We start from the raw sequence: 57671 nt of genomic DNA, 5'->3' as shown, positions 1-57671 counted from the left end.
TCATAAACGGAAAGCAAACGGACTCATATTCATACTTGTTATCGTTATAAATGCTATCTTCATTACTTTGTACAACGGCTGTTAATAAAAATTCTATTCCATTTTCAAAATCAATGAAATAGGCGTTATCAATTATAAAACCATAGCTATCTCCATATTTATTAAAAATCCTGATGTTTGGATTTAAATCAGCATTTTGCTCCCTTCCGTAATAAAGCATCTTTGCGTAAGTTGGCCAAAATTCATTAGCATTGTATTTTGGAAAATTACTTTCTGTTGGAAACTTGCTCATGTAAGTATAAATCAATTTATAATCTTCAGCAGTTAGATTATATCGTTCTTTCGACGGAAAAGTTTCCGGAAACATTAACTTTTTCATTAATTGTTGTTGATCTTCGATAGAAAAAGCATTTTTGTTTTCCAGATTAAATGGCTTATTTACCAATTTATCTGCACTATCCAAATAGCCTTTTCCCATAATTGTATTGGTTAGCTTTAAATTGTATTCTTTCGGGTCGTATTCTGCCCTTTGGCTATAAACCAATTTATCGCCATTGTAAAATTTTATTGGATTAGTATTTTTAGCCGCTTCTCCAGCATCGCCAACGGCCAAACGGTTTAAAATTCTACTATTTATCAATCCGTTTGTTTTTAATTTCTCATTAATTTCTGCTCTGCCGATGAACTCGAATAAACGGTTGAATGCATCATTATCACTGGTTAGCAAAATCTTTTTAATATAATGCTCTATGCTTGGCAAACCATTTTGAGCGGATGTATCTGTAGAAACTTTGGTTTGCCCTTTGTAGGCACTATCGGTAATCATAGAACTTTTGGCAGTTAAACCGGTATTTTTTAATCCGTTTACTTTCTCCAAAGCAAAAATTACGGCAGCCAACTTTACGGTGCTTGCTGGATAAAAATAGTGATGGGCATCGAGGTTGTAACTAAAACTCTTGAAGTTTGGCTTATTTTTAGCATCGCGATTAATTTGTGTGTATAGAATTTGAACTTGATTTTTCTCAGGATGATTTAAAATACTTTTAAATAGTTTTGGCTTAGCTTTCATCAATTTACCTAGGTAAACTGTATCTGTTTTTTGCGCCATGGTTGAGAAACTTATTAATAAAAGGAGTGAGGTAAAGAATGATTTCATGTTTTGCTTTTGATTATTAAAGTTAAAATAATCATTTCTTAATCTTTTATTTAAATAGCTCAAAAAGCTTTTTTATCAATACTTTGGTCTCTCATCTTTAATACCTACTTTTGCATCGCTTTTGGTTTCCGACTTTACAATCGGAATTAAAAGGGAATGCAGTGTAATTCTGCAACTGTCCCGCAGCTGTAAGCTCTATAACGTTTTTTCTTTCTAATAACCACTGATTTTATTCGGGAAGGTTGAGAAAACGGGAGTAAGTCAGAAGACCTGCCTTTAGCGAATAATTTCATAGCTTTCGGGGATTGAAGCTAGGATTGAGGTACTAAACGTTTTCGTATTTTCATTTCCTTTCCTAATCTGTTGGCTGTGGGCAAAACTCACAATCAAATGAACAAAAAAAGAATTTTAATTGCAGCAGGCCTGGGGTTTGCGCAGTTAACTATTAGCCAAGCAGCTAATGCACAAGACAGTTTGCAGCTTAAGGATGTTGTAATTACTGCAACAAAAAACGACCAAAAACAGTCGCAAACGGGTAAAGTTGTTACCATCATTTCAAAAGAAACTTTAGAGCGCAGTCACGGCAAATCATTACCAGAATTAATTAGCGAGCAAGCAGGTATTATTGTTGCTGGCTCGAGCAGTAACCCTGGTTTAAATAAATCAGTATTTTTCCGCGGCGCTGGAAGTGCTTATGCTGTTGTTTTAATTGATGGAATTGTACAAAATGACCCATCCGGAAATGGTGGTGCATTTGATTTACGCTTAATTTCTATCGACCAAATTGACCATATTGAAATTTTAAGAGGAGGGCAATCTACTATTTATGGTTCTGACGCGGTTGCTGGTGTAATTAATATCATCACTAAAAAAGGCGGACCAAAAGGTAATACAATTTATGGCGTTGCAACTGCAGGTAGTTACGAAACTTACAAAGGAACTATTGGTTTAAACGGTGGTGTTGAAGGATTTAATTACAACATTAACTATACTCAACATAAAACAAACGGCATTTCTGAAGCTGCAAATCCGGTTGGAAACAATACCGAATATGATAAAGACGGTTTTAGAACTGGCGCCTTGAATGCAAATTTTGGAATTCAATTAGACAAGAACTTTAGTGTAAATCCATTTGTTAGATATTATTATGGTAATTACAGTTTTGATGGTGGTGCTTTTGCAGATGCCGGTAATTATTCAATTTTAAAAAATGTTGCAACAGGAACAAATGCTAAATACGAATTTGGAACGGGTAAAATAACATTAAACTACAGCTACGAAAGTACATCGAACGATGCACACAGCAGTTTCCCAAGTTTTAGTCAAGGGAAAATCAACATTGTTGATTTATTTTACAACCAAAAGCTTGGCAACAAAGTTGATCTATTGGTTGGCTTAGATAACAGAAATATGAGGCTTAAATCTGGTACAACCAGTCCAAATGCAAATATTTTTGCAGCTTATACATCTGTGTTCTTACATGATTTAAGCATATTTAATTTAGAAGTTGGTGGTCGTTACAACAAACACGAGCAATACGGCGAAAATTATACTTATTCAGTAACGCCAACCATCAACATTATTAAAGAAATTAAATTATTCGGTACAATTTCAACAGCGTTCAAAATTCCTACATTAAATATGTTATTCGGACAGTTTGGTGCTAACTTAGATTTGAAACCAGAAAAATCTCAAAATTATGAGGCTGGTGTTAATTTCAGCTTTGCAGATGACAAATTTAGCTTAAGAGTTGCTGGCTACAAACGCGATTTAACGGATGCAATTCTCTATGCTTATCCGGCAGGTTACATTAATCAAGTAAGTCAAAAAACAAAAGGTTTTGAAGTAGAACCAGCTGTTAAATTCGGTAAATTTAATTTAAACGGTTACTATGGCTATGTTGAAGGAAATGAATTCAACTTCGTAGATAATGCAATTGCAGATTATTTATTCCGCAGGCCAAAACACACTTTTGGCGTAAATGCAGGCGTACAGGCAACTGATAATTTATACGTTAGCGCTAATTACCGTTACTTTGGCAACCGTACTGACGGTAATTTTGCAACCTATACTGTTGACACTTTACCAGCTTACAAATTGTTGAATGCGTATGCAGAGTATGCATTAGCAAACAAACGTGTTAAAATTTTCTTTGATGCTAAAAACATCTTAAATGAAAAATATAACGAAATCATTGGATATAATGCAATGGGTTTCAATTTTAATACAGGCGTAAGTTTTAATATCCGATAAGAAAAAATTAACTTTGCATTCACGTGTCTTGTTATACAAACTTGATACTAAATACTTGATACTAAAACATGGCTCACTTAAAATTTAATCCACGCACGGCAATTTTGCTATTAATGATTTTGGTAATTACCGGATTTCGTTTGTTGGTTACCTTTAATTCTGATGAACTAAAATTTGCTAATTTCTCATCAATTGGTGCAGTTGCATTATTTGGCGGTGCTTACTTTAAAGATCATTTAAAAGCATTTGCTTTTCCTCTATTAAGTTTGTTTTTAAGCGATTTTGTTTTATCAACTACCATTTTTAGTAAATACAGTACTGGCTTTTTATATGACGGTTGGTATGTGGTTTATTTTGCTTTTGCATTGATGGTTTTAGTTGGCAGAGTTTTATTAAAGAATGTGAACGTAGTTAACTTACTTACATCAACATTTGTAATCGTTTTAATTCACTGGATTGTTACTGACTTCCCAATTTGGTTTAGAAACCCAGCTTATACTCAGAATTTAGCAGGTTTTTGGCTTTGTTTGGAAAAAGCAATTCCATTCGAAATTAGATTTTTAGAAGGAACAATTATTTATGGTGCTATTTTATTTGGAGCTTTTGAAATTTTAAAATCAAAATATCCAGTGTTAAAATTGCAACCACAAAAAATATAATAATTCTTCAAACGAATACCTAAATCCTCTTTTGATTCCTATCAAAAGAGGATTTTTTTTATCTTTATAATACTAACATCATCCATTTTAACTCATACATTTCCCAACCTATGAAAGTTGTTTCATTTCTACCAGCCGCTACGAAAATGATTTATGATATGGGTTTGCAAGAGTACCTTCACGGTGTCACTTTCGAATGCCCTAAAGAAGCAGCCGATATGCCTAAAATTGTACGCTGCATTTTAGAGGGGAAGAATTACTCAAGCATTGAAATCGATAGGATTTTCTCGGCTTCAAAAGCGCAGGGAAAAAGTTTATATTGGGTTGATGATGAATTGTTAGAAAACATTTCACCAGATATCGTTTTTACCCAGGATATCTGTGAGGTATGTAACATCGATACCGTTTGCACAGAAACAGCTGTAATGAAATTGAGCAAGCAGCCTAAGCTTGTTCCGCTTTCTCCAAATAACCTTCAAGATGTTTTTGACTGCGCCATTACGATTGCAAGAGCTATGGGCAAAGAAGAAGTTGCCTTAAAATATTTGGCCGGATTAAAACAGAAAACCGATTCGATTTTAGATAAATTAAGAGCTAGCAGAGCGCCACTTAAACGCATCATGCTAATGGAGTGGATTCAACCCATTTACAATTGCGGACATTGGATTCCTTTTCAAATTGCTGTTGCAGGTGGTGTAGATATGCTTTCCAATCCGGCAGGAGATTCTATTGTTACCCAATGGGAAAAAATTGTTAAATATAATCCTGAAGTTTTAGTAATTGCGCCTTGTGGTTTCGATGTTAACCGCAGTGCCGAAGAAATGAGTCTCTTAACCTCCAAAATAGAATGGGATAGTTTAGAGGCTGTAAAAAACAATCAGGTTTATATCGCAGACTTTGATATGTTTACGCAACCAAGTGTTGGTACTTTGGTTGAGGGTATTGAAGCGTTGTCTTGTATGTTTCATCCGGAAATTTTTAAACCCGATGAGAAAATAGCAAAGAAATTTATTAACTATTCTGAAATTAAAGTGCTGAGCTAATCATGAAATTAGTTGTTTTAACGGGTGCCGGAATTAGTGCAGAAAGTGGATTAAAAACGTTCCGAGATTCGGATGGTTTGTGGGAAGGTTATAATGTATATGATGTTGCCACTCCCGAAGCTTGGGAAAGAAATCCTAATCTTGTTCAGGATTTTTATAACGAAAGAAGAAGACAGGTTTTAGCCGCAGAACCAAATTTAGCGCACACTATTCTTGCTGAATTGGAGCATGAATTTGATGTTGAAATCATCACTCAAAATATAGATGATTTACACGAAAGAGCAGGTTCTACTAAAGTAACGCATCTACATGGCGTCATTACCAAATCTCAGTCAGATAGAAATGCTTCATTAACTTATCCAATTAATGGAACAGAAATTAAAATGGGCGAACTGTGCGAACTTGGCACTCAGCTCAGACCACATGTAGTTTGGTTTGGCGAGGCTGTACCAATGATAGAAGTTGCAGCAAAAATTTGCAAACAAGCAGATGTTTTCGTGCTTATCGGTACTTCTCTGGCTGTATATCCAGCCGCTGGTTTAATCGATTTTGTTCCTAGAAACATCCCGAAATATATCATCGATCCAAAAACACCTGATGTTAAACGTTATAGCAATGTGATAAATATTGAACAAACTGCTATAAATGGAGTGCAACAATTAAAGCAAATTTTACTGAATGCAGAATAAGAAACAATGCATTTTTAACTGGAGTGGTGGAAAAGATAGCACACTTGCTTTACATTATGCTTTACAAGATGAAACTTTAGCAATCAAATACCTGGTTACTACAGTAACTGAAAAATATAATCGGATTTCGATGCACGGCGTTCGCGAGGCTTTATTAATTAAACAAGCCGAAAGTATTGGTATTCCACTTTACCAGATTCGTTTGCCTGAAATGCCAGATATGGAAGCCTATGATAATGTGATGCAAATTCACATGAGTAATTTCATATCTGAAGGCATTACACATTCTATTTTTGGCGATATATTCTTAGAGGATTTAAGAATTTACAGAGAACAAAAGCTATCAGAAATTGGTATGAAAGCCATATTCCCATTATGGAATCAAAATACTGATCATATAATCAATGATTTTTTAAAACTTGGATACAAAACAATAATTGTTTGTGCTCAAAAGAATTTGAAATCAATTTGTGCTAAAGTGATAGACAGGCAATTAATCAATCATCTTCCTAAAGATATTGATCCTTGCGGTGAAAACGGAGAGTTTCATACCTTTGCCTTTGATGGTCCACTGTTTAAAAATAAAATCAATTTTAAGATTGGTGAAATGGTTTTCAGAACTTATTCAAAACCAATCGATTCCAGCGATAAAGATAATTTATCTAACAGTAAATCAGACACTTTAGGTTTTTGGTACGTTGATTTGGAATAAAATAATAATAATTTTAAAACTTTTTGGCATCATTTTTTCTTTAGTATCTATAATTAACTAAAAAACACATACAAATGAAATCGTTTAGCTTTAGGTGGCTAAAGGTTTATTTTTAAAGATTTATGTTATGAAAAAGATATTAGTAGTAATCGCATTGAGTAGTTCGGTATTATTTGCTTGTAACAACAAAGCAAAAGAAGAAGCTGCTTTAAAACAGGCAGAAGCTGAAAAAGCAATGGCGGTAAAAGCCGTTAAAGATAGTTTAAGATTAGATAGCTTTAAAAGAGCTGAAACTGCAAAAGTTGAAGCAGAAAAAGAAGCTCAGCATCAGGCAGAATTAGCGGCAGCAAGAAGAGCGGGACAACGTTCGTCATCTGGTCGCTCGTATTCTAGCACAAGTTCAAGTTCATACGGTGGTACACAACCAACTGCTAAAAAACAGGGTTGGAGCGATGCTGCAAAAGGTTCAGTAATTGGTGGTGCAGCTGGTGCAGTTGGTGGTGCTTTAATCGATAAGAAAAAAGGTAGAGGTGCAATCATAGGTGGCGTTATCGGTGCAGGTTCTGGTTATTTAATCGGTAGAGGAGAGGATAGAAAATCAGGTCGTGTGCAACCTAAAAACTAATAATCTTACTCCTTAAGGAGTTTTAAATATTAAATGGCAGTCAGTATATCTGGCTGCCATTTTTTTTAAAGGCTTTTCACTAAATAATTATAATTACTTTCATACCAACCATTCGTCATTCTGAACTTAGTTTCAGAATCTTTTTATGATTATTGCATTTACAAAATAAGCTATTTCTGTAACGATGCTAAAACCAACTGGTCATTGCGAGGTACAAAGCAATATTAAGGTGTCTGCTAACGAAACCCAATGTTAAGATTGCTTCGTAACTTGCAATGACGTGAAGTATAATATACTCTTCTTTCAGAATATCTTCAGCGTATGAGTTTAAGTCTTTGAAAATGAAAGATTGTTTATTATGGCAGTCTTCAGTCCCGCCAAACACTTTACTCCACTGCGTTTCGTGCTCGTTTATGTCGGGTTTAAGTACAACGGTTTGAGTAGAAAACCCCTCAAAATGGTTTAGATAGAAGTTAAATAGCCCCGACATAGCGGAAATCCTTTTGGCTCTTCAAACTTACGAAGTCTCTACTTGAAGATGCCTGTTAGACTTCGTAAGTTTCGCCAAAAGATTGCAGCATTGGCGGGACTGCCGTAACTTATTTTTACTGACCTTGCGCTTCAAATTATTTATAAAATGATGATATTTTATACCCCATCGTTCATTACAAAGCCTTTCCCAATTTTTCGGAAAAGCAATATTAAAGCGCTTTACTATAAGAAACTCAAAGTTTCAGGATTGCTTCATTCTTCGCAATGACGTGAAGAATGAAGCAACTGCAGCAATTAACATAAATTGCTTGAAAATACCTCACAAATAACAAAGCCCCGATGAAATAAATTCACCGGGGCTTATAATGCTATTTAAAGCTTTCGATTTAATATAATGTAAACTCTACACGGCGGTTTTCTTGACGGCCTGCTGCAGTTTTGTTTGTAGAAATCGGTTGGTCTGGACCATAACCTGTAGCTTCAATTCTTGATGCATTTGCACCTTGAGATACTAAATAAGCTTTTACAGATTCTGCTCTTTCTTTCGATAAACGTAAGTTTAATTCTCTGCCACCAGTATTATCTGTATGTCCAGCTAATTTTAAGCTAAAGTTTTTCTCTACTAATAAGTTAGCAACTCTATTTAATGTAGCGTATGATTTTGAACGGATTGTTGATTTACCTAAGTCAAATTCTAAGTTTGAAATTGCATCTCTAACAACTTTACGGTCTGCCTCAGTTACCACAACTTTGGTTTCTTTAACAATTTCTCGTTGAACTTTGATAGGACATCCTGAACCGTCTACAACTGTACCAGATGCAGTTCCAGGGCATTTATCAAATTTATTCGCTACACCATCGTTATCATCATCAGCTAAATCTTTAGCATATTGCGCTCTATCTCTTGCTGCATTTTCTTCAGCTGTAGATAATGCTCTTCTCAACTCGTTACTTTCTTCTGCAGTTTGCTTACGTAAATCTGCAATTGCGCTGTAATTTTGTAATTGAGAATTTTCTTTGTTACCTAAAGCAAATTCAACACCTACGTGCGAGTATGAGTATCTGTTTTCTAAATAAGCACTTTTAACAGTTGGAGATGATTTCACAAAATTGATGTCGTAACCTAAGTCGATATTAATTCCTTTAGAAACACCAAATTTAAATCCAACACCTGTTGGAATGTACCAACCTTCTCTGTCTTGAAAAACTTGAGTCGCACCAACTTGTGAATCCGAAGACATATAACCAGCACCCGCTTTTACATATGGAATCAATACTGCATTCTCTGTATTTAAGCTAAAATTAGCAATATTTAATACTGCAGTTAATGAACCAGCCCAGTTAATACTATTTTTTTGCTCGATTGTGCTTGATGCATTTAACGTTTTGATTTCGCCACGTAAAAAGTCAGCTTGCAAACCTAGAGCTGGTAGAATTTGTTTTTTAACGAAAGCGCCGTATCCAATGCTATTGAATTCTCTTGCTTTAACACTTCCACCACCTAAAATAGTATTCTGACTAAAGATACCTGCTTGAGCACCAACGCTCCATGTTCTTAAATTTTGTTTACCAAATCTACCAGAGGTAGTTGGCGTTTCTTGTGCAAATAACTGCGATGATAAGCCTAATAAGGCAACCAACATTGTTGATTTTGTAATTCTCGTATTCATATTTTTTATTCTTAATAATAGTGGATAAACAGCTTTTAAATGATTCTGTTTGGTCTGCCATTAGAAAAAATCTTGCCAAAAAAACGAAATGAGTGGCAATTATCAATAAATCAGAGGTTTATGGCTGAAATAATTCTTCACAAAAAAGTTACTTAGCCTTAAAAAATTAAGCCATTTATGTATAGAATAAGAGACAAGTAAGCAACCATTACTTAGCAGAAGGATTTTTCTTTTCTGCTAATAACATATCCAATGTCTTTTCGATCCGAGATTGCCTGGTTTTGTCTTGCTTTGCAGATAAAACCCAAAGTACATATTCTTTTTTGTGGGAGTAGGCAAGTGATTGAAAATATTTTAACGCCTTTGGCTGGCTTTCCAATACAGTTAATAAATCGGTAGGTAGGGTTACGGTTTTGTTTGCAACATCAATGTAATCACTATAATCGTTTGTTTTTATATGGTCGTTTCTTAACCCTGATGGTTTGATTTCGGTAATAAACTTTAATCGAAGCCCGGTCCAGATTTCGTTAATGGCGGCAGATGCACAAGGATTTAAACCATAAATGTCCAGCTCTTGCCAGGTTTTCATCAAATCCAAATCAGTTTTAATTTTAGACGATTTCTTTGGCGTTAGTACCCAAAATATGGTTTTAGCATTTAATTGCTTTAAATGACTTTCAATTTGCTTTTTTAGCTGAGTTTTGGAGGTGGTAAATGTTAAAAGTGCATCAAAAGAATCGAGTCCATCAAAATGAATTGAGACATTTTCTGGCAGATTGCCAAAAATCTCAATTGCATTTTCAGGAGCATCAACAACGCTAACGACAAATCCTGGTTTTATCTGAAGTTTCTTTAAAAGTGCATTTTCCATACCCTTTAATTTATAATCTAAGTTTAGCAAAGAAATCCCAAAAAACTATTCCGGCGGAAATTGTGATGTTAAAAGAATGCTTTGTACCAAATTGTGGAATTTCTATACATTCATCAATTTTTTTCATTACCTCATCGTTTACACCATCCACTTCATTACCGAAAATTAAAGCGTATTTTTTGTTTTTATCAGGTGTAAATGCATTAAGCATCGTACTGCTTTCAGCTTGTTCAATTGCTACAATTTCGTAGCCTTGAATTCTTAATTCATCAATAGCAGTTGTTGTTTCATCGTAATGCAACCAGTCTACTGATTGCGTTGCACCCAATGCTGTCTTTTCAATTTCGCGATGCGGTGGTTGAGCCGTAATACCGCAAAGTACAACCTTTTCCAATGCAAAGCCATCAGCTGTACGAAAAATGGAACCGATGTTATGCATACTTCTCACATTATCCAAAACGGCTACAACTGCTAATTTTTCCTGTGTTTTAAACGATTCTATATCAGTTCTATTTAGTTCGTCTAACTTTAATTTTTTCATTCTATAATAATGTTGGCAAAATCAATTTGTATTATGCTTTTTTTTTCTACAGTTTAACTGGTCCGTTACCAATTTCGCTCACATAAATTTCTGCCGGATAACCGATATGTGCCACATAATAATCTGTTAAATGTTTAGCAAAATCTTCCTCATAACCTTTTTCTAAAAGTGCTATCGCACAACCGCCGAAACCAGCGCCAGTCATTCTTGCGCCAATTACGTGTTCGTATCCCGCACAAAAATCAACAACTGTATCCAATTCTTTTCCGCTAACTTCATATAAAGTACGTAAAGATTGGTGAGACGCGTACATCAATCGTCCAAACTCTTCAAGTTCGCCAGCATTTAATGCTTTCGCAGCTAGATGTACTCTATCATTCTCTTTAACAACATGTGTTGCCCTGTTTAAAATGGTTTCATCAGTTATTAGATGATTATGAAGGGCAAATTTTTCGGCATTCAACTCGCATAAATTGTTCAGCTTTATTTCGGTATTCAGAAGTTTTAAAGCGATTTGACATTCTTCAACACGTTCATTATATTTTGAATCTGCAAGTTCGCGTGGTTTTTTAGTATTGATTATCGCCAGAACATACTTGCCTAAATCAACATCAACCATTTTATATTTCAAGGTTTCGCAATCTAAAACAATTGCTTTGTCCTTTTCGCCATATGCAACGGCAAATTGGTCCATAATACCAGAATTTAGGCCAATGAACTCGTTTTCAACACGTTTGGCAATTTTAACTAAATCCAGATTATCGTATCCCAAATTAAAATAATCATTTAAAGCAAAAGCTGTGGCAATTTCAATGGAAGCTGAAGAAGACAGGCCTGAACCAATTGGAATATTGCCGAAATAAAGAAAATCTAATCCGCTTATTTCTTTCCCGTCTTTTATAAACTCATTTATTACGCCAATTGCATAGTTAGACCATAAACTACCATTTTTTTGATGATGAACGTTGCTTTCAACTTCAGTTTGCTCAGGAAAATTTAAACTTTTAAACCTGAATTTGCCTTCATTATTTGGAGCAATTGCTAACCAGGTGCCCAGTGTAATAGCACAAGGCATAACTAAACCACCGTTGTAATCAATATGTTCGCCAATTAAATTTACACGACCAGGTGTAAAATAAACTGCATCAGCATTTTTTTGATATTGTTCTGCAAATTTTTCTTCAAGTTGAGATTTCATCAGGCTAAAATATTTATAAAAGCAAGTATTAATAGTATGTTTGTTTAGAAAACAAAAGCCCTAAGTTACAATTTATGAGCATTAAGCAAATACCAACCGGAAATATAATTAATGGCGAAGAAGTTATCGCAATTGAACTAACCAACAGCAAAGGCACTTATGTTAAGATCTATAATTATGGTGCTATTATCAATAATTTCATTGTTAAAAATGCCAATGGCGATATGCAAGATATCGTTTTAGGTTTTGATGATTTTAACCAATATTTTGATGAAGATTACCTTGAAAACAATCCACATATTGGTGCTGTAATTGGCAGATACGCCAATAGAATTAAAAGTGCATCATTTAAAATTGACGGAGAAACTTATCATTTAGCGAAAAATAATAATAGCGATAGTTTACACGGAGGAATTGATGGTTTTGATAAGAAGGTTTGGGATATTGTTGATTTTGATGAAGATAATCAATCTGTCACCCTTCAATATGAAAGCGTAGATGGGGAAGAGGGATTTCCAGGTAACTTGATTGTGGATTTAACTTTCCAATTGACTGAAAATAACGAGTTAATTTTAAGCTATGAAGCAGAAACAGATAAAGCTACTGCACTGAATTTGACCCATCATGGTTATTTTAACTTAGCACCAAATGGCGGTAAAATTGATAAACACAAGCAACAAATTTTTGCAGAAAATTATTTAGAACAAGATAATAATTACTGCGTAACTGGAAAACTGATTCCGGTGAAAGGCTCAGCATTAGATTTTACTGAACTAAAAGAAATTGGTAGAGATTGGAACGCTGAAGAAGGTTATGACCAAACTTATGTATTGGATAAAACGTACGGAGATTTATCGCTTGCAAGCAAAACAATTGAAGACGAAAGCGGTTTAGTACTTAGCATTTACACCACAGAACCTGTTGCTCACTTTTATACTTCAAAATATTTAAAAGTAAAGAATGGCAAAGGAGGGAAGGATTACAATGGCTTTGAAGCTTTTTGTGTAGAAACACAACACCATCCAAATGCTGTAAATGTTAGCGAATTTCCATCAACGATTTTGTATCCTGATGATTTATACACGCAAACCACGATTTACAAAGTATCTACTAATAAATAGTTATGTTTAGCATAGAAGAAATAAAATCAGCCGAAGCGAAAATTAAAACTGGAGCCGATTTTCCTCAATTCATCAAAGAAATTAAAGCTTTAGGCGTGGTTAGAAATGACGTTTATGTTTCTAATGGTTTATCAATTTATTTCGGTAATGATGATTATTCCGTTCAGGCCAGCCCGGAAGAATATCCACAATTGACTATAAATGATGAATCATCAGCTGAAAAACTTTCCCATGCTTTGAAAATTCATCAGAATGGTGAAACAGATTATTTTACTTTTTGTAAGCAAGCTGCTGATGCTGGCGTAGAAAAATGGGTTATTGACATTCAGAAAATGACTTGTACTTATTTGGATATGGAACAAAAAGAATTAGTTAAAGAAGTTATTCCTGATGCTTAAAACTTAAAGTTTAACATAAAACTAACTGTCAAGTTGAGCTTGTCGAAATGCTAATTAAAAATTTTCGACAAGCTCAAAAAATTACTGTTTAATCTAAAGCCTTTCTAAAACAGTTTTAATTGCCTTTTCTACAATCTTATCTGGTTCATTGCTAAATTCAAACTTAACACGACTTGCCAAAATAGCATTTACAGAAAGTGCATTATGTCCTAAAACTTTCGCTAAAGCATAGATACCAGCTGTTTCCATTTCTAAGTTCGTAATCCTTTCCTGATTGCTGTGAAAGCTATTAATTAATCCCACAAAATCAGGAATTGCATTTTTTGCCCTAACTTTTCTACCCTGTGGGGCATAAAACCCAGGTGCGGTAACGGTAATGCCATTAGCCATATCTTTTCCAATTGTATTTAGCAAAGAACTACTTGCCGCGGTTAAATAGGGTTTAATATTCTTTAAATGTCCAAAATGAATGTTAATATCATTCAGGATATTTTGCTCGTCGCCATTTAAGTCATGAACGTAATAATTCATCAGTGCATCCATGCCCAAGCCATAAGAAGATGCCAAAATTGTGCCCATAGGGATATCTGGTTGAACAGCACCTGAGGTACCAACTCTGATAATATCTAAAGATTTTAATTCTTTCTTAACTTCACGGCTTTCGAAATCAATGTTTACCAAAGCATCCAGTTCGTTAAAAACGATATCAATATTATCTGTTCCAATACCTGTTGAAAGCACCGTAACACGCTTCTTTCCAACAAAGCCTGTATGTGTTATAAACTCGCGTTTACCTTTCTTAAGTTCTATAGAGTCGAAATACTTACTTACTTCAGCAACTCGGTCAGGATCGCCCACTGTTATTATGGTATCGGCTATATCTTCTGGTAGTAGATTTAAGTGATAAATGGTACCATCTGGATTTATTATTAGGTCGCTTTCTGGAATTTTCATATGATTTGGTTAGTATTTAAAATTAGAAAATATGTTTTACAGCGTTTCTAAATATCTTAACTTGATGCCTTCTATTTTATCAAACTTTGCTAAAACCTGATTTAACTGTGCCTTTCTGATCTCAAATTTAATCACACAATCAATATCAAATTTCTGATTGATAACTGCTAAGTTTTCATCCTTAATTAGTTTCATAATGTCGTTCATTTGCAGGTAATCGAAATCAACTTCGTAAACATCATTTATGGTTTTAGTTATTTTTTCAGCATTTAGCAGCGCTTCAATTGTAGCAGATTTATAAGCATTAATTAATCCGGGAACGCCAAGTAATGTGCCCCCAAAATACCTAACCACAACAACCAAGACATAAGTTAAATCTTCTGACAACAAACAATTCAAAATTGGCCTGCCTGCAGTTCCAGATGGTTCTCCATCATCATTTATTCTAAAAACAGAACGGTCTGTAGTTAATCTGTATGCATAGCAAAAATGCCTTGCTTTAGCATGCTCTGATTTTAATGCTGCAATTAGAGACTTAACTTCTTCATCTGAACGTATAGGATAAGCATATGCAATGAATTTGCTGCCTTTATCTCTAAAAATTCCTTCCGAAGTTTTGGTTATCGTTTGATATGAATCGTCAAAAAGCATTTAATTGGGATAATGTAATTAGAATAACAGCACATACTGCAAAAGCAATTCCGATATAATTTATTCGCGTTAATTTCTCTTTAAAAACCAACACACCAATCAAACTACCTACAACAATAACTCCTAAATTCATTGCAGCAAATACTGTCGAAGGGTTTTGAGCTAATGCCTTATGTGCTTTCATGTAAAAGAGGATATTTCCGAAGTTAAACAGGCCAAGTATTAAGCCGCATCCAATATTTACCAATTGTATTTTGGTTTTCTTTGTTAAAACCATAATCGCAACGATAATTATCGAAACAAAAAAAGCTAAAGAAAAAACAATGAACAGTGAGGTTGTATAAGGAAATTCTTTGTGTAATGCAATTTGCTTGAACAATACATCAATTACTCCGAAACCAACGAAAACGGAGATTGGATACACCCATTTATTTGTTTTATTTTCACCATCACTTTTACGGAGGAAAGTTAAAATTATAGCCAAAAAACCAACCGCGAGACCGGCGAATTTTAGCTCATTAAAGTTTTCTTTAAAAATAAAATATGCAGCTAATATTGGAATAAACAAGGAAAGACGTTGAGCAATATCAGTTTTCACTATTCCTAAATTCTTTACTGAAGCCGCTAAAACCAGAAAAATAGAGGGTAATAAAATTGCCAATGCGATATAAATTGGCCAGGGAGCGTTAGTCGTTATCAAGCTCACTTCCGGTTTAAAAAACATAAAACACAAAAACAAAGCTGTTAAATAGTTTATAGTTACCGCCTGAATTATGCTTATCTTATATCTCTTTGCAAGTTTTAAAAGTACAGCAACTGTTACACTACAGAAAACACTTAAAATTATGTAAATCATTAAATTATATCATTTATGTAGATAGAAAGTTTATCACTTTCTATTTGTGTTTGTTCAATTAAACTTCCTTGTATTGGTGGCGATGGAATACCCGCTGTCCAACTATTTGCTGAAGTAAAAATTCTGGCTTCATCCCAAATTCCGGCATTTAAAAATTGTTTCAGAACATTTGCTCCACCTTCTATGATAACCGATTGAACATCCATCAAGTAAAGCTGAAAAGCAATTTTTTGTGCCAAATAAAAATGCATATCCTCCATTTGGATGTAATGAATGTTATTTACAACATCGGTTTTAACTTCATTAAAAATTATCGTTTTGGCTTCATCATTATAAATATTATTCAAAAGCGGGATTTCAAGATTTTTATCAATTACTAACCTCACAGGATTATTACCTGGCCACAATCTGCTCGTTAATTGCGGATTATCTATAATTGCAGTCTGCTTGCCAATCAAAATTGCATCTTCTTCAGTACGCCATTGATGGGCTAATCTCTTTGCTAAAGCACCACTAATCCATTTTTGATGACCATCAGCGCTAGCGAAAAAACCATTTGCCGTTTCAGCCCATTTAAGAATGATGTATGGCCGCTGTTTTTTGATTCTAGTAAAAAATCGTCTGTTAAAATATTTACATTCTTCATCAAGAATTCCACTCACTACTTCAATGCCGGCATTTTTTAGTTTTTCGATGCCTTTGCCATCAACTCCAGAAAATGGATCGCGATTACCAATTACTACCTTTTTTATTTGATGTTTTACAAATAAATCGGCACAAGGCGGAGTTTTACCAAAATGAGCACAAGGTTCTAAATTAACATAAGCAGTTGCGGTTTTTAGCAAGTCTTCTGCTTCATCACCAAATCTTTCTAAAACAGCTTTAATTGCATTAGGTTCTGCATGCGCTTCACCATATTTTTTATGATATCCTTCGCCAATTATCTTTCCGTTTGATACAATTACGCATCCAACCATCGGATTTGGACTCACATTACCAATCGCATTTGCGGCTAATTCTAAGCATCGCTTAATATAAAATTCATCGCTCATTAACACAAAAGTAGTCAAATTATGACAAGGAAAGTGCCCTGATTTATTACTTTTGTGGCAGATGAATATTAAAGATTTAGAAAAACAATATATACAGAGTTTAAGCGATTTATACGGTGCCGAAGAAGCAAAAGCTTTATTTAATTTATCAATATCGAATACTTTAAAACTTACGCAAAGCGAGATACTTTTAAAACAAGATAAGGTTTTAACTGTTAAACAATCTGATAAACTCTTAAAGATTTTGGAAGATTTAAAGACAGGCAAGCCGATTCAGCATATACTTGGAGAAACATTTTTTTACAACTTACCATTTAAAGTAAACGAAAATGTATTGGTACCACGTCCTGAAACAGAAGAATTAGTTGATTGGATTATACATGAGGTAAAGGATAGCAAAAGAAACTTGCTCGACATTGGAACTGGTTCTGGCTGTATTGCAGTTAGCTTAAAAAAGAATTTGGAACATTTAGATGTTTCGGCAATCGATGTTTCTGGAAAAGCGTTAAAAGTTGCTCAAGATAATGCCAAACTAAATAAAGTTGACGTTAACTTTATTGAAGCCGACATTCTAAATTACAATTCAAACGAAATTTACGATATAATTGTAAGTAACCCACCATACATACGTGAACTTGAAAAGGCAGAAATGCATAAAAATGTTTTGGAGCATGAGCCTCATAACGCTTTATTTGTTCCTGATGAAAACCCCTTGATTTTCTATAGTGCAATCGCCGATTTTGCTATTAAAAACTTAAATCCAAGTGGTTATTTATTTTTCGAAATCAATGAATTTTTATGGGAAGAAACACTTCAAATATTAATTGATAAGCAATTTAAAAACATCGAATTAAAGAAAGATATGCAAGGGAAAGACCGCATGATAATGGCCAGAACTAATCCTTAAGAGCGAGGATGAAACTGAGTAATTACATCTTTTAAATAGTTTCTATCCAGGTGCGTGTAAATCTCTGTTGTGGTTATACTCGAATGTCCTAACATTTCCTGAACGGCTCTTAAATCTGCACCACCTTCTATTAAATGAGTTGCAAAAGAATGACGTAATGTATGCGGACTGATTGTTTTCTTTAAACCGACTGTAACCGCCAAACTTTTTATCATGGTAAAAATTGATATTCTGGATAGTTTTGCTCCAAAGCGGTTTAAGAATACGATATCCTCATTTCCTTTTTTTATGGTTTGATGAACTCTGATCTGTTTTAGATAAATGTCGATAAGTTTCAGCGCAACGCCACCAATTGGTACTAATCTTTCTTTATTGCCTTTTCCGGTAACTTTTATGAATTCGATTTGCGGATAAACATTTGAAATTTTCAAATCCGTTAATTCTGAAACCCGAAGCCCGCAACTGTACAAAACTTCAATTATGGCTTTATTGCGCATGCCTTCAGGTTTCGAAGCATCAATAGCATCAATTAATTGATTAATCTCTTCAATATTCAAGGTATCTGGTAGCTTTCTCGCCAATTTCGGACTTTCAATCAACTCCATTGGGTCAGCCTCAATAACTTCCTCTAATACTAAAAAAGAAAAAAAAGCCTTTAAGCCTGAAATTACCCTTGCCTGCGTGCTTGAGAGCATCCCTAGCTCGTTTAACCAGGTTAAGAAGAGCTTAATATCGGCAGCTTTTACCTCACTCAAATTTGGTTCCTTATTAATAGATTTAAAATACTGACTTAGCTTATCAACATCGTTTAAGTAAGCGTTAACTGAATTGCCCGATAAGGAGCGCTCCAATTTTAAGTAAGCATTAAATCCTTTAATATATGTTTGCCAAAGCATGTTTTCTTTAAGATTTTTTTATAACATTGCAACGTTACAATAAATAATGCGATAAAAATCAAAATGAAAGTACAAATTATCAACGGCCCAAATCTTAATCTTTTAGGTGTAAGAGAACCATCAATTTACGGAAATACAAGTATCGAAGATTACATAAAAGAATTAAAGGCCATTTATACTATTGTAGAAATTGAATATTTTCAAAGTAATGTTGAAGGGGAAATCATTAACAAGCTTCACGAAGTTGGATTTTCTTTTGATGGAATTATTTTAAATGCAGGTGGCTATACACATACATCTGTAGCTATTGCAGATGCAATTGCAGCGATAAAAACGCCCGTTGTTGAGGTACATATCTCAAATATTTATGCCAGGGAAGAATTTAGGCATACATCCTTAACCGGTAAAAATTGCCAAGGCGTTTTGACGGGCTTTGGAATGAATGGATATCGCCTTGCGTTAGAAAGTTTACTAATTAACACCGATAAATAATGATTAAAAACACGCTCTTCATCTCTCTAATTCTTCTTTCTTTTTGGTGCGCTGCACAAACAACAACGGTAAAATCAGTGATGCGTCCACCCAACGAAAAAACCATTGTTAGGGGAGAAGATGGAATGGTTTATCCATACAACATTTGGCAAAGTCTATTGCGTACAGGCAAATATGGGTTAAAAAGTAGAAATACAAAAACCGACAAAGGCGAACCTGAATTTCTTCTTTATGAATTTACTGCCGAACAGCGCAAGAGTTTAATGGAACGTCTGCCAAAACCTCGCCCAAGCGATGCTTTTGTTGAAGGAACGCCGTTTAAAGGATTTAAAACCACGGATATGAACGGTAATAAATTCGATTTAAGAACAAATACCGGAAAAGTAATTGTGCTAAACTTCTGGTTTATAAATTGTCCGCCTTGTAAAATGGAAATACCGGAACTTAATGAACTTGTAGAGGGTTATAAGGAAAATAAAGATGTTGTGTTTTTAGCGATGGCTCTTGATACTCGCAGCGAATTAAGAGATTTTTTAAAAACCTTGCCTTACAATTACAATATAGTTGATGACGCCAGGTATATTTCAGATAAATATGGCGTAAAAGCATATCCAACCCATGTAGTGATTGATAAGGAGGGCAACATTAAATTTAGCACAGTTGGTTTAGCCATGAATACGGTTTCTTATATTAAGAAATCGATTGATGAAGCTTTAACTACTAAGTAAGCTTAGAAAACCACTTAATTTTCTTAATAAAAAACGCCCAAACAATACTGTTTTTGTAAACCCCGGCATGTTGTAAATAAGGTCTTTGGTATTGATTTCTTTTCTTAGCCGTTTTGGTTAAAGATTTTAGAAAATGCCAATGACCTTTGCTTACAGCCATCGTAAATTTTGGTTTACCGGATAATAGGAAATGCCACCAGGCGATAAAATCAATACACATTCTAATAAAAATGCGGAAGATGGCATCGCCGAAAGGCAAATTCTTCTGCATAATAATTAAGTTATTTCTAAAATTTAGATAAGTTTTAAAAGGATTTTCAGTTTGCAAAGTTCCGCCACCAACATGGAAAACCTCGCTTTCCGGACAAAAAACGATTTTGTAATTCAGGTTTTTTAATCGCCAGCACAAATCTATTTCTTCCATGTGCGCAAACAAATCAGCATCTAATCCTCCGGTTTCTTTCCAATATTTACTTTTGATGAAAAAAGCCGCACCACTTGCCCAAAAAATTTCTTTGGCTTCGTTGTATTGTCCGCTATCTGTTTCGTAAACGTTAAATAACCGCCCTCTACAGAACGGAAAACTATATACATCTAAATATCCGCCTGCGGCACCTGCATATTCAAATTGGTGTTTAGCCAACTGTGCTTTAATTTTTGGTTGGGCGGCAGCAATTTTATCATCGCCTTGCATTAAATCAATAACGGGCTGTATCCAGTTTGGAGTAACCTCTACATCTGAATTTAAAAGAACAAAATATTCAGCCTCGACACGCTCTAAAATTTTATTATAGCCACCTGCAAAACCATAATTAACTTCGTTCTTTAAAATGGTTACTGTAGGAAAATTAACCGCCAAAAATTCTACTGAATCATCTGTTGAGCCATTATCGCCAACAATAACCTGTAAATTATCGTACACCGAATTTACAACTCCCGGAAGGAATTTTTCAAGCCAACTTTTACCATTCCAGTTTAAAATTACAACAGCTACTGACGGATTCATTTATATATTCTCGGGTTTAAATTTCCAACGTTTATGGCTCCAAAGCCAATACTGGGGTTTTTCTTTTATTATTTTTTCTAAAAATTTGAAGTGCAATTTAGTAATTTCTCCGTCCACAGTTTCCGCAGGATTTAAGCACATCGGCAAAACTTCTATTTCATAATAACCAGATTTAATCGGGTTTACCTTAAAATAGTAGATGGGTCTATTGGTAGATTTTGCTATCTTCTCCACACCTAGAAGTGCAGGCGTTGGTTGGTTTAAAAAATCGACAAAAAATTTGCTTTCTTCTCTTACAGGCGATTGGTCGCTTGCAAAACATAGTAAACTTGGTTCGTTTTTGTAAGTTGCCATACAACGTAAAGTTTGTCGCATGGCCACAAAAATATTTCCAAACTTGGTTCTGGCTTTATCAAACCAATGCTCAAAAATTTTATTGTTAATTGGCTTGTAAATTACAATGGTTTTTGCGGTTATATTAAGTCCAAGCGCTAATGTACCCAATTCCCAATTACAATAATGCCCGGTACAAGCCAAAACACTTTCGCCTTTTTCAAAATGTTTTTCTAATTGCTCGATGCCAATAAACTTGACACGTTTAAGCGTTTCCTTTTTAGAAATTGAGGTTAGTTTTATGATTTCGAAAATCAGCTTTGCTAAATATTTAAAGTATTGTTTTTCAATGAGCTGAATTTCAAGACTTGTTTTCTCGGGAAAAGAATTGCGAAGATTTTCGTTAACAACGTTTTTTCTATATCCTACTAAATAATATAAGATGTAGTAAAGTAATTTTGCGAAAACAAATAATACTTGCAGCGGCAAAAGCGAAATTAGGTATAATAAAAATACGCCTAGATGCGCAAAACCCCTTTTAATCATTAATTTTGAAACGTTTGAACTACAAACATATATTTTCAAATGCAGAATACAGCTATACTTCCATTATTTTATCTTCCTCCTGTAGGCTATATAAGTAAACTACAATCGGTTAGTAATAATTTTTTATTAGAGAAACATGAACATTTCCCGAAACAAACCTTTAGAAACCGGGCAAGTATTTATTCTCCTAACGGAAAATTAGATTTAACCGTTCCGGTAGTTAAAGGTTCAAAAATGCGCACAGCGATGAAAGATGTTAAAATTAGTTACGATTTTAATTGGCAGCGCTTGCATTGGATGAGTTTTGAAAGTTCTTACCGTAGTTCGGCTTATTTTGAATATTACGAACACGAATTTTCTGAGTTTTACAATAAGAAATATGAATTTCTATTCGATTTTAACCTCGAAATTTTAGAGTGGATAAGCAAAAAATTGAAACTAAATATCAGTTATGATTGTACAACTGAATATATTGATGATTTGGCTTCAGAATTAGATTATCGCAGTTTTATGAATCCGAAGAAAACTGAAGAATATCTAAACAATAAGCCATATTATCAGGTTTTTGAAGATAAACACGAATTTATTGCCAATCTTAGTATTGTAGATTTACTATTTAACCAAGGTCCGCAGGCAAAATTATACCTTTAGTTATGGCTAAAAACCAACCGCGTAACAGAAGCAGACATAAGCATTATAAAGTTCCAGAACCGGGAACAAGTCCGGGTTTATACGCCATAGATGAAAATGCGTTAAAACCAATAATAACACTTCATACTTACAACGATAAATCGTACAAAAAAGAAGAGTTAAAAAACATCAATAACATTGACAAACTAACTGAAAACAAGGATTTTTTTTATTGGTTTGATGTAAAGGGTTTAGCCGACCCAAGTATTTTTGAAACGCTTTATTCTAAATTGAACATCAGCCGTTTGGTTTTGGAAGATATAACCAGTTCATACCAACGTCCGAAATTAGATGAATACGATAACGACCAATATGTTTTTGCGGTAAGTCGCCATTTATATATTAATGAAGATGGCGATTTGTGTAACGAACAAATTTCTTTTGTGCTTACATCGAAATGTCTGATTACTTTTCAGGAAAATTATGAAGATTGCTTTAATCCAGTAAGGAAACGGCTGGAAGTTGGCAAAGGTAACATCCGTATTGGTGGCTCTAGCTACTTAATGTATGCGATGATGGATGCTATAGTGGATAATTATTTCACTTTGTTAAATTATTGGGGCGAAGAACTTGATGCAATTGAAGATAGATTATTCGACAACCCTGATAAAAGGATTATGTATGATACGCAAGGTATTAAGCGCTCATTAATCACCATTAGAAAAGTAGCCTGGCCTGAACGCGATAAGTTAAACGATATCATCAGAAGTGATAGTAGTTTAATTTCTGATTTGACCAAAACTTACATGAAAGATGCATACGACCATTGCATCCAAATCATCGATTTTATCGAATCTTTAAAGGAAATTGCTTCTGCTAACATTGATATGAATTTATCGATTACAAGTAATCGGATGAATGAGATAATGAAAGTTTTGACAATTATTTCTTCAATATTTATCCCTTTAACTTTTATTGCTGGTATTTATGGAATGAACTTTAGTAGGGAAGACCCATCCACAGGAAAAATATTAAGCGATAATATGCCTGAATTGTATGCCGAACATGGCTATTTATATACTTGGCTGGTCATGCTTATAATTGCCATAATTCAGGTGATTTATTTTTGGAGGAGAGGTTGGTTTAAATAAATCATTCCATTTTCAAAAAATATAATTTACCATTAAAAATGCATTAGAATTTCTATTTTAGGGGAATTAAAGCTATGCAATCATCATTCGAAATAGATAAAAGCGACGTTGTAAAGGTTAAGAATGCAATCTTAGCAGGTGATGAAACCTTAAAACAGGTTTTAGAGGAATATCATGCTTCGGAAATTGCTATTCTTTTTGAGCGATTGGATAAGTCGGAGCAGCAACATATTATTAATTTACTGCCCGCCGAAACCGCATCTGAAATTATTTCTGAGATGGATGAAGAATCGCATCCTGAAGATTTACTGTTTCAACTTCACCCCGATAAGCGTACTGAAATTGTTGAGGAGTTGGATTATGATGATGCCACGGATATTATCTCGCAACTTGAAGACCATGAGCAGAAAGAAATTTTAGAAGATTTACAAGATGAACACGCATCAGAAATTCGAAATCTTTTAACATACGATGAAAAAACTGCAGGAGGTTTAATGAACACAGAGCTAATCTGTGTAAATATTAACCTCACCAAAAAAGATGCTATCGACGAAATCATCCGCCAAAGCGAAGAAATGGAAGAGTTTTATACCATTTACGTAGTTGATGATAGCGAAATTTTTAAAGGCATTGTATCTTTAAAAGATATTATTAAAGCAAGGCACGATGCAAAAATTACCGAGCTTGTATTCACTGATGCTGTTTATGTTTATCCGGGCACAGATCAGGAAGAGGTTGCACAATTAATTTCTCAGTATAACTTAACAAGTATTCCTGTAATTGATGAAAATCAAAAATTGCTTGGCCGGGTAACTTTTGATGATGTAATTGATGTAATGGAGGCAGAAAGTACAGAAGATATCTTGAAAATATCGGGTGTTTCTGAAGATGAGGAATTGAGTGGTAATTGGGTTGAAGCTGTAAAATCTCGTTTGCCTTGGCTAATTATTAATTTAGGTACTGCATTTCTCGCTTCTTCAGTTATTCGGTACTTCGACCCAACAATAAAGCTAATTCCATCTTTAGCAGCCTACATGACTATCATTGCCGGAATGGGAGGGAACGCCGCTACGCAAGCATTAGCGGTTACAGTACGTCGTATTTCATTGTACGATTTGAGTGATAATCAAGCTTATAGAACTGTTTTAAAGGAATTTACCGTTGGATTAATTAATGGTGCGGCAAATGGTTTGATTGTATTTGTTTTTGCCTTTTTCTTTGATGGAAACCCGATGCTTGGTTTAGTTATTTTCTTAGCAATGACTGGTAATTTGCTCATAGCAGGTATCACCGGAGCCAGTATTCCGCTAGTATTGAAAAGAATTGGAATTGACCCAGCTATCGCATCATCCATAATTATTACAACTTTCACAGATGTCTTTGGTTTTATGCTGATTTTAGGATTGGCCAGTAAACTTTTATTGTAGAATATATACCTAACAAGAAAAGCAGATATTTCTACCTGCTTTTCTACTTTATTACAGCTAAATTGCTGTCACTCTTACTTCAATATTTCCTTTTGTAGCCTTTGAATAAGGACAAGTTGCATGCGCTTTATCTGCAATTTTCTGCGCTTCTTCCGTTGTTATACCAGGAATGTGAACGTCTAAATCGGCTGATAAACCAAAAACATTTCCATCTTTATTAAAAGAAACCTGAACATTAACATTTGCTTCACTTGTATCAACACCTTCATGTTCTGCAATTGAACCTAAAGCTCCTAAGTAACATGCGCCCCATGCTGCTGCAAATAACTGCTCAGGGTTCGAAGCGCCACCTTGTCCACCAAGTTCTTTGGGTTTTCTTAATTCGAAATCTAAAATTCCATCATTCGATTTCACATGTCCGTCGCGTCCTCCTGTGGCTGTAACTTCAGCCGTATATAATTTTTCCATAACATTAGTTTTAATTAGAATTAACAAACAATAAAAGGCATTGTTTTGTGTTTTAAACGGTTAATTTTCGTGTAAAAAAGAACTTTTGTTTTTGCAAAAATAGATTTTCCACTTAAACGCTCTAACGCTATATAAATCAATATTTTGGATATAAAGTAAACAATAAAATTACATTCCTAAAAGGAGTAATACATGTAATAAATTGTGCTACAGTATGGTTAAAGCAACTATTTAAATTCCATTAACCTTAATTTTGGATAACCAAATTAATTACCTGTAAATCTCCCTAAAGTGAATTGCAAGTTTATATCGATGCTCATTGGAGCTTGGATTTTATCAATCGCAAATTTGAGTGCACAGTTGTGTCCGGAAAACATAGATTTTGAGAATGGAAGTTTCAGAAACTGGATGATTAATGGTGGTTTCATTTCTGAAACATCAATAGATATCGACATTCTGCCGGAACCAGCCATAGGCCGACATACAATTATCAGCGATAAAAATGCGGTAGATGAATACGGACAATTTCCACTCATTCCGAAAAACGGAGGGAATTACATTGTGAAACTCGGTAACAATGGAACAGGTGCTCAGGTTGATGGATTATCGTATTTAATAACTGTACCCCAAAACCGTCCAGAGTTTACCATAACTTACCAATACGCAGTAGTTTTGGAAGATCCAACGCACCTGCAAGTAGAACAACCTCGGTTCATCACCAGGGTTAAGGATGTTAAAACAAATCAATATATTGAGTGCGCAACCTATCAATATATTGCAACATCAAACTTACCCGGCTTTAAAAAATCAACTGCAAGTCCAATTGTTATCTATAAAGAATGGACACCCGTTACCATCAATTTATCGGGTTATCAAGGTCGAGATTTAGTTTTAGAATTTATCAGCACTGATTGTACATTAGGTGGTCATTTTGGTTATGCTTACATTGATGTTAACAGCCTCTGCGGCGATTTAATTACCGGAAATACATACTGTAAAAGTTCTAACCAGATAACCTTGAGTGGTCCAAGTGGCTTTCAAAACTACACTTGGTATAATGAGAACAGAACGATTAATTATGGTTCAACACAAAATATTGTTATTAAACCTACACCCGCAGATGGAACTAAATTTATTTTAGATGTTGCCCCTTTTGATGGATTTGGCTGTCCGAGTACGATAATTACAACCGTTACAAGTGTTGATTACAATCTTCAATTAACGCCTAAAGTTACGGTGTGTCAGGGAAGTACTATTGATTTAATTTCTGGTGATTACATTTTAAATCGACACCCAGACTTTTCATATTTTGTTTATGAAGATAAGGATTTAACGATTCCTGTAAATGCTCCCATTACAGTAACTCAAAATAAAACTTATTACATAATGGCAACCAATTACAAAGGTTGTACAAGTATAGCCTCAATTGATATTATAGTGTTTGATTTAGCATTGATGAAGATTAAAAATCCTCCTAATGTATGCTACAATGAAACTGTTGACATTACGAATGCGGATATATACATTGGCGATTTAACCAACTGCACCAGAAGTTATTACACAAATATAGAAGCAACTAACGTACTTCAAAATCCTACAAAGGTTGGTTTAAGTGGAAAATATTATGTTAAAATAACTTCAAGCTTGGGTTGTGTAAAAATTCTACCAATCGATGTAGTTCATAATCCAAAACCAATGTTAAAAGTGACAAACCCAATTGCGGTTTGTTTTCCATCAACGATTGACATTACAGAAAAATCTCTTTTTGCAGGAAGTGATTCTGATTTCAGTTTCAGCTTTTTTTATGATGAATTAGCGACCAAAGAAATCGCAAATCCTAAAATTATTGCCGCAACCGGAACTTATTTTGTTAAGGCGATAAATGCCCAAGGTTGTGCTGTTGTGGCTCCAATTAGAGTAGAAGTTCATGAACCTCCAACGCTTATTGTTAAAAATCCAGAACCGGTTTGTTACCCATGGACAGTAGATATTACTTCAGCAGATTTATATATAGAAACCACGCACGGTGTAAAATTTGAATTTTTTAAAGATAGTAGCTTATCAATTAAATTAAGTCAACCGTCACAGGTTTCCGAAAGCGGAACTTATTACGTTCGGGTTACCAATCAACACGGTTGTACCGCTACTGAAAAAATTAATGTAACCATAAACAAACTTCCTGTAATTGTTTTAACCAAGCTCAAACCCATTTTTGACGATGAATTTATTGATTTAACGGCACCCGAAATTGTTAATGGAAGTAAAAGCTATTATAAAATCAAATACTATTCTGATGCATTGTTAAGCAATCCCGTGGTCCAGCCAAGCAAGGTTAATAAAGCAGGTATTTATTACTTAAGCTTGGAAAACGAAAGTGGTTGTAATACGGTTGCATCTGTTACAGTTGATGTTCTGCCTGCACCTAAAGTATTTGTGCCAACGGCATTCACGCCGCAAAAAGCCACTAACAATAGGTTATATCCTTTTTTTACAAGTATTCAAAAACTAAGCAGCTTCAAGGTTTACAATAAATGGGGCTTATTGGTTTATGAAACGAATAGTATGCAAACTGATGGTTGGGATGGACAGGTTAAATCGCGAATGCAGCCTTTAGAAACCTATTCATGGTTTGCAGATGGTATCGATATCCTTGGTCGTAAATTTCAATCAAAAGGGAAAACTATATTAATACTATAATGTACAAAATTCAATTTGCCCTATTTTTGTGCTTTATTACAGTTGTTAGTTTTGCACAAGACCCAAGGTTTTCGCAATATTTTGCGGCGCCCTTGTCACTAAATCCAGCCTACACAGGCTATTTTGACGGAAATTATAGAGTCGCCTTAAACACCCGACAGCAATGGGGAAATTTAGGCGAACCCTACAATACTTACAGTGTTTCTGGTGATATTAAACTCATTCAAGACGAAAATTTTACCAATGCAGTTTTTAGTATCGGTTTGAGCGGCTTGTTTGATGAATCCTTAAATAAAGCGCTTAAATCTCAATATGTTAGTGCAAGTGCTTCTTACTACCAATATTTAGATGTTCACCATCGCTTTAAGTTTGGCCTAGCCCCACAAATTTCCTACGTTTCCAGGTATGTAGATTATACAAAACTTACCGTTGCTTCTCAATTTACTGGCAATGGTTTCGATTTATCTTTGCCAAATTATTTGGATTTAGAGAATGATAAAATCTCATATTTCGACTTGAATTTTGGCGCAAATTTTTCTGCTGAATTGGAACGATTTAGTTTTGTTATTGGCTATGCCCATTATCATATCACCAAACCAGTTGAAAGTTTTTTGGGCTCGAATAATAAATCAATTCCGGCCAGACGAACCATTAATTTCGGCTTAACTTTTTTAGCTAACGATTATGTAGACGTAAATTTGAGTACAATATACAATTTTCAAGGCATCATAAATGATAGAATTGTTGGAACTGTAGTTGGTATAAAGCCTAGCGAGCATTCAAAAGTTAAAATTAACACTGGTTTATGGTACAACTTCAACGAAAAGTCGTTCTATCCATATTTAGGTGTTGTTTTTGGAAGCGTTAGTGCAGGTTTAAACTACACGCTTTATGGAAATAAACTATTAAATTCGACACCTCGTACCTACGAAATCTCTTTTATTTACCGCCGAAATACTTTCAAAGGATTTAAAGTTCCATGCCCTAATTTCTAAGTTATGAGATGATCTTTTAGTATAGGTTTAATAATTGAAAGTTTAACAAAGCATTAGATTTTGATCTTAACGGTTAGCTTATAAACGTCATAAGCCACCTTTTGGATAGAATCAAACTGCTCAGGAATTAAATCTTCGCCATTAACAACATTTAAAGCCGCATCGTTTAATCTAACCAAAGGCACATTTTCAATAGTCGATTCTCTTTTTTCAAGATTTTCAATCGAAGTATCGAGCAAATAATTAGTGTTATTAGCGATTGGTTTCAGCGAATCAAAGTTTTCCGTGTGGAAATCGTGCTCTTTGTTGTAGAGCGATAAAGTTGCCGTATATGAAGAAATAAGGTGGTTTAATGCTGTAAACTGATGAACTTCTTTAATAAATAATTGTTTGCTTTTCGGCTCAGAAAACATTCTTTGAAACAAAGATGCAAGATTCGCCGTGCTTACATATAATTCCTTTCTGGCCAACTTATACTCGGTACGATTATAGGTTTTATCGAAATAGAGTTTCACAACTTGCTCAAAATAAGCTTTATTCGCTTTGAGCATATCAACCATTGCTTCTTTTAATTTCTCATGCTCCCAGGTTGGAAAAAGCGAATAACTAGCTAAAAGTGCAATTCCAGAACCTATAAAAGTATCATAAATTCTTTCTCTAGCCAGCGCAATAGAACCCATTCCTAAAAAGTCGAAAAGGATTAAAATATACGGCGTCATAAACAGAACACTTACAACGTAGTTTTTCCGCTGAAAACTGTAACAGCCAATCATACAAATTAAAAGAATCGCAAAAAGTGTGTTTTTATCGTGGATGTAACTTACAACTGCCATACCAATAAAAGCACCAATGGTTGTACCAATTAAACGTTGGTAATTTCGCTGTTTTGTTAAACTGAAACCGGGTTTTGAAATAACCAGAATCGTTAACAAAATCCAGTAACTATGCGAGAAATTTAAAATTTGAGAAACAATAAATCCTAATAACATTACAACCGTAACACGTAAAGAATGCCTGAAAGTAGATGAGCTATAGGTTAAGTTTTCTGTAAATAATTTCCAGTCAAATTTTTGTCGGGTGATGAACTTTTCGGTATCTACTTCAGCTTTACGAATATCCTTACTATTTCTAAGCTTAAAATAACTATTTATGGTTTTAACTCGACCTAAAATATTTTCGATATTGACCTCGATGTTTTTCAAAGCAATAATGCCCGAAGTGCTGAATTTTTGGTCGGTATTATTTCTTTCCAGGTGATTTATCTTAATCTTTAAGCGTTCAATTTCAATCAATAAACGCTTGGAGATGTTTGGTTTTCCACCACTTTTTAATGCAAATGCAATATCATCTAAAGCATACGAAATTCTTTTTATCGCCATTTCGTAATCAGATAAAATACCTGCCGAATCAAATTGATCGTGAAGTTGTTTGTAATTATAATAGGTAGACATTACTTGCTCAAACAAATCTACCATATCTACAAATACGAGCATTAAAAACCGACCTTCTGGCGTAGAATCTCTAATAATTTCTCTCGTTCTGAATAGTAATTCCCTTACCGCGTCTTGCTTTTCATGTACTGAAACCTGTAATTGGAGCAAATCTGCATAGGTTTTATCATAATTATTATTTCTGTGATAAAACTTGGCTTTTTCGCGTAAGAACTCAGCAACCTCAAAAATAGAATCACTTAACGATTGCTGCACTAATCTATAAGGACGCAGCCTGTACACAAAATAACTTAAAGCAGTATACCAAATACTTCCCGCCAAAATCATCAAGCCATGGGTTAAAACCTCCTGCCATGGTCTTATATCATCAATACTTAAAACAATTATGAGTAGGGTAGCCGTTCCAATAGAAGCCGCCCGAACACCATAAATATAAAACATACTGAAAACAAAACTTGAAGCTGTAAGCAGAAAACCGATAAAAAAGTGGTTTTTATTAGTCAATCCGGTTAAAATAGAAAACACAAAGATTAATACTGTTGTAATTAGCATTGCATTTCTTCGGTGCACCATTGGACCGGGACTATCTACAACACTAACACATAGAGCACCTAAAGATAGTGTCATGCCGTATTTAAGCATTCCAAATTGAGCAAGAATTAAAGATGGAAGTAAAACGCCGATAGTAATGCGCAATCCATCAGCAAAATATGTGCTTAGTAAAAAATCTTGAACACTTCTAATGGGTTGCCTAATCTGCATGTGTACAAAAATAACATATTTAGAAGTGTTTTTGTTGGTACATTTTGTACAAGTTTTTTAATCTTTAAGCAGTTATTGACCTTTTCTGTAAAATGATTTTTTGAATATTTGTTAATAAGCTGATTATCAGCGATTGTTAATAAAGTAAGATGAATTACAAAAAATCATCTCCGGTTACGATTTTTGGCACAAACACATGTTAACAATACTGGTTTTCAGGTTAATAACTTTGTTTATAAAATAATTGAGTTAGCTATTGACAAATGTTCATTTACGCACTAAATTAGATTATATCAAATACGGAGTAATTGAAAGTTTGAAAAAGAGGAATCCAAAAGAAAGATTAACAGAAATGACAATTTTTCGGAAGAATCTAAAAAGGATATGATAATTTCTAAAGGGTTAAACCAATAGAAAATGAATAGAAATCGAAAGATGGATATTCTAAATCAGAAGACTTAGCAAGCATTATTAAAGATAGTATTGTTCTATGGAATAGCACTATTGGAAATAATTTCTAGACGACTTACAAAAGTTTGCAAAAGCCAAGTAAAAACGAAGAAATTCAATTACAAATATTAGATGCCTGATAAACAATTACGGTTGTTTTTAAGGTAAAACGGGGAACAGAATCGAAAGAAGACGGACCCCGTTTTTTTTTTGCCCAAATTTTAATGTTGGTATTGCACATCAAACAGTTAAAACATTAAATTTACAAAATGGCTAAAGAAAGTAAATCGGGCACAGCATCAAAAAAGATTTTCGTTTTAGATACTTCTGTTATTTTGTACGACCACGATGCGATTAATAATTTCAAAGAGCACGATGTTGCCATACCCATTCAGGTTTTAGAGGAATTAGATAACTTTAAAAGCGGTAACGATACTCGAAATTTTGAAGCCAGAAGTTTTATAAGGTTAATCGACCAAGCTTCTGAAAAAAACTTAATCAGCAATTGGGTAGCACTTCAGAAACCAAACTCGGGCATGTTTAAGGTTGTGATGAGCGACATGCCAAAGCTTATAAATGCTGAAGAAATTTTCGGAAAAGGTAAAACTGATAATAAAATATTAAATGCAGCACTGATTTTGAAGGAAGAAAATCCAGAAAAAAAAGTTGTGCTAGTATCAAAAGATATTTGTTTACGTTTAAAAGCTAAAGCACTAAATATCAATGCCGAAGATTATGAAACGGGGAAAATTAAAAACGTTGACCAACTTTATGCAGGTAAAACTGAGCTAAATAATGTCCCGGAAAGCTATATTGAACAATTAAAGCAGAAAGAAACTGTAACAGCAAAAGAATTGAATTTACCAATAGATGCGTCAAATCACTTCTACATTTTGAAAAACAAACGCAAATCGGTAAATATTTTTTATAATCATCATTTAAAAAAGATTAGTCCTGTTGTTTCTGAGGCTATTTTCAAAATCAAGCCTAAAAACCCTGAACAAGCATTTGCAATACATGCATTGCTAAATCCAGATATTAAAGTAGTTAGCATCCAGGGAAATGCAGGTACAGGTAAAACATTACTTGCTTTAGCTAGTGCTTTAGCACAACGCAGAGAATTCAGGCAAATTTATGTTACGCGGCCAATTGTTTCGCTTAGCAATAAAGATATTGGCTTTCTTCCTGGTGATGCAAAATCTAAAACCGACCCGTTCATGGCGCCAATCTGGGATAATCTTCGGTTTATAAAAGAGCAATTTAACGGCGATGAAAAAATGATAGCCAAAATTGATGAGCTAATTAATACCGAAAAAATCGCCATTGCACCGCTAGCATTTATAAGAGGACGAACACTTACAAAGATTTTTTTCATTATTGATGAGGCTCAAAATCTTACGCCGCATGAAATTAAAACAATAATATCGAGGGCAGGTGAACATACCAAAATCGTTTTCACTGGCGATATATATCAAATCGATACACCTTATTTAGATTCGGAAAGCAATGGGTTAAGTTATCTGATCGAAAATGCTAAAAATCATCCGCTATATGCGCACATAACATTGCAGAAAGGAGAGCGGAGTGAACTGGCTAATCTCGCCAACGAATTGTTATAAAATACCGGTTTTACAAAGGTCTTTTTAAAATTAATAATCTATACTAATGTTCTCTTTATTTATTTTACTTGTAGGTATTCGTATAATGAACAAATACCTTGATGGTGATGCTGAAAAGCTTGCTTTAATCCAAAACCCAAACTCCGGGAACGGCACTATCGAAAACTATTTTCCAGTAATTTTTCATTCTACCATTATTATTTTAATTCTGATTTCTTGCTTTACGTCTGAAATTTTAAATCAGGAAAGAATCCATGTATTGATTGCTGACGGAGTTTTCCAGTTTGTAAGTACGCTATTAATCTTGATTATTGGAATAATTAACCCATTTACACCATTATCGAACGAATCCAAACAAAAATTATTGAACAAATCTGCAGATCGAGGTTTTGAATGGTTTAAATGGATGCTGGAAGATAAAAAATGGCAATTGGTAAAAGCACTTATTTGCGTACTAATTGTGGCTTATTTTATCTATAGTGGCTATTTAGTAATCCCTAATCTAAATCAAGGCTTACTATCCGGCATTGCAGTAATCCTGATTTTGTTTTTTGTCTTCGGAAATATAGTGCAGATACTCAGAGATCCTGCTCTTTTCAAAAGCAAAACACTATTTCGATTATCAATGCTTTATCGTTCATTTAAACTATCATTTTTTATATCTATCGGCCTAATAGCATTAGTATTTGTTATGAGCTTTTTATTAAAGATTGATAGTGAAAAATTAGTAAATATTGAAGGAATTATTTTGCTGGTTTACAATACAGTAATGGCGATTAACGAATTCAAAATACTAAAATCAAATACCTAGTGATATTTCTTCAGCGACCTGAAGGCAATAAATAAAGAAATCAGTGTTAAAAATGCACTCAAAATAAATGGCGCTCCCGGAAAATAAATTGATGTTTTGTCATCAATAAAATATGCAAAAATATGTGTCATAGCCCATGGCGCAAATATCGCCGCCAAACTTTGTAATCCGGTTAAAACACCTTGCATTTCTCCTTGTGCATTTGCAGGCACCTGGTTCGAAATTAACCCTTGCATAGCTGGCCCACCAATTCCTGCTAATCCATAAGGCAGCATAAAGGCAAACATCATCCAACCTTTTGTAGCAAAAGCAAAAGCCGTAAAACCAATTACGTATAAAATTAAACCAAAATAAACAGCTCGTTTTTCTCCAATTTTAGGTAATATTATCCTAATCAACCCGCCCTGAACAATTCCAATAACCAAACCTACGAATCCTAAGGAGTAGCCAACCCATGATGCATCCCAGTTAAACTTTTCCATGGTGTAAAATGTCCAGTTCGATTGAACAGAATGGCTAGAAAAGTACAATAAAAATAATGTTGCCATTAAACCCATCAATGCCGGGTATTTGCCAATACTCAATAAAGAACCTATAGGATTAGCTCTTTTCCATTCAAAAGGTCTGCGTTTTTCAATTGGTAAAGATTCAGGCAAGATAAAATAACCGTAAAGCCAGTTAATTAGCGAAAGTCCTGCTGCAATCATAAAAGGTACTCGTGTGCCAAAATGGCTAAATGCCCCGCCCAAAACCGGACCAAGTATAAACCCAACGCCAAACGCGGCACCGACTAAACCAAAATTTTGCGCTCTTTTTTCTGGTGAAGAAACATCGGCTATATATGCTTGTGCGGTTGTAAAACTTGCTCCGGTAATTCCGGCAATTATTCTTCCAACAAACAACCAAATTATAGACGGTGCGAAAGCCAAAAAAATATAATCAACACCTAATCCAAACAAAGAACTTAGTAAAACTGGTCGGCGACCAAACCTATCACTTAAAGCTCCAATAATTGGCGAACTTACAAATTGTACAGCAGCATAGGCCAAAGTTAGCCATCCACCGTATTCAGCAGCTAATCCAAAACCACCGCCGGTAAAATCTTGAATTAATTTTGGTAAAACCGGAATAATAATTCCAAATCCGGTAAAGTCTATTAGTAGGGTTACCATGATAAAACCCATTGCAGATTTTTTGTCGCTTGCCATTGATAAAAGATTTAGCGCAAAAATATTACAAACTGACTAAAAGTTATAAAATTATTCCATTTTACGGAAAACACGTAAATCGTTTATATTTAATTAAAAAATTAATAGTGACACCTAACCATATTCAAAGGGGCAAAACTTTTCCACAATGCCTTATTTCGGCATAATTTTGCTAAATTCGCAAGGTTATAATAATACCTTTTTGAAACATCGTTTTAATAGCGAGAATAATAATTTATGGCAGAAGATTTAGAAAATCAACAAAACGACAAAATCATCCCAATTAATATAGAGGAGCAGATGAAATCGGCCTACATTGACTATTCAATGTCGGTAATCGTATCAAGGGCCTTGCCTGATGTACGCGATGGATTGAAACCGGTACACCGCCGTGTTTTATATGGTATGCTCGATCTTGGTGTTACAAGTAATAAACCACATAAAAAATCTGCCCGTATTGTAGGGGAGGTTTTAGGTAAATATCACCCACATGGTGATGCATCGGTATATTTTACTATGGTACGTATGGCTCAGGATTGGAGTTTGCGTTACCCAATGGTAGATGGACAAGGAAACTTTGGTCACATTGATGGAGATTCTCCGGCAGCAATGCGTTATACTGAGGCACGTTTCTCAAAAATTGCTGAAGAAATGCTTGCTGATATCAATAAGGATACAGTAGATTTTCAGTTAAACTTTGATGATACCTTACAAGAACCTACGGTTTTACCAGCTAAAATCCCTAACCTTTTAGTAAACGGATCAAGTGGTATTGCAGTAGGTATGGCGACTAATATGGCGCCGCACAATTTAACTGAGTGTATAGATGGTATTGTAAATTATATCGATAACAGAGATATTACCATTGAGGAATTGATGAAGTTTGTAAAAGCTCCTGATTTCCCAACCGGTGGTATCATATATGGTTATACAGGTGTTAAAGAGGCTTTCGAAACTGGCCGCGGACGTATTGTTATGCGTGCTAAAGCAGAAATTGAAAACCTGAGAGATAGAGAAGTAATCATCGTCACAGAAATTCCTTACCAGGTTAATAAGGCCCAAATGATTGAGCGTACTGCTGAATTAGTTGGCGAGAAAAAATTAGAAGGTATCTCTAACATTAAAGATGAATCTAATAAAGATGGTATTCGTATAGTATATGAAATTAAACGCGATGCAAATGCATCAATCGTTTTAAACAACCTATACAAGTACACTGCTTTACAAACATCTTTTAGTGTAAATAATATTGCATTGGTAAAGGGTCGTCCGCAAATGTTAAATCTTAAAGATTTAATTGTACATTTTGTAGATCACCGTCATGATGTTGTTATTCGTAGAACAAAATATGAATTAGCAGAAGCTGAAAAACGTGCACACATTTTAGAAGGTTATCTGATTGCTTTAGACCATTTGGATGAAGTAATTAAATTAATTCGTGCATCAGAAACTCCAGATGAAGCCCGCGTTGGACTAATGGAGAAATTCGGTTTGAGCGATATTCAAGCTCGTGCAATCCTGGATATGACTTTACGTCGTTTAACAGGACTAGAACGTGATAAGATTAAGGAAGAATATGCTGAATTAATGAAAACCATCGAATATTTGAAATCTATTTTAGCCGATGAAGGTCTGCGTATGAAGATTATCAAAGATGAATTGGAAGAAATTAAACAGAAATTTGGTGATGAGCGTAAAACGACCATAGTTCACTCTGCAGAAGACATGAGCATGGAAGATTTCATCGATGACGAAGAAGTTGTAATTACTATTTCTCATGAAGGTTATGTTAAACGTACGCCAGCAACAGAATTTAGAGCGCAGGGTAGAGGTGGTAAAGGTTCGAAGGGCAGTACTTCAAGAAATGAAGATTTTATTGAGCACATGCTTGTTGCAACCAACCATAATTACATGCTGTTTTTTACCGAAGCCGGAAGATGTTTCTGGTTAAGGGTTTATGAAATTCCGGAAGGTTCTCGTACGAGCAAAGGCAGGGCGATTCAAAATATTATAAATATCCCGAAAGAGGAAAAAATTAAGGCATACATTAAGGTTAAAAATCTAAAAGATCAAGAGTATTTAGAGAATAACTTTATTATCATGTGTACTAAACAGGGTACAATTAAGAAAACATCATTAGAAGCATATTCTCGTCCGCGTGTTAATGGTATTAATGCAATTAATATTAATGAAGGAGATGTTTTATTGGAAGCTTGCTTAACCAACGGCGAAAGCGAAATTGTTATGGCATTACGCTCTGGAAGGGCAATTCGTTTCAACGAAAAAACTGTTCGTCCGATGGGTAGAACTGCTACCGGAGTGCGTGGTGTTAGACTTGCACATGATAAAGATGAAGTTGTTGGCATGATTGCTGTAAACAATCCTGACGTTACTGTGCTAGTGGTATCAGAAAAAGGTTATGGAAAGCGTACCGATATTGAAGATTACCGAGTAACAAACCGTGGTGGTAAGGGTGTAAAAACAATTAACGTTACTGAAAAAACCGGACAATTAGTTTCAATTAAAGACGTTACAGACAGCGAAGATTTAATGATCATCAACCGTTCGGGTATTGTAATTAGAATACCTGTATCGGCATTAAGAGTTATGGGACGTGCAACTCAAGGTGTTCGTTTAATATCTTTAAAAGGGGATGATGAAATTGCATCGGTAACAAAAATTGACCATGAAGAAGATGAGGAAGAAGTAGATTTGGAAGGCGTTGTTGTTACAGACGGAGAGGAGTTAGAAGCTGATTCAACTCCTGAAACGGATGATACAGAAGAAGAAGATTCAGATAATGAGGACGAAAAAGAAGAAAATTAATCTATAAATAAGAAAAGAATAAAAATTTTATGAAAAGAATAGTTCTAAGTACAATTTTAGCAGGTGTGGTTAGCTTTGCATTTGCTCAAAAAAGTGAAGTAAACGAAGCAAAAAAAGTTTGGGGAGTTTTCCAAATCACCGGACAAGCCGCAACAACACCGTTGGCGAAAAAACTAGAGTCACTTTCTACTGGTTTAGCACATACAGATAAAGCTATCGCTGATGAAAAATCAAAAGTGATGCCTGAAGCTTGGTCTTACAGAGCATTATTTGCATCATCTGCAGCTTTGCTAGATACTGTAAATACTCAAAATGTTGATGCGCAATTAAAAATTGCAACTGATGCTATTGCTCAGGCTAAAACTTTAGATTCAAAAGGATCTGAAAAAGATAACATTTCAATTGCAGAAACAAATATTGCAAATGCAGTAAGAAATGCTGGCGTTTTAGCTTACAATAAAAAAGATTACAAAACTGCTTACGATAAATTTGTGCAAGCTACTGTAATCAATCCATCAGATACTTCTATGTATTTAAATGCTGGTGTTGCAGCAAGAAATTTAAACGATTACCCTAATACAATTAAACAATTCAAAAAGGTAATTTCTTTAAATGCACCACAAGCTAAAGATTTATATTCTGAATTGATTACGATGTCTTTATCTGCTCAAAAAGATACAACTGCTGCATTAGCTTTAATCCAAGAAGCTTCTGCAAAATATCCTGATGATGCAAACTATATCAAATCAGAAACTCAAATTTATATTGATAGAGGTGATGCCGCTAAATCTGAGCAAATGTTAAATACCTTGGCTTCTAAAGAGCCAAATAATGCTACTTATCAGGTTTTATTAGGTAACGTTTATTTCTCACAAGCATTGAAATTACAGGATGCAAGAAATAAAATTGATGCTAAAAAAGTTAAAGAATTTAATGAAGTAACTACAAAAATGAATGGTTTATTAGATAAATCAACTCCATTTTATAAAAAAGCATTAGATTTAGACGCGAAAAATGTAGGCGCTTTAGAAACGTTAAAAACAATTTATGCTTTCAAAAACGATACTAAAAACTACGAAGATATTAAGAAACGTTTGGATGCACTTCCAAAACAATAATATTTAACCAAAGTAAAAAAAGAGCTTCGAAATTTCGAGGCTCTTTTTTTTATGTTTATTTTTACGCTTTAACATTAATCTTTCTTATGCTAAAATATTCAGGTTTTTTATTCGCAACGCTAATTACGCTTTCTATCAACGCCAAGGCTCAAAAAAGTCAAATGCTTATTGCCAGGAACGCTGTTGGTAAATTACAGGCATCTTTCGCAGGCAAAGAAGATTCGAAAAAGCAATTGGGAATAATAACTGAAGGGCTAAAATCTATCGAATCGGCTGAAAAAGATAACAAAACCAAGAACTGGCCTGAAACCTTTGCAATCAAATCATACTTAACATCTTATGCGGCAATTATTGAAACGGATGCAGCTGCTTCAGATAAATATTTTGATTCGGCGCTTGATGCCGTTAAAAAAGCCAAAAGTTTAGAGAAATATGAGGACCCGGCTGGATTAATCAAAGCATCAGAACACAATATTTTAATTAAAAAGCAGGATAGGGGCAACCTATCTTATTTTAACAATGATTTTAAAGAAGCACTGGAAGATTTAAAAGAGGTTAGTGATAAATTCCCAGCTGATTCTACACTAGCTTTAAATACGGCTATTTGCGCACAAAATGTTCAGTTATATGATGAATCTTTAAAATACTTTAAAAGAGCAAAGGATGATAGTATTAAAAATCCGGCTGTTTTTCAAAAAATGTCGCAACTTTATGTTGCTAAATACGATAATGAATCTGCAATAAAAGTGCTTGAGGATGGTTTAAAATTAAATCCTTATAACCACTCACTAACTAATGATTACATAAATTTATTACTTGATAACGAAAATTACACCAAAGCTTCGTCGCTAATCGAAAATAATCTTAAGGTTGAAAAAGGAAATAAATTATTGTATTTTCTTTATGGTTATTTGCAGCAAGTTGGTGGAAATAATTCGACAGCAATTTTAGCGTATAATAAAGCCTTATCAACCGACCAAAATTATTTTGACGCACTTTACCAATTAGGCGTAGCTTATGTTAATACTGCAAATGAAGCATTAAAAAGAACTGATACTGATAAAAAAAACCAGTATGGATCACTAATTAATCGTGCACAATTTTCATTATTAAGGGCAAACGAAATTAACCCAAATGATAAGAAAGCTGTTCAGCTACTTATTGAAATTTATTCTAGAAAGAATGCACAAGATAAAGTGCAAGATTTAAAACGCCGTTTACAAGAACTGTAGAATCGTTTTTTAATAGCGAATATTAAGTTAGGGGAGTAATTCTAAAACACAACTTAACATAATATTAATTATAAGACTTAAATATTAAATCCATTATAGAATAATCTAATCAAGACTTTAAGTTGTAAATTCTACCAACCCAAATCTAATTTGCAGTCTTTTTTGATGCAGTAAGAACTAATGGCGGATTATCGGCAGAATTGCCCTTATTCAATTTCAAAATTCCTTTGACCGATATTGGTAAGTACGTAAATTTTATTGGCTCAGCCATTTCTACCATTACCATAATTGGAATGCCATTTTTACCACAGAAAAAGCATTGATTAATCGGTAAAGTTGAAAGCATAAATTTAGTTTGCTTCATGCCATCTTTAATTGGGACAATATAACCTTCCAATTCAAAAGATTTATTTTCGTGTTTTTTTATTTCAGCATTATAAATGGCATACATTTCAGTTGGCTTTACCGTTTTGAAAGTTACATCGCCAATGATATCCCAGTTCGGAGAATCAATCTGATCGCTGAAATCATGCTCTTGAGCACCAGCTTTAAAACCTATAAAAATTAATGCAATTATTATTATTTTTCTCATAGAATGATATTGTAATTAGCTAACTTTTTCTGCGCATGCTGCACAAATTCCAGTTGCTATTAGATTTAAATTTTCAACTTTAAAGCCATTCGGAACGTTGAATGCAGGAATTTTTACGCTATCTAGGCAATAAACTTTTTGGCACTTATTGCAGTTAAAATGAACGTGTTCATCATGGTGTTCGTGAGCAGAACAACCTCCAGAACATATTGCATAATTCGCCGTACCATGATTATCCAACACTTTGTGAATAATTCCTTTTTCTTCAAAAGCTTTTAAAACCCTGTACAAAGTAACACGGTCTACAACTTTTCCCATTACTTGTTCTAAATATGGTTGAGAAACCGCCGAATCTCTGCTACTTAAAATATCCAAAACCTGCAACCTTGGTCCGGTGCGTTTTAAGCCATTTTTTATAAGTAAATTTTCAAATCGTTGTGTGTCCTTCATCAACACAAAAATAAGGAATTATATTATGATTTTGGCATTTTTGAGGGATATCGGCGCTGCGTAACTCGCATCCCTCCTTTCCAATTTTAAAATACCTGAAATCTTAATTGGCTTTGTTGTAAATGAGATTGATTTATCCATTTCAACCATAATCATCGCAGGAATACCATTTTGACCACAAAAATAGCATTGATTTATTGGCAAGGTTGCCAATAGAAATTTTTGTTGATTCGCACCCGTTTTTATCGGAATGAGGTAACCTGTTAAATCAAATTCTTTATTTTCAAAGCGCTTAATAGATTCAGAAAATATTGGAAAGAGTTCATTTTTTTCGGTCAATTCGAATTTAACAGAACCAATAACATCCCAATTTAAAGAACTAAGCTGGTCATTAGGGTTATGTTGCTTATTTGATTGTGCAAAAGAGTTTAAACCAATCAGCGTAAATATAAAAATTAAGTACAACCTCATAGCTGAACTGCTTCGAGTAAGAAAAATTCTGAACGTTTATCGCCAGAATCATTAATTATAATTTTACCTCTAAGTTTTACAGGTTTGCTGGTGTAGGTAATTGGATTAGTCATTTTAACCTCAACCATTGATGGAATATCACCTGAGCCGCAAAACGGACAAGATTCTATCGGAACTACAGAAAGCATAAATTCGCTAAACTTATTGCCAACTTTTGTAGGGATTATATAACCTGGTAATTCGATTACTCTATTATTTATCGCTTTTAACTCCGATGGAAAAAACACTTTCCATTCTAGTGGTTTAACTTGTTTTTCGTACCTCAAGCCAATTATATTCCAATATTTGGTTCTCATATCTGTATGAACCTGAACTTGCGCTTTTAAGGTTTTATTGCTGAAAACTACAAGAACAACAATTATGGATAGTTTTAAAATTAAGTTTTTCATTTCGAAATTAATACAGCATTTAACAGAAAAAACTCGCTTTGGTCGTTTCCAGAATCATTAATAACAAATTTGCCTTGCAATTTTATGGGTTTATCGGTTATTGGAATCGCAACATTTGCGCTAACCTGCAACATGGCCGGAATATCGCCAGTTCCACAATACGGACAAGATTCTACAGGAACAATAGAGAACATAAATTCTTTAAATTTGCTGCCTACTTTTATCGGTATCATGTATCCTGGCAATTCTATTGTTTTATTATTTAAGGCTTTTAACTGGGGTGGATAAACACTTCCCCAATTTCCAGGACTCAATTCCTTATCGTATCTTAAACCAATAATATTCCAGGTGCTTGTGCGTAAATCTTTGTGTACTTTAACTTGAGATTTAGCATCATTATATGTTAAAAGTGAACTAATTAAAAAAACTAACACCACTACCCTCTTCATTTATCTATCTTTTGAGAGTGTTTTAGCAATATCCACTCTGTATGTTTGCAAAGCCGGAATAATGGATGCTACAATTCCAATTACCAGACCAGCTAAAAGCAAATAAAATTCTTCTGAAACAAAATAAAATCCAGTTAATTTGGCTTGTGACGATTCTTGATAATTGCCGATAATTTCCAATACTAAATGGCCAATTAAAAGACCAATAATTGCACCAACTATTGTAATCAGTAAGCCTTCCAACATCACCAGAAAGAAAAGTTTAAGTTTTGATGCACCCAAACAGCGCATAATCGCTAAATCGTATTTCTTTTCTTTCATCGAATTGAAGAGACTGATAAATACACTCAAAGCTGATATTGCCATAATAAGCATAGCAAACCATTTTAAGGTATCAATTCCAACTCCAATTAGTGAAAAAAGCCTCGCACTTTCCATTGCTGGTGAAGCCGCTTGCATATTTGTGCTTTGGTTAACCATCCTCGGAAAAATTACAACCGACATTGGTGAACGATACTGAATTAAAATAGATGTAATTTCTTTATTGTTGATTTCACTTTCAGCATCCTTATGATGTTCCTCATGTTCATCTTCTTCTGCATGCATTTTGTAAACACTCCCAATATTTGTCAATATTAAATTATCAGTTACATTATTCTGAGCTTTCAGAATGCCTTTTACGATGTAAGCATTATTCTTATGCGTATCACCATTATCACTTAAACCATGTGCGCCATAAAAAGTATCGCCAACTTTAAGGTTCGCTTCTTTTGCTACTGAGCTTCCAATCGTAGCCTCTAAATCTTTATTCCAGAAGTTCCCCTTATCAAGCTGCAGGCCATATAAACTGATAAATGTTGTATCTGTACCCACAATTCTATAACCTGCGTAATTATCGCCCAAAGCCAAAGGTACGGCCCGTTTAACTAAAGGGTTTTGCATTAATTCTTGAGCATCTTTTGCCGGAATGTTTCCCGTTGGAAAATCGATATGGTAAATGCTGCTCAGAATTAGTTGTAGTGGACTGCCTTTTGCACCAACTACCAAATCGATATCTTTTGCATTTTGCTCCAGTTTATTGCCAATTTGAGTGGAAGCCAGGAATAAAATCGAAAGAATGCCAACACCAAATGCAACCAATAATACATTTAAAAAGGCGGTTAATTTGTTCCTAAAGATGTTTTTACAACTTATTTTAAGGATATTCATTATAGTAAGTAAGCTTTAGAAATGTGGGTACGAACACGTTGATCATGCGTGGCGATAATTAACGCTGCTTCATTATTTTTTGCCTGGCTGATTAACATTTCCAAAACCTGAATGGTGTTATCGTCATCCAAACTTGATGTTGGTTCATCTGCAATTAACAGCGTTGGTTTGTTAACCAAAGCCCTTGCAACTGAAACCCTTTGCAATTGCCCCTGACTTAATTCATCAGGATAGCTGTTAATTTTATCTAATAAACCTAAATCCTTTAAAATTGATAATATTCTCGGCTTGTCAAATTTACAATCTGCCATAGAGGCAGCAATTTCTAAATTTTCTAAAACCGTAAGCGAACGGATTAAATGCGGCCTTTGAAAAACGATTCCGATTTTTTGCCCCCTGAATTTATCCATTTGTTTGGTTGGTAAATCATAAAGATTCACATCGTTAAAATTTACAGCACCTTCAGTGGGCTTTAATAACCCCGAAATTATATTCAGCAATGTACTTTTCCCACTACCGGAAGCACCTAAAAGCAACCATTGTTCCTTATCTTCAATGTTCCAATCTGGAAATTTTATGGTTTGTCCTTTCGGATAACGATGTGAAATAGAACTCAGATTAATCATTTATTTTTTATTTGAAATTGCCTTTGGCTGCTTAATAATTAAATTTTTGGTAGCGTACTTTCTATAAAGCTCAGTTGCATCATTTGTGCTATGCTTACACGATGGATTTAGCACTGCAATAAAACCCAAGGAAAGAATAAATAGCATTTTGTTTTTGTTCATACGCTTTCGCAAATATAGAATTTAATAGAAATTGCAACCCGGCTGTATTAATAAGGTTACGCTTAATGAATGTGCTTTGTGCGGCAAGATTTTACATATTTTAAATTGATGAAATGTGCCGATGCAATCACAAATCCACCAATTGGAATTAAAATTGGTTCTAAAAATTCGTAGCCGGAAAAATGACCGAACGCAATCAATAAAAAACCAGAAATGAGTACATAAATTGGATATATTTTATGGTGTTCTTTTTTATATGATGAACCTAATGACCAAATTCCTAAGCAAAGAGACATTAAAATCATTCCAATTTCTACCCATTCGTTTGCCAGGAAGCTCATCCCCCACAATGGTAGAAATGTAATTATAATTGGAATTAGGGCACAATGTATGGCACAAAGAACAGATGCTGTGATACCTAACCTATCTAAATTTATTGCAGATTTTAAAAGTTTCATAATTGCAAATATAAAAGCAATAATGTTGCATTTATAATTTATTTTAAAATAGCACATAAAAACATCAATTCTCTAAGAATTTTGGAACTTAAATTTGTTATCTAAATATGTATGATAGTTTTTCATTTGAGGAAGCCACTCTGCTTCAGATAGAATTGGCAAAGCAGTTAAAGTTTGAGCAGTTAAATCAAATCTCAAGTATTGCTGGCGCAGATATCTCTTTCAATAAAGATAGCTCAACTATGTTTGCCACAATCGTAATTTTATCATTTCCCGAGCTAATATTAGAGCGCTATGCACTTGCCACTTATGAAACCAATTTTCCCTACAAAGCTGGTTTTTTAGGTTTTAAAGAAGTGCCGGCCTTATTAAAAGTTTGGGAACTAATTGCAGATAAACCTGATGTGGTAGTTTTAGATGGAAATGGAATTCTTCATCCACGCCGAATGGGTGTTGCTTCACATTTTGGTATTTTAGCCAACCAACCCACAATTGGATGTGCTAAAAGTTTGCTTTATGGTAAAAATCACATTCCCGAAAACCAAAAATATAGCACAGCAGAAATAAAAAACTACCATGAACTACTGGGCTTCGCACTAAGAACAAAAATAAATTGTGCACCTGTATTTATTTCTGCGGGACATTTAATAACCCAGCAGCAAAGCATTCACATTATGAAACAATGCATCGGTAAGTACAGAATACCTGAACCAACTCGTATGGCACATGAAATCGTTAATCAATTCAGATTAGGAAAATTAGAAAGTGGTTTTCACACTGTTCAAAAACCACTCACCCTATTTTAAATCCAGTTGATGCCTTTTTTTAGAAATTGAAGTGTTTTATATTCATCAGAATCGATTTCTGGTTGAACATTATAACCCCAATTCGCCTGCGGTGGTAAACTCATCAAAATAGATTCAATTCGTCCATTCGTTTCCAGACCGAACTTTGTACCCGAATCATAAACCAAATTAAACTCAACATATCTGCTTCTGCGTTGATATTGCCATTCCTTTTGGATTTCTGTAAATTCCTTTTCACGATTTCTATCAATTAATTCGGTATAGATTGGCAAGAATGTTTCGCCAACGTTTACAGAAAAGTCTAGAATTTCATTCCAGCTTAAAGATGTATTTTCAGGTTTTAATCTATCGTAAAATATGCCGCCGATACCTCTCGTTTCTTCGCGGTGCTTAATGAAAAAATAATCATCAGCATGATTTTTGAATTTTGGATAAAAGTCTGTATTGAAATCATCACAGGCCTGTTTAAGCTTATGATGAAAGAACCTTGCATCATTTTCAAACACATAATGAGGCGTTAAATCGATGCCGCCACCAAACCACCTCGTTTCTTCGTTTAATTCAAAATAACGGATGTTCATGTGGATGATTGGAACCAAAGGATGATTGGGATGAATTACAATAGATACGCCCGTAGCAAAGAAATCATCTTCAGTAACGTTAAATGCTTTTTTTACGGCTTCCGGAAGTTTACCATAAACAGCCGAAAAATTAACACCACCTTTTTCGATGATTGCACCGTTTTGCATGATGCGTGTACGACCGCCGCCTCCTCCACTTCGTTCCCAAAGTTCTTCCTGAAATTTGCCTTTACCATCTGCTATTTCTAATCCACGGCAAATTTCATCTTGTATTAACTTATATCGCTCGGCTACTTCTTCTTTAAACATGGCTTATCATCTAATTCAAAACAAATTTAAGGCTATTACATTAGCAAAGCCGATTTATGTTTAGATAGTACATTTTATTGACAGTTGTAAGCAGATTTTATTCTTCGAGATAATTTAAATCCTTATTAAAACTTTCTTTGAGCGATGCTACAGAAATCATTGCAATTAAGGTTACAATCCCCATAACAATAAACCCAGCGGTAACGATATTAAATTGATGTACAAAAAACTCAAATGTTAAAGTAATTGGAATTAAAGCGCCGCGAACAAAATTTGGCGCTGTTGTAGTTACTGTAGAACGGATATTTGTACCAAATTGTTCAGCGGCAATGGTTACAAATGTAGCCCAATAACCAACTGCAAAGCCCATAAATAAGCATATCCAAACAAAACTACTTTCGGTTAATTGTGTGCTGGTTAAATAAATAATTACAGTTATTACCGATAAACTTTGGAAAATCAGTACCGTTTTTTTTCTCGATTTTAAAACTTGTGCTAAAAAACCACAAACTACATCGCCGATGGCAATACCAAAATAAGTATACATAATACCTGTGCCGGCATTTAAAACCTCAGTTGCACCCAAAGCTTTTCCAATTTCTGGCGATTGCGTAACTAAAATACCAACGATAAACCATAAGGGCAAGCCTAAGCAAATACAGGCCAAATATTTTAAAAATCTTTTTCTATCGGAGAATAACATGAAGAAATTTCCTTTTGAAACTTCTTTAGCTTCTTCAGCTTGTTTGAACATGCCAGATTCGAACGTTCCAACTCTTAACAACAGCAGCAATAAACCCATTCCACCACCCACAAAATACGAAGTTTGCCAGGTGAAATGTTTACCTACAGTTGCTGCCGCCGCTGCCCCAAGTAATCCAATCCCTGCAACAACCATTGTTCCATAACCCCGTTTTTCTTTATCCATGGTTTCGGTTACCAAAGTAATTCCGGCACCAAGTTCGCCCGCCAAACCGATACCGGCAATAAAGCGAATGATGGCGTAACTATGTACATCCGTTACAAAGCCATTCGCAATATTTGCGAGCGAATACATCAATATTGAACCAAATAACACTTTTATCCGACCAAACTTATCACCTATAATTCCCCAAAGCAAACCGCCTAATAAAAGACCAAACATTTGCATATTGATAACGTATTCGCCATCGGTTCGCATATGTTCTGGCGAAACGCCGATATCAGCAAAGCTTTTTAATCTAACTACAGAAAAGAGGACGAGATCGTAAATATCTACGAAGTAACCTAGTGCGGCTACAATTACAAGGAAGATAACATTACGGTTATCGGATGGTTTAGGCTCCATTATTATTTGGTTTATTCGCTGAAAGTACAAATAAGCTCAAATAAAAAAAAGAGCATAAATGAAAAAGCCCCGAATATTCGGGGCTTTTCTCCTCTACATTGGAGGCATTGTCTTCGTGGTATCTGGCGGTGTTGTCGTCTTAGCTGTATCCGGCGGAGTTGTTGATGTTTTAGTCGTATCCATCGGTGCAGTAGTTGCGGTCGAATCTGTCATTGTACTATCCGACGAACCGGCCATGTTCTTTGACGAGTTGCATGCTGATGTGGCTACCATTACTGTAGTTGCGAAAGCAAGGCTTAAGATTAATTTTTTCATTAGGGTTGAGTTTTAATTTTTTAAAATGAAGCAATCATTTTTATGATGGTTTCACTGTTTTTATTGTTAATTATAAACCTAACAACCTTTTAATCATTTGGTTTTATTTTTTACTCAATATTTGAATATTAACTTAAAGCGCTTAATTATTTAATACCATTTGCAACTATCTAAATATCAACATAACTTGATTCTGTTTACCAAAATATTACCTATACATCATCCAAAAAACTTTAAAACCCGATAAAACTTTCTGATATTAGTAAATATGATTATTTCTCAAAATACCCTTAAATGGGTAATGCGCCTTTATCCACCATTATTTTTTCAGCGCATTTGGGTTCAGAAATTTGAAAACGATTTTAGAAGCTGTACAGTAAAGCTGAGCAAGAGTTTCTTAAACAAAAACTATAATGGTTCTATTTTTGGCGGAACAATTTATGCCGCTACCGACCCTTTTTATGCTTTACTCTTCGACCAACTTATGCAACGCAGGGGAATGAAAGTACGGGTTTGGCTAAAAAGCGCATCAATACAATATTTAAAACCTGGTCGTTCTAATTTATACTTTACGATTAATGTTACCGAAGAGATGATTGCTGAAGCTGAACAAGCTTTGAAAACGATTGGCAAGTTTGTAAAGGCTTACCCAATGGAAATTACCAATAAGCAGGGCGAACTTTGCGCCACTGTGATGAATGAAGTTTACATCAGAAACCTGCATCAAGGCGAGGAGCCGAGAGTTGCGTATTAATCTATCCTATTATGCCGAGTATTAAAAGTTTGATTTTGCAGGGCGAAGGCGTTACGCTTGATTTCAAAAAAACAATTACCAATACCGGAAAAATTGCTAAAAGTTTGGTTGCTTTTGCTAATAATAAAGGTGGTAAGTTATTAATCGGCGTTGCTGATGATGGTACAATAAAAGGCGTAAAATCGGAAGAAGAAGAAAAATACATGATTTTAACCGCCGCACATCAATTTTGTAAACCTGCAATTGAACCAAACTTCGAAGAAATATATGTAGATGATAAATTGGTTTTAGTTGCAAATATCCCACAAAGTGATACTAAACCACACTACGCCTTAGATGATGATAAAAAATGGTGGGCATACATACGTATTGATGATAAAAGTGTACTGGCCAGCAAAATTATTATCGAAGTTTTAAAAAACGACCATAAAGATAAAGGTGTACTCATCTCCTATTCTGATAACGAAAAAAAACTGCTTGAATTTTTGAATGAAAATGGTAAAATCACACTAAAGGAATACAGTAAATTATTACATTGCTCTTATCGCAAGGCACAAAAAATTATCGTGAACCTCATTCTTGCCAATGTGATAAAATCGAACACAACCGAAAAAGAAGAGTTTTTTACCGCAGTTTAGAGGCTGTGCAAAATTAACTTCCGCCCCATCATCTTTTTTGAGTTTCAAAAAGCCGACCTTTGCAAAATATGTTTTCAAAAATTTACGCAAAGTATAAACCCTATTATAAAGAAAATCTTCATTTGGCATTGCCAATTGTGGGCTCTCAAGTTGGCCACACCTTGGTACACATGGCAGATAGTGTAATTGTTGGCCATTTTACTGACACAACACAACTTGCGGCTGTATCTTTAGTAAACAGCATTTTCATTTTAATTATGGTAATCGGCTTAGGAATTTCTTACGGTTTAACACCATTGATTGCGCAAGAAAATGGTCGCCTGAATTATGAGGAATGTGGCAAGCTATTATCCAATAGTTTAATCATTAATATACTGATAGGGATTTTCCTTTACTGCCTGGTTCACTTTGGGGTTTTACTGTTTATAGATAATTTAGGTCAAACGCCTGCAGTTGTTCAATATGCTAAGCCATATTTAGGTTTGCTTTCAGTATCGATTATTCCATTACTAATTTTTCAAACCTTTAAGCAATTTGCTGAAGGATTGGGTTTTACGAAACAGGCAATGTTTGTATCGATTTGGGGGAACTTGATAAACATCATCCTCGGAATTATTTTCGTTAAAGGAATGTTCGGCATTAAATCGATGGGTGTAAGTGGTGTTGGCTTAAGTACTCTAATCGATAGACTTTTAATGGCTACCGTTATGGCTGTTTATGTACTTCGCTCCAAGCATTTTAAAAAATATCTGATAAATTTTAAAGCAACATTTATTGATAAAGTTAGGGCAATTAAAATTATCAAAATTGGTGCGCCGGTTGCCATGCAGTATTCGTTCGAAATTAGTGCATTTAGCGGTGCTGCGGTGTTAATAGGTACAATTGGAGCTATCGAGCAAGCCGCACATCAAATTGCCATAAGCTTAGCTGCAATGACTTATATGATTGCAAGTGGAATTGCATCGGCAGCAACAATTAAAACGGGTAATAATTTTGGTAAAAATAATTTTGCTGACTTAAGAAAATCAGCTATTGCGAGTTATCATGTAATCCTGCTATTTATGAGTTTCACCGCTGTAATATTTATTTTGGCGAACAGCTTAATGCCTTTTATTTATACTGATGATGCTAGTGTGGTGAAAATAGCTGCCCAATTATTAATTATAGCTGGTTTTTTCCAATTATTTGATGGGACGCAAGTTGTTGGCCTAGGTGTTTTACGCGGTATTGGCGATGTAAACATCCCAACATTTATTACTTTTTTAGCGTATTGGGTTGTTGGGATTCCGGTTGGTTACGTTTTAGGATTTAAGTTTAATTTAGGCGTAAATGGAATTTGGTACGGCCTAACATTTGGCTTACTTACAGCCTCTATCCTACTATTTTTAAGGTTTCAGAATAAAACCAAATCATTAAATATTTAACTGGATAACCACTAATCTTTTTTGCCACCAACGTTTACAATTAAACCAATAGTAAAAATTGAATTACCGGCAGACATATATTTTCTGTTCTTCAAGCCGATATTGCTGCTCGTAGTATATTGCAACTGAATGGTTTTATTTAAGGCCATACGCGTAAAGAAAATGGGCTCGAAGAAGATATTATCCTCTTTAGGTTGAATAACTCCATTAATAAAAAATCGATCCATCGTAATGTGGCTGATTCTTAATGCAGTTCCATAATTAATCGGGAAATCCGTTCCGAATAACCTTAAATTGTTTTTTTTCTTTGAACTATAATTGACTTGCAAAAAGGATTTGCGATAATCAACTTCCTGAACTTCATTACTAATTAAAATATCATTCTGGTAATCTCTAAAAGTAATATCGCTCCAACCCTTTCCAACACCAGCATAAACTTCTATAATTCGATTGTTGTCTGGTCCGAATGTATCAAAATAGCCGCCACCAATTTCAACTAGCTTATGACCAAAATCTTTACTTTTCCGCTCGTTACTCATAGTTGAAGCACTGAACAAAACGCCAACATGGTTCGAAACGGCGTAAGCACCATTTAAACTTGCGTTTCCCTTAAGAGAGATGTGCCCCCCTCCGCTAAATTCGCCTTGCTGACTAAGCATTGGCGTATTTGGAACGTTTGGCATGTAAACTGAAGAACAACTTGCTGCAAATAGCGCTAAAACCGGAATCGTAAAACGGAAGTATTTAATCATAGATGTTTTATAAACAGAATTTCCTGACAAAAATTGTGCTAAAGTTTCATTTTCATAAAATCCATCACTCTTTTAAATTCATCATGCAAATCGGCCTTTAAATGAATTTGCATTTTAGTAATCGGATGTACAAAGCTAAGCTCGGATGCATGTAAAAGCATTGTAGTCATATTCCATTGCTCTAAAAAGAATTTATTTTGTTTGTTGCAACCATGTGTTCTATCACCTATTATCGGATGCAGAATATGACTAAAATGCCGCCTTAACTGATGCATTCTTCCGGTTTTTGGTGTAGCTTCTATAAGCGAGTATCTAGAAGTGGAATGCTTACCAAAAGGAACGTTCACTTCTGCTTTTTGCAATGTTCTGAAAGAGGTAAAAGCATCTTGCATCGTTCCGTTTTCCTTTGCCAAAGGATAATCAATATCCATTTCATCAGGCGCAAAACCACGTAAAATTGCTAAGTATTTTTTTTGGGTTTCTGTATTCATAAATTGCTGGTGCATAGCAATTTCAGATTCTTTATCAAAAGCAAAAAGTAATATACCGCTTGTCTTTCTATCCAGTCTGTGAACCGGGCTAACATGTTTACCAACCTGGTCACGAAGCATTTGTAGTGCAAATTCTGTAGCGTCTCTTGCAATTGAAGATTGATGCACCAATAAGCCATGCGGCTTGTTAATCGCAATTAAATTTTCATCCTGATAAATAATTTCCAGCATTCCGCGAAGATAAGGATATTGTTAAGTAAACAAATCAAACGCTAAGCGATAAGTATTGCAATGCGCATCAACAATATCTTTAATATCTACTGAATAACCGCCACCCATGCTAATTTGCAATGGTAAGCCCTTTCCTTTACAGGCTTGCAGAACCAAACTATCACGCTCCTTACAGCCAGCTTTTGTAAGAGATAATTTGCCTAGCTTATCAGTAGAAAGTACATCAACGCCTGATAAATAAAATACAAAATCAGGCTTCGATTGCTCAAAAATCTTTTCAAGATTTGCGACCAATAAGGAAAGATATTCATCGTCGCCAACCCCATCATCCAACGCAACATCTAAATTTGAAACCTCTTTTCTAAATGGGAAATTTTTATCGCCATGCATAGAAAATGTAAAAACTCTTGGCTCTTTCTGAAAGATTTCAGCTGTTCCATTTCCCTGATGCACATCTAAATCAATTATTAATATACGATTAGCTAAATTATTATTTAATAAATAGTTAGCCGAAATTGCTTGATCATTTAATAAACAAAATCCTTCACCCCAATTACTTCCTGCATGATGCGTTCCACCAGCCACATTAAAGGCAATTCCATTTTCAAAAGCGAATCTTGTACCATCAATTGTACCTTGGGCAATCCGCAATTCTCGCTCTACCAATTGCTCATTTAAAGGAAAACCAATTCTTCTTTGTTCTTTTGGTGGCAGGGTTAAGTTTTTAAGCTGCGCCCAGTAAGATTTTTCATGCGTAAGCAAAACATAATCTTCGCTAACTGGTAACGGATTAAATAGATTTTCAGGCAAAATCGTACCCTCATGCAATAATTGTTCTGGAATCAATTCATATTTAAGCATCGGAAAACGATGTCCCTCAGGCAATGGATGTGCATATAAGGTATGCCAGGCTATTTTTATCATTAGCCTAAAATTTCCTCAACGTGTTTCTCAATATTATTGCAAATCTGGTCGACAGGTAAATCATTAGCATCTTCGCCAAAGGGATTTTCAATTTCTTCGGCAATCAACTCCAAACTGGCTAAAACATAAAGAATAAACGGCACGATTAATACAAGATAATAACCCAAACTAAATACCCATCCAATCGGAATGGTAAGCACATAAATAAAAATGAATTTTTTAATAAAAGCGCTATACGAGAAAGGAATTGGCGTATTTTTGATTCTTTCGCAACCGCCACAAATATCCGTAAATTGATTCACATCGTTGGTTAGAACAATTAATTGCTCTTGTGTAATTTGTTGTTTTGAAGCTAAGGAATACAATCTCGAAATCATACTACTAGCAATCTGATTCGGAATATGTTTGCCTGCTTCAACTTCAATTAAGAAACTATTCTTACCAAAATATTGCTTCTCCCGTAAATGTTCTTTCAAAGCAAAGGCATATTTTGGGATTCCATATTCAAAAAAGCGAACATCTTCTTCTCCTAAATTCAAAGCTTTTATTTTCATGGCGAAATTGCGGCTCACATTAGTCAAAGCGCCTAAAAGCTTACGTCCGTCCCACCATCTATCGTAAGAAGTATTGGTTCTAAACACCAAAAGCATCGAAATAACAAAACCAAGCAAACTATGCATCATTCCGATATTGCTAACATAATCGCTTTTAGAAAGCTTGAATATGTTTAGCTCGAGGAATGCCACAAATGCAGAAAATATGGCGACACTAATCATCAGCGGCCATAACTTTCTAATGGTATCAGCCTTGTGTACGTTAAATATGAAGGTAAACCAATCTTTTGGATTGTAATTAATCATCGCTGCTCGATTTAAGATTTCAATAAATATTGACTTACACTTAAAAGTGCTTGCCCAGTTGAATAAATATCTTCAAAAGAATTATACAGAGGAATAGGGCTCAAACGAATCACATTTGGTTCTCGCCAATCTCCAAGTATGCCATGCGCTACCAAACCATCAAAAATTGCTTTGCCATTATTAGCTGCAATGATGGACAACTGAGCACCTCTATCACGGGCGTTTTTTGGTGTAATAATTTTATATTGCTCGATATTCAATTCTTTATTTACTTGATTTACAACAAACTCTAAATAACCAGTTAAATTTATACTTTTACTTCTTAACGGCTCAATATTTCCAGCCTTATTAAAAATTTGGAGCGAAGCATGATATAGAGCCATCGGCATAACTTGCGTACAACTCACTTGCCAACCATCTGCCCCAACTTCTGGAATAAACCCTTTTTCCATTTTAAAACGCTTACTTTCCTGATAACCCCACCATCCCGCAAAGCGATTTAATTCATTATTACCAAAATGCTTTTCATGAACAAAAATACCACTAATACCACCCGGACCCGAATTTTGGTATTTATAAGAACACCAACAGGCAAAATCTACATCCCAATTGTGCAGCTGCAAAGGTACATTACCTGCTGCATGGGCTAAATCCCAGCCCACAAACGCTCCGACATCATGCCCGGCTTTTGTAATTAATTCCATATCATACCATTGCCCGGTATAATAGTTTATACCACCAAACAGCACCAACGCGATTTCCGAGCCATTTTCTCTGATTTTAGCTACAATATCTTCATTTCGAAGGGTATCTTCACCTTCACGCGGAAAAACCTCTATAATCGCTTCATTTGGCTCGTAACCCCTAAACCTAACTTGGCTTTCAATTGCATATTGATCCGATGGAAAAGCACCACCTTCCATAATAATTTTAAATCGCTTTCCTTCTGGCTGATAAAAGCTCACCATCAATAAATGGAGATTTACAGTCAGGGTATTCATTGGGCATACCTCTTGCGGAGATGCACCAACGAGTGGAGCCATCAGTTTTTTTAGTTCCTTATGATAAAACATCCATGGCTCTTCCCCCTCAAACCAACCCTCAACAGCATAATTAGACCAATTCTCCAATTGCTTGTTTAAAACCTGCTTTGATACTTTAGGTTGCAATCCTAAAGAATTACCACACAGATAGATAAAATCACCGTCTTTATGTTTTGGAAATAAAAATTCAGACCTAAAATCTTTCAATACATCCGCATCATCCAATCGCTTTGCGAATGCTAAATTATTCTCGAAATTCATTACCTCAATAATACAAAAAAAGCAGGCATTGTTTCCAATCCTGCTTTAATACGTTTAAGTTTGCTAAAATTTTAAAGTGTCATGCTTTCCTAAATCAGGCGTATCGCCAGTAACAACGGCTTTCAACATACTAAACAAAACCACTATTTTTGATGATGAAGAATCCCAGTATTCTGCTTCTTCTGGAGTTACCTTGATTAAAATTAATCTCGGGTCTTCAATTCCATCAGGAAACCAAGCCTTAACAAAAGGATTGAAATAAGCTTCCTTTCTAACTTTATCATCAACCAATTCCGCCTTACCTTTTACGGTTAGATAAGTGTTTTTAGATGGCTCACTGTAAGCAAGCAATACATTATTCTCTTTAGAAATCTCTTTCGATTTTAGCGAATATTCATTAGTGTAAAACCAAATACTTCCGTCATCCTCAATTTTTGCTGTCCCCATTGGTCGACTGCCAAATTCATCCTTATCAGAAAAGGTTGTGAACATGCAGGTACGCACACTTTCCGCCATTTCCTTTAGTATTGATATATTTTTCTCATTTTTCATATCTAAATATTTTATACGAGAAAAACAGACTATAACTCAAAAAGTTTGAAGCTATTCTTTATTTGGCTTACTCACATATTTATTTCCCTTAACATAGAAACGCAATGGCAATAAGGCATGCTCCTGTGCATAAGCAATGCCAACTCTCTGACTTACCGTAATTTGCTCAGCTGTAAAGTTTATTTGACGGTCCTCAATCCAGATTTCATCACCAGTTAAATCTTTTGTATTGAATGATTTATCAATCCCCAAGGCCTTTGCGGCAGAGCCTGGCCCTGAAGAAATTGCAGCCTTAGTTCGCGGCATATTTCGGCGTTCTTCAATGATATCAATTCCAATCAATGGCTCAATTGCCCTGATTAAAATGGCATGCGGCTCGTTTTCAACTGAACTTACGACATTAAAAAGATGATGCATTCCATAACAAAGATAAACATAAGCAACACCTCCAGTACTATACATGGTTTCCGTACGCTTTGTGCGTCGGCTGCCGTAAGCGTGTGAAGCTTTATCTTGAACCCCAAAATAGGCTTCCGTTTCTACAATTGTTCCAGCAGTTACCTGATTATCAATCTTAGTAAAAAGAACTTTCCCCAACAAGTCTTTCGCCAAAAAGACGACATCATAATTAAGAAAATATTCTGATTTCAGCTTCAAAATTGACTAATTTTTTACTTTAATAAAATTGATATAACTTCTTGTAAATAAATACTATCCACTTCATCAAAATGATTTAAGTATTCACTATCTACATCAAGCACACCAATTACAGCTCCATCTTTAATAAGCGGCAATACGATTTCTGATTTCGATGCTGAAGCACAAGCTATGTGACCTGGAAAT

The 57671-nt window shown here is 34.7% G+C and carries 60 protein-coding genes and 1 riboswitch (2 of these 61 cut by a window edge); of the genes, 26 read left to right on the top strand and 34 right to left on the bottom strand.

Annotation, left to right across the window (positions count from 1 at the left end; translation table 11 throughout):
* On the bottom strand, positions 1-1156 hold the 5' portion of the coding sequence (locus R2Q16_RS11780) for a serine hydrolase (RefSeq protein WP_316737259.1). Its footprint begins 92 nt before the window's first position; only the first 1156 of its 1248 coding nucleotides appear in the window; its start codon is at positions 1154-1156; its stop codon lies beyond the left edge, outside the window.
* A gap of 105 nt (positions 1157-1261) precedes the next feature.
* Positions 1262-1449, top strand: a riboswitch (cobalamin riboswitch).
* A 97-nt stretch (positions 1450-1546) separates the two neighbouring features.
* On the opposite strand from R2Q16_RS11780, the gene R2Q16_RS11775 reads away from it, so the two are divergent.
* From R2Q16_RS11775 to R2Q16_RS11750, 6 genes are all read left to right on the top strand, one after another.
* On the top strand, positions 1547-3409 hold the full coding sequence (locus tag R2Q16_RS11775; protein ID WP_316737257.1) for a TonB-dependent receptor plug domain-containing protein: 1863 nt from the start codon (positions 1547-1549) through the stop codon (positions 3407-3409).
* A gap of 68 nt (positions 3410-3477) precedes the next feature.
* Entirely contained in the window at positions 3478-4068 is a 591-nt protein-coding gene (locus R2Q16_RS11770; RefSeq protein ID WP_316737255.1) for a DUF6580 family putative transport protein, read from the top strand.
* A 110-nt stretch (positions 4069-4178) separates the two neighbouring features.
* On the top strand, positions 4179-5111 hold the full coding sequence (locus tag R2Q16_RS11765; protein WP_316737254.1) for an ABC transporter substrate-binding protein: 933 nt from the start codon (positions 4179-4181) through the stop codon (positions 5109-5111).
* 2 nt (positions 5112-5113) lie between these two features.
* Positions 5114-5800 (top strand): Sir2 family NAD-dependent protein deacetylase, encoded by a 687-nt coding sequence (locus R2Q16_RS11760; RefSeq protein ID WP_316737253.1) that lies wholly within the window; start codon positions 5114-5116, stop codon positions 5798-5800.
* Positions 5790-6512 carry an ATP-binding protein gene (locus R2Q16_RS11755; protein ID WP_316737252.1) on the top strand — a complete coding sequence of 241 codons (723 nt, stop codon included), beginning with the start codon at positions 5790-5792 and terminating at the stop codon, positions 6510-6512. The genes R2Q16_RS11760 and R2Q16_RS11755 overlap by 11 nt, the downstream gene beginning before the upstream one ends.
* A 127-nt stretch (positions 6513-6639) precedes the next feature.
* Complete coding sequence (locus R2Q16_RS11750; RefSeq protein WP_316737251.1) at positions 6640-7137, top strand: YMGG-like glycine zipper-containing protein; 498 nt, start codon at positions 6640-6642, stop codon at positions 7135-7137.
* A gap of 187 nt (positions 7138-7324) precedes the next feature.
* Here R2Q16_RS11750 and R2Q16_RS11745 read toward each other — a convergent pair whose 3' ends face one another.
* The 5 genes from R2Q16_RS11745 to R2Q16_RS11725 all read right to left on the bottom strand — a co-directional run bounded on the left by R2Q16_RS11745 (position 7325) and on the right by R2Q16_RS11725 (position 11909).
* The gene (locus R2Q16_RS11745; protein ID WP_316737250.1) at positions 7325-7627 is read right to left on the bottom strand and encodes a hypothetical protein; all 303 of its coding nucleotides are present in this window, start codon (positions 7625-7627) and stop codon (positions 7325-7327) included.
* 388 nt (positions 7628-8015) lie between these two features.
* Positions 8016-9299, bottom strand: a complete 1284-nt coding sequence (locus R2Q16_RS11740) for an OmpA family protein (protein WP_316737249.1) — start codon at positions 9297-9299, stop codon at positions 8016-8018.
* A 208-nt stretch (positions 9300-9507) separates the two neighbouring features.
* Positions 9508-10170, bottom strand: coding sequence for a YdeI/OmpD-associated family protein (locus R2Q16_RS11735; protein WP_316737248.1), 663 nt, complete (start codon positions 10168-10170; stop codon positions 9508-9510).
* A gap of 10 nt (positions 10171-10180) precedes the next feature.
* A complete protein-coding gene (locus R2Q16_RS11730) occupies positions 10181-10711 on the bottom strand; it encodes an RNA methyltransferase (protein WP_316737247.1) in 531 nt (176 codons plus the stop codon).
* A gap of 46 nt (positions 10712-10757) precedes the next feature.
* Positions 10758-11909, bottom strand: a complete 1152-nt coding sequence (locus R2Q16_RS11725; RefSeq protein ID WP_316737245.1) for a galactokinase — start codon at positions 11907-11909, stop codon at positions 10758-10760.
* A 74-nt stretch (positions 11910-11983) separates the two neighbouring features.
* Here R2Q16_RS11725 and R2Q16_RS11720 point away from each other — a divergent pair, with 74 nt between their 5' ends.
* Positions 11984-13030, top strand: a complete 1047-nt coding sequence (locus tag R2Q16_RS11720) for an aldose epimerase family protein (protein ID WP_316737243.1) — start codon at positions 11984-11986, stop codon at positions 13028-13030.
* Between the two features lie 2 nt (positions 13031-13032).
* Positions 13033-13428 carry a DUF1398 domain-containing protein gene (locus R2Q16_RS11715; RefSeq protein ID WP_316737242.1) on the top strand — a complete coding sequence of 132 codons (396 nt, stop codon included), beginning with the start codon at positions 13033-13035 and terminating at the stop codon, positions 13426-13428.
* A gap of 93 nt (positions 13429-13521) precedes the next feature.
* On the opposite strand, the gene R2Q16_RS11710 is transcribed toward R2Q16_RS11715, so the two are convergent.
* From R2Q16_RS11710 to ribD, 4 genes are read right to left on the bottom strand one after another with little or no spacing between them, the layout of a single operon-like run.
* Positions 13522-14382 (bottom strand): nucleoside phosphorylase, encoded by an 861-nt coding sequence (locus R2Q16_RS11710; protein ID WP_316737241.1) that lies wholly within the window; start codon positions 14380-14382, stop codon positions 13522-13524.
* Between the two features lie 36 nt (positions 14383-14418).
* Positions 14419-15033 carry a YigZ family protein gene (locus R2Q16_RS11705; RefSeq protein WP_316737239.1) on the bottom strand — a complete coding sequence of 205 codons (615 nt, stop codon included), beginning with the start codon at positions 15031-15033 and terminating at the stop codon, positions 14419-14421.
* On the bottom strand, positions 15023-15889 hold the full coding sequence (locus tag R2Q16_RS11700; protein ID WP_316737237.1) for a DMT family transporter: 867 nt from the start codon (positions 15887-15889) through the stop codon (positions 15023-15025). The genes R2Q16_RS11705 and R2Q16_RS11700 overlap by 11 nt, the downstream gene beginning before the upstream one ends.
* A complete protein-coding gene (gene ribD, locus R2Q16_RS11695) occupies positions 15889-16941 on the bottom strand; it encodes a bifunctional diaminohydroxyphosphoribosylaminopyrimidine deaminase/5-amino-6-(5-phosphoribosylamino)uracil reductase RibD (protein WP_316737236.1) in 1053 nt (350 codons plus the stop codon). The genes R2Q16_RS11700 and ribD overlap by 1 nt, the downstream gene beginning before the upstream one ends.
* A 61-nt stretch (positions 16942-17002) precedes the next feature.
* On the opposite strand from ribD, the gene prmC reads away from it, so the two are divergent.
* A complete protein-coding gene (gene prmC / locus R2Q16_RS11690; RefSeq protein WP_316737234.1) occupies positions 17003-17848 on the top strand; it encodes a peptide chain release factor N(5)-glutamine methyltransferase in 846 nt (281 codons plus the stop codon).
* Here prmC and xerD read toward each other — a convergent pair.
* A complete protein-coding gene (xerD, locus tag R2Q16_RS11685) occupies positions 17845-18744 on the bottom strand; it encodes a site-specific tyrosine recombinase XerD (RefSeq protein ID WP_316737232.1) in 900 nt (299 codons plus the stop codon). The genes prmC and xerD overlap by 4 nt on opposite strands.
* A gap of 63 nt (positions 18745-18807) precedes the next feature.
* Between xerD and aroQ the strand changes: the two genes are divergently transcribed.
* Together aroQ and R2Q16_RS11675 are read left to right on the top strand one after the other, a co-directional pair.
* Positions 18808-19236 carry a type II 3-dehydroquinate dehydratase gene (aroQ, locus tag R2Q16_RS11680; RefSeq protein ID WP_316737231.1) on the top strand — a complete coding sequence of 143 codons (429 nt, stop codon included), beginning with the start codon at positions 18808-18810 and terminating at the stop codon, positions 19234-19236.
* The gene (locus R2Q16_RS11675; RefSeq protein WP_316737230.1) at positions 19236-19964 is read left to right on the top strand and encodes a TlpA disulfide reductase family protein; all 729 of its coding nucleotides are present in this window, start codon (positions 19236-19238) and stop codon (positions 19962-19964) included. The genes aroQ and R2Q16_RS11675 overlap by 1 nt, the downstream gene beginning before the upstream one ends.
* On the opposite strand, the gene R2Q16_RS11670 is transcribed toward R2Q16_RS11675, so the two are convergent.
* Both R2Q16_RS11670 and R2Q16_RS11665 read right to left on the bottom strand, forming a co-directional pair.
* Positions 19957-20970 carry a glycosyltransferase family 2 protein gene (locus R2Q16_RS11670; protein WP_316737228.1) on the bottom strand — a complete coding sequence of 338 codons (1014 nt, stop codon included), beginning with the start codon at positions 20968-20970 and terminating at the stop codon, positions 19957-19959. The two genes, R2Q16_RS11675 and R2Q16_RS11670, sit on opposite strands and share 8 nt — an antisense overlap.
* Positions 20971-21849 carry a lysophospholipid acyltransferase family protein gene (locus R2Q16_RS11665; RefSeq protein ID WP_316737226.1) on the bottom strand — a complete coding sequence of 293 codons (879 nt, stop codon included), beginning with the start codon at positions 21847-21849 and terminating at the stop codon, positions 20971-20973.
* A 39-nt stretch (positions 21850-21888) separates the two neighbouring features.
* Between R2Q16_RS11665 and R2Q16_RS11660 the strand changes: the two genes are divergently transcribed.
* The 3 genes from R2Q16_RS11660 (at position 21889) to mgtE (ending at position 25057) form a co-directional block, all read left to right on the top strand.
* Entirely contained in the window at positions 21889-22500 is a 612-nt protein-coding gene (locus R2Q16_RS11660; protein ID WP_316737225.1) for a WbqC family protein, read from the top strand.
* A gap of 2 nt (positions 22501-22502) precedes the next feature.
* On the top strand, positions 22503-23630 hold the full coding sequence (gene corA / locus R2Q16_RS11655; protein ID WP_316737223.1) for a magnesium/cobalt transporter CorA: 1128 nt from the start codon (positions 22503-22505) through the stop codon (positions 23628-23630).
* 74 nt (positions 23631-23704) lie between these two features.
* Entirely contained in the window at positions 23705-25057 is a 1353-nt protein-coding gene (mgtE, locus tag R2Q16_RS11650; protein WP_316737222.1) for a magnesium transporter, read from the top strand.
* Between the two features lie 57 nt (positions 25058-25114).
* Here the strand turns inward: mgtE and R2Q16_RS11645 are convergent, their stop codons facing one another.
* On the bottom strand, positions 25115-25525 hold the full coding sequence (locus R2Q16_RS11645) for an organic hydroperoxide resistance protein (RefSeq protein ID WP_316737221.1): 411 nt from the start codon (positions 25523-25525) through the stop codon (positions 25115-25117).
* 312 nt (positions 25526-25837) lie between these two features.
* Here R2Q16_RS11645 and R2Q16_RS11640 point away from each other — a divergent pair, with 312 nt between their 5' ends.
* Together R2Q16_RS11640 and R2Q16_RS11635 are read left to right on the top strand one after the other, a co-directional pair.
* Complete coding sequence (locus R2Q16_RS11640; RefSeq protein ID WP_316737219.1) at positions 25838-28222, top strand: gliding motility-associated C-terminal domain-containing protein; 2385 nt, start codon at positions 25838-25840, stop codon at positions 28220-28222.
* Complete coding sequence (locus R2Q16_RS11635; RefSeq protein ID WP_316737218.1) at positions 28222-29217, top strand: PorP/SprF family type IX secretion system membrane protein; 996 nt, start codon at positions 28222-28224, stop codon at positions 29215-29217. The genes R2Q16_RS11640 and R2Q16_RS11635 overlap by 1 nt, the downstream gene beginning before the upstream one ends.
* Before the next feature lie 53 nt (positions 29218-29270).
* On the opposite strand, the gene R2Q16_RS11630 is transcribed toward R2Q16_RS11635, so the two are convergent.
* Positions 29271-31430, bottom strand: coding sequence for an FUSC family protein (locus R2Q16_RS11630; protein WP_316737216.1), 2160 nt, complete (start codon positions 31428-31430; stop codon positions 29271-29273).
* A gap of 719 nt (positions 31431-32149) precedes the next feature.
* On the opposite strand from R2Q16_RS11630, the gene R2Q16_RS11625 reads away from it, so the two are divergent.
* Both R2Q16_RS11625 and R2Q16_RS11620 read left to right on the top strand, forming a co-directional pair.
* Complete coding sequence (locus R2Q16_RS11625) at positions 32150-33499, top strand: PhoH family protein (protein ID WP_316737213.1); 1350 nt, start codon at positions 32150-32152, stop codon at positions 33497-33499.
* Positions 33500-33545: 46 nt separating this feature from the next.
* Entirely contained in the window at positions 33546-34310 is a 765-nt protein-coding gene (locus R2Q16_RS11620) for a hypothetical protein (RefSeq protein WP_316737212.1), read from the top strand.
* Here R2Q16_RS11620 and R2Q16_RS11615 read toward each other — a convergent pair.
* Positions 34307-35518 carry a TCR/Tet family MFS transporter gene (locus tag R2Q16_RS11615; protein WP_316737211.1) on the bottom strand — a complete coding sequence of 404 codons (1212 nt, stop codon included), beginning with the start codon at positions 35516-35518 and terminating at the stop codon, positions 34307-34309. The two genes, R2Q16_RS11620 and R2Q16_RS11615, sit on opposite strands and share 4 nt — an antisense overlap.
* Positions 35519-35755: 237 nt before the next feature.
* Here R2Q16_RS11615 and gyrA point away from each other — a divergent pair, with 237 nt between their 5' ends.
* The 3 genes from gyrA (at position 35756) to R2Q16_RS11600 (ending at position 40694) form a co-directional block, all read left to right on the top strand.
* Positions 35756-38344, top strand: coding sequence for a DNA gyrase subunit A (gene gyrA / locus R2Q16_RS11610; RefSeq protein WP_316737209.1), 2589 nt, complete (start codon positions 35756-35758; stop codon positions 38342-38344).
* A gap of 29 nt (positions 38345-38373) precedes the next feature.
* Positions 38374-39462, top strand: a complete 1089-nt coding sequence (locus R2Q16_RS11605) for a tetratricopeptide repeat protein (RefSeq protein WP_316737207.1) — start codon at positions 38374-38376, stop codon at positions 39460-39462.
* A gap of 86 nt (positions 39463-39548) precedes the next feature.
* Positions 39549-40694 carry a tetratricopeptide repeat protein gene (locus R2Q16_RS11600; RefSeq protein WP_316737206.1) on the top strand — a complete coding sequence of 382 codons (1146 nt, stop codon included), beginning with the start codon at positions 39549-39551 and terminating at the stop codon, positions 40692-40694.
* A gap of 145 nt (positions 40695-40839) precedes the next feature.
* On the opposite strand, the gene R2Q16_RS11595 is transcribed toward R2Q16_RS11600, so the two are convergent.
* The 8 genes from R2Q16_RS11595 to R2Q16_RS11560 form a co-directional block, all read right to left on the bottom strand.
* A complete protein-coding gene (locus R2Q16_RS11595; protein ID WP_316737205.1) occupies positions 40840-41286 on the bottom strand; it encodes a hypothetical protein in 447 nt (148 codons plus the stop codon).
* Positions 41287-41301: 15 nt separating this feature from the next.
* Positions 41302-41736, bottom strand: a complete 435-nt coding sequence (locus tag R2Q16_RS11590; protein WP_316737202.1) for a Fur family transcriptional regulator — start codon at positions 41734-41736, stop codon at positions 41302-41304.
* An 18-nt stretch (positions 41737-41754) separates the two neighbouring features.
* Entirely contained in the window at positions 41755-42207 is a 453-nt protein-coding gene (locus R2Q16_RS11585; protein ID WP_316737200.1) for a hypothetical protein, read from the bottom strand.
* Positions 42204-42656 carry a hypothetical protein gene (locus R2Q16_RS11580; protein ID WP_316737199.1) on the bottom strand — a complete coding sequence of 151 codons (453 nt, stop codon included), beginning with the start codon at positions 42654-42656 and terminating at the stop codon, positions 42204-42206. Before R2Q16_RS11580 ends, R2Q16_RS11585 begins: the two co-directional genes overlap by 4 nt.
* Positions 42653-43105 (bottom strand): hypothetical protein, encoded by a 453-nt coding sequence (locus R2Q16_RS11575; RefSeq protein WP_316737198.1) that lies wholly within the window; start codon positions 43103-43105, stop codon positions 42653-42655. Before R2Q16_RS11575 ends, R2Q16_RS11580 begins: the two co-directional genes overlap by 4 nt.
* Positions 43106-44314 carry an ABC transporter permease gene (locus tag R2Q16_RS11570; protein WP_316737197.1) on the bottom strand — a complete coding sequence of 403 codons (1209 nt, stop codon included), beginning with the start codon at positions 44312-44314 and terminating at the stop codon, positions 43106-43108.
* Complete coding sequence (locus tag R2Q16_RS11565) at positions 44314-44940, bottom strand: ABC transporter ATP-binding protein (RefSeq protein WP_316737194.1); 627 nt, start codon at positions 44938-44940, stop codon at positions 44314-44316. Before R2Q16_RS11565 ends, R2Q16_RS11570 begins: the two co-directional genes overlap by 1 nt.
* A 224-nt stretch (positions 44941-45164) precedes the next feature.
* Positions 45165-45560 (bottom strand): MerC domain-containing protein, encoded by a 396-nt coding sequence (locus tag R2Q16_RS11560; RefSeq protein WP_316737193.1) that lies wholly within the window; start codon positions 45558-45560, stop codon positions 45165-45167.
* A gap of 107 nt (positions 45561-45667) precedes the next feature.
* On the opposite strand from R2Q16_RS11560, the gene R2Q16_RS11555 reads away from it, so the two are divergent.
* A complete protein-coding gene (locus R2Q16_RS11555; protein WP_316737191.1) occupies positions 45668-46366 on the top strand; it encodes an endonuclease V in 699 nt (232 codons plus the stop codon).
* Here R2Q16_RS11555 and hemF read toward each other — a convergent pair.
* Positions 46363-47256 carry an oxygen-dependent coproporphyrinogen oxidase gene (gene hemF, locus R2Q16_RS11550; RefSeq protein ID WP_316737189.1) on the bottom strand — a complete coding sequence of 298 codons (894 nt, stop codon included), beginning with the start codon at positions 47254-47256 and terminating at the stop codon, positions 46363-46365. The two genes, R2Q16_RS11555 and hemF, sit on opposite strands and share 4 nt — an antisense overlap.
* Before the next feature lie 97 nt (positions 47257-47353).
* Positions 47354-48583 (bottom strand): MFS transporter, encoded by a 1230-nt coding sequence (locus tag R2Q16_RS11545; RefSeq protein WP_316737187.1) that lies wholly within the window; start codon positions 48581-48583, stop codon positions 47354-47356.
* A gap of 58 nt (positions 48584-48641) precedes the next feature.
* On the opposite strand from R2Q16_RS11545, the gene R2Q16_RS11540 reads away from it, so the two are divergent.
* The 4 genes from R2Q16_RS11540 (at position 48642) to R2Q16_RS11525 (ending at position 51714) form a co-directional block, all read left to right on the top strand.
* The gene (locus tag R2Q16_RS11540) at positions 48642-48914 is read left to right on the top strand and encodes a hypothetical protein (RefSeq protein WP_316737185.1); all 273 of its coding nucleotides are present in this window, start codon (positions 48642-48644) and stop codon (positions 48912-48914) included.
* A 252-nt stretch (positions 48915-49166) separates the two neighbouring features.
* A complete protein-coding gene (locus R2Q16_RS11535; protein ID WP_316737184.1) occupies positions 49167-49652 on the top strand; it encodes a PaaI family thioesterase in 486 nt (161 codons plus the stop codon).
* Positions 49653-49663: 11 nt separating this feature from the next.
* Positions 49664-50290, top strand: coding sequence for a helix-turn-helix domain-containing protein (locus R2Q16_RS11530; protein ID WP_316737183.1), 627 nt, complete (start codon positions 49664-49666; stop codon positions 50288-50290).
* 68 nt (positions 50291-50358) lie between these two features.
* Complete coding sequence (locus tag R2Q16_RS11525; RefSeq protein WP_316737181.1) at positions 50359-51714, top strand: MATE family efflux transporter; 1356 nt, start codon at positions 50359-50361, stop codon at positions 51712-51714.
* An 11-nt stretch (positions 51715-51725) separates the two neighbouring features.
* Here R2Q16_RS11525 and R2Q16_RS11520 read toward each other — a convergent pair whose 3' ends face one another.
* The 8 genes from R2Q16_RS11520 to R2Q16_RS11485 form a co-directional block, all read right to left on the bottom strand.
* Positions 51726-52466: a hypothetical protein gene (locus tag R2Q16_RS11520; protein ID WP_316737179.1), complete on the bottom strand. Its 741-nt coding sequence runs from the start codon at positions 52464-52466 to the stop codon at positions 51726-51728.
* A 38-nt stretch (positions 52467-52504) separates the two neighbouring features.
* A complete protein-coding gene (locus R2Q16_RS11515; RefSeq protein WP_316737178.1) occupies positions 52505-53188 on the bottom strand; it encodes a pseudouridine synthase in 684 nt (227 codons plus the stop codon).
* Positions 53189-53209: 21 nt separating this feature from the next.
* On the bottom strand, positions 53210-54112 hold the full coding sequence (locus tag R2Q16_RS11510; protein ID WP_316737177.1) for a histone deacetylase: 903 nt from the start codon (positions 54110-54112) through the stop codon (positions 53210-53212).
* Positions 54112-54972, bottom strand: a complete 861-nt coding sequence (locus R2Q16_RS11505; protein ID WP_316737176.1) for a bestrophin family protein — start codon at positions 54970-54972, stop codon at positions 54112-54114. The genes R2Q16_RS11510 and R2Q16_RS11505 overlap by 1 nt, the downstream gene beginning before the upstream one ends.
* Positions 54973-54983: 11 nt before the next feature.
* Entirely contained in the window at positions 54984-56276 is a 1293-nt protein-coding gene (gene kynU / locus R2Q16_RS11500; protein ID WP_316737175.1) for a kynureninase, read from the bottom strand.
* Positions 56277-56339: 63 nt separating this feature from the next.
* Positions 56340-56828, bottom strand: a complete 489-nt coding sequence (locus R2Q16_RS11495) for a pyridoxamine 5'-phosphate oxidase family protein (RefSeq protein WP_316737174.1) — start codon at positions 56826-56828, stop codon at positions 56340-56342.
* A gap of 51 nt (positions 56829-56879) precedes the next feature.
* Entirely contained in the window at positions 56880-57485 is a 606-nt protein-coding gene (locus R2Q16_RS11490) for a DNA-3-methyladenine glycosylase (protein ID WP_316737172.1), read from the bottom strand.
* A 14-nt stretch (positions 57486-57499) separates the two neighbouring features.
* Positions 57500-57671, bottom strand: partial view of a GAF domain-containing protein gene (locus R2Q16_RS11485; protein WP_316737171.1) — the end only. It continues 305 nt past the right edge of the window; the window shows 172 of its 477 coding nt (coding positions 306-477); its start codon lies off the right edge, out of view; its stop codon occupies positions 57500-57502.

The sequence above is a fragment of the Pedobacter aquatilis genome, from assembly GCF_032678425.1.
Classification (GTDB): Bacteria; Bacteroidota; Bacteroidia; order Sphingobacteriales; family Sphingobacteriaceae; genus Pedobacter; species Pedobacter aquatilis_B.
Note: the sequence above shows the minus strand (reverse complement) of the source record. Positions and strands in the feature narration are given on the sequence as shown.

Excerpts from the sequence above, each read along its gene's own strand:
- R2Q16_RS11775 (WP_316737257.1), top strand. The coding sequence starts at position 1,547 with ATGAACAAAAAAAGAATTTTAATTGCAGCAGGCCTGGGGTTTGCGCAG.
- R2Q16_RS11770 (WP_316737255.1), top strand. The coding sequence starts at position 3,478 with ATGGCTCACTTAAAATTTAATCCACGCACGGCAATTTTGCTATTAATG.
- R2Q16_RS11765 (WP_316737254.1), top strand. The coding sequence starts at position 4,179 with ATGAAAGTTGTTTCATTTCTACCAGCCGCTACGAAAATGATTTATGAT.
- R2Q16_RS11760 (WP_316737253.1), top strand. The coding sequence starts at position 5,114 with ATGAAATTAGTTGTTTTAACGGGTGCCGGAATTAGTGCAGAAAGTGGA.
- R2Q16_RS11755 (WP_316737252.1), top strand. The coding sequence starts at position 5,790 with ATGCAGAATAAGAAACAATGCATTTTTAACTGGAGTGGTGGAAAAGAT.
- R2Q16_RS11750 (WP_316737251.1), top strand. The coding sequence starts at position 6,640 with ATGAAAAAGATATTAGTAGTAATCGCATTGAGTAGTTCGGTATTATTT.
- R2Q16_RS11745 (WP_316737250.1), bottom strand. The coding sequence starts at position 7,627 with ATGTCGGGGCTATTTAACTTCTATCTAAACCATTTTGAGGGGTTTTCT.
- R2Q16_RS11740 (WP_316737249.1), bottom strand. The coding sequence starts at position 9,299 with ATGAATACGAGAATTACAAAATCAACAATGTTGGTTGCCTTATTAGGC.
- R2Q16_RS11735 (WP_316737248.1), bottom strand. The coding sequence starts at position 10,170 with ATGGAAAATGCACTTTTAAAGAAACTTCAGATAAAACCAGGATTTGTC.
- R2Q16_RS11730 (WP_316737247.1), bottom strand. The coding sequence starts at position 10,711 with ATGAAAAAATTAAAGTTAGACGAACTAAATAGAACTGATATAGAATCG.
- R2Q16_RS11725 (WP_316737245.1), bottom strand. The coding sequence starts at position 11,909 with ATGAAATCTCAACTTGAAGAAAAATTTGCAGAACAATATCAAAAAAAT.
- R2Q16_RS11720 (WP_316737243.1), top strand. The coding sequence starts at position 11,984 with ATGAGCATTAAGCAAATACCAACCGGAAATATAATTAATGGCGAAGAA.
- R2Q16_RS11715 (WP_316737242.1), top strand. The coding sequence starts at position 13,033 with ATGTTTAGCATAGAAGAAATAAAATCAGCCGAAGCGAAAATTAAAACT.
- R2Q16_RS11710 (WP_316737241.1), bottom strand. The coding sequence starts at position 14,382 with ATGAAAATTCCAGAAAGCGACCTAATAATAAATCCAGATGGTACCATT.
- R2Q16_RS11705 (WP_316737239.1), bottom strand. The coding sequence starts at position 15,033 with ATGCTTTTTGACGATTCATATCAAACGATAACCAAAACTTCGGAAGGA.
- R2Q16_RS11700 (WP_316737237.1), bottom strand. The coding sequence starts at position 15,889 with ATGATTTACATAATTTTAAGTGTTTTCTGTAGTGTAACAGTTGCTGTA.
- ribD (WP_316737236.1), bottom strand. The coding sequence starts at position 16,941 with ATGAGCGATGAATTTTATATTAAGCGATGCTTAGAATTAGCCGCAAAT.
- prmC (WP_316737234.1), top strand. The coding sequence starts at position 17,003 with ATGAATATTAAAGATTTAGAAAAACAATATATACAGAGTTTAAGCGAT.
- xerD (WP_316737232.1), bottom strand. The coding sequence starts at position 18,744 with ATGCTTTGGCAAACATATATTAAAGGATTTAATGCTTACTTAAAATTG.
- aroQ (WP_316737231.1), top strand. The coding sequence starts at position 18,808 with ATGAAAGTACAAATTATCAACGGCCCAAATCTTAATCTTTTAGGTGTA.
- R2Q16_RS11675 (WP_316737230.1), top strand. The coding sequence starts at position 19,236 with ATGATTAAAAACACGCTCTTCATCTCTCTAATTCTTCTTTCTTTTTGG.
- R2Q16_RS11670 (WP_316737228.1), bottom strand. The coding sequence starts at position 20,970 with ATGAATCCGTCAGTAGCTGTTGTAATTTTAAACTGGAATGGTAAAAGT.
- R2Q16_RS11665 (WP_316737226.1), bottom strand. The coding sequence starts at position 21,849 with ATGATTAAAAGGGGTTTTGCGCATCTAGGCGTATTTTTATTATACCTA.
- R2Q16_RS11660 (WP_316737225.1), top strand. The coding sequence starts at position 21,889 with ATGCAGAATACAGCTATACTTCCATTATTTTATCTTCCTCCTGTAGGC.
- corA (WP_316737223.1), top strand. The coding sequence starts at position 22,503 with ATGGCTAAAAACCAACCGCGTAACAGAAGCAGACATAAGCATTATAAA.
- mgtE (WP_316737222.1), top strand. The coding sequence starts at position 23,705 with ATGCAATCATCATTCGAAATAGATAAAAGCGACGTTGTAAAGGTTAAG.
- R2Q16_RS11645 (WP_316737221.1), bottom strand. The coding sequence starts at position 25,525 with ATGGAAAAATTATATACGGCTGAAGTTACAGCCACAGGAGGACGCGAC.
- R2Q16_RS11640 (WP_316737219.1), top strand. The coding sequence starts at position 25,838 with ATGCTCATTGGAGCTTGGATTTTATCAATCGCAAATTTGAGTGCACAG.
- R2Q16_RS11635 (WP_316737218.1), top strand. The coding sequence starts at position 28,222 with ATGTACAAAATTCAATTTGCCCTATTTTTGTGCTTTATTACAGTTGTT.
- R2Q16_RS11630 (WP_316737216.1), bottom strand. The coding sequence starts at position 31,430 with ATGCAGATTAGGCAACCCATTAGAAGTGTTCAAGATTTTTTACTAAGC.
- R2Q16_RS11625 (WP_316737213.1), top strand. The coding sequence starts at position 32,150 with ATGGCTAAAGAAAGTAAATCGGGCACAGCATCAAAAAAGATTTTCGTT.
- R2Q16_RS11620 (WP_316737212.1), top strand. The coding sequence starts at position 33,546 with ATGTTCTCTTTATTTATTTTACTTGTAGGTATTCGTATAATGAACAAA.
- R2Q16_RS11615 (WP_316737211.1), bottom strand. The coding sequence starts at position 35,518 with ATGGCAAGCGACAAAAAATCTGCAATGGGTTTTATCATGGTAACCCTA.
- gyrA (WP_316737209.1), top strand. The coding sequence starts at position 35,756 with ATGGCAGAAGATTTAGAAAATCAACAAAACGACAAAATCATCCCAATT.
- R2Q16_RS11605 (WP_316737207.1), top strand. The coding sequence starts at position 38,374 with ATGAAAAGAATAGTTCTAAGTACAATTTTAGCAGGTGTGGTTAGCTTT.
- R2Q16_RS11600 (WP_316737206.1), top strand. The coding sequence starts at position 39,549 with ATGCTAAAATATTCAGGTTTTTTATTCGCAACGCTAATTACGCTTTCT.
- R2Q16_RS11595 (WP_316737205.1), bottom strand. The coding sequence starts at position 41,286 with ATGAGAAAAATAATAATAATTGCATTAATTTTTATAGGTTTTAAAGCT.
- R2Q16_RS11590 (WP_316737202.1), bottom strand. The coding sequence starts at position 41,736 with ATGAAGGACACACAACGATTTGAAAATTTACTTATAAAAAATGGCTTA.
- R2Q16_RS11585 (WP_316737200.1), bottom strand. The coding sequence starts at position 42,207 with ATGAGGTTGTACTTAATTTTTATATTTACGCTGATTGGTTTAAACTCT.
- R2Q16_RS11580 (WP_316737199.1), bottom strand. The coding sequence starts at position 42,656 with ATGAAAAACTTAATTTTAAAACTATCCATAATTGTTGTTCTTGTAGTT.
- R2Q16_RS11575 (WP_316737198.1), bottom strand. The coding sequence starts at position 43,105 with ATGAAGAGGGTAGTGGTGTTAGTTTTTTTAATTAGTTCACTTTTAACA.
- R2Q16_RS11570 (WP_316737197.1), bottom strand. The coding sequence starts at position 44,314 with ATGAATATCCTTAAAATAAGTTGTAAAAACATCTTTAGGAACAAATTA.
- R2Q16_RS11565 (WP_316737194.1), bottom strand. The coding sequence starts at position 44,940 with ATGATTAATCTGAGTTCTATTTCACATCGTTATCCGAAAGGACAAACC.
- R2Q16_RS11560 (WP_316737193.1), bottom strand. The coding sequence starts at position 45,560 with ATGAAACTTTTAAAATCTGCAATAAATTTAGATAGGTTAGGTATCACA.
- R2Q16_RS11555 (WP_316737191.1), top strand. The coding sequence starts at position 45,668 with ATGTATGATAGTTTTTCATTTGAGGAAGCCACTCTGCTTCAGATAGAA.
- hemF (WP_316737189.1), bottom strand. The coding sequence starts at position 47,256 with ATGTTTAAAGAAGAAGTAGCCGAGCGATATAAGTTAATACAAGATGAA.
- R2Q16_RS11545 (WP_316737187.1), bottom strand. The coding sequence starts at position 48,583 with ATGGAGCCTAAACCATCCGATAACCGTAATGTTATCTTCCTTGTAATT.
- R2Q16_RS11540 (WP_316737185.1), top strand. The coding sequence starts at position 48,642 with ATGAAAAAGCCCCGAATATTCGGGGCTTTTCTCCTCTACATTGGAGGC.
- R2Q16_RS11535 (WP_316737184.1), top strand. The coding sequence starts at position 49,167 with ATGATTATTTCTCAAAATACCCTTAAATGGGTAATGCGCCTTTATCCA.
- R2Q16_RS11530 (WP_316737183.1), top strand. The coding sequence starts at position 49,664 with ATGCCGAGTATTAAAAGTTTGATTTTGCAGGGCGAAGGCGTTACGCTT.
- R2Q16_RS11525 (WP_316737181.1), top strand. The coding sequence starts at position 50,359 with ATGTTTTCAAAAATTTACGCAAAGTATAAACCCTATTATAAAGAAAAT.
- R2Q16_RS11520 (WP_316737179.1), bottom strand. The coding sequence starts at position 52,466 with ATGATTAAATACTTCCGTTTTACGATTCCGGTTTTAGCGCTATTTGCA.
- R2Q16_RS11515 (WP_316737178.1), bottom strand. The coding sequence starts at position 53,188 with ATGCTGGAAATTATTTATCAGGATGAAAATTTAATTGCGATTAACAAG.
- R2Q16_RS11510 (WP_316737177.1), bottom strand. The coding sequence starts at position 54,112 with ATGATAAAAATAGCCTGGCATACCTTATATGCACATCCATTGCCTGAG.
- R2Q16_RS11505 (WP_316737176.1), bottom strand. The coding sequence starts at position 54,972 with ATGATTAATTACAATCCAAAAGATTGGTTTACCTTCATATTTAACGTA.
- kynU (WP_316737175.1), bottom strand. The coding sequence starts at position 56,276 with ATGAATTTCGAGAATAATTTAGCATTCGCAAAGCGATTGGATGATGCG.
- R2Q16_RS11495 (WP_316737174.1), bottom strand. The coding sequence starts at position 56,828 with ATGAAAAATGAGAAAAATATATCAATACTAAAGGAAATGGCGGAAAGT.